Raw genomic sequence first — 57,671 nt, 5'->3', positions numbered from 1 at the left:
TTCAACTTCCTTGTTGGTCGTAAATAAGTATAAGGCAAGGGGTTTGGGGAGACTATTAACTGACAATACGGCCTCGGAAATATCCGAAAACTCTATCATGGGCAAAATCGGTCCAAATATTTCCTCCTGCATTATTGGGTCCTCCCATTTTATTTTGTCTAAAACTGTCGGTGCAATACGAAGGTTTTTTTCATTGAACTCCCCGCCGGCAACAATCTCTCCGTTGCTTAAATAGCTTTTAATCCGTCTAAAATGTTTTTCATTAATAATTTTCGGATATTCCTCATTGGCACATGGGTCTTTACCATAGAATTCTAATATATATTTCTGTATGCCCCTGATAAGATCCTTTTTTACTTCTTTGTGAACCAGAAGGTAGTCCGGAGCAACACAAGTTTGCCCGGCATTCAAGAATTTACCCCAGACGATCCTGCGGGCAGCGAGGTCAATATTTACCTCTTTGTCTACCATGCAGGGGCTTTTTCCCCCTAGTTCTAAAGTGACCGGGGTAAGGCTTCTGGCAGCAGACGCCATTACAGTTTTTCCTACAGAGACACCACCAGTAAAAAATATATAGTCAAATTTTTCATCCAATAAGGCTTGATTCGCCTCTCTCCCACCTTCTATCACTGCAATGTAATTTTCTTCAAAGCATTCTCTTAAAATCCTGGCAATTACAGCCGACGTAGCAAATGAATAAGCGGAAGGTTTTATGACCGAGCAATTTCCCCCTGCTATGGAGCCTATCAAAGGAGCAAGGGTGAGCTGGAACGGGTAATTCCAGGGCGACATGATCAGGGAAATACCATAGGGTTCGGGTATTCTATAACATGAAGACTTAAAATGCATAATTGGCGTCCTGACCCTTTTAATCTTAACCCAATGGGGAAGATGTTTTATCGCATAATCCAATTCCTCTGAAACCATCGCAATTTCCGTAGCATAAGCTTCAAAAGCAGATTTATTTAAGTCACTTTTTAAAGCATCCAGGATATCTTTTTCGTGTTCGCAGATGGACCTCTTTAAGGTCTTTAATGCTTTTAGGCGGAAATCCAGACTAAGTGTTTTACCAACCTTAAAAAAAGTCCTTTGCTCATCAAGAATTTCTTTAATATCGGACATTTCATCACTCCTTTCTACGATTCTAGGATACTGTAATAAAGCTTTGCCAGATCTTCTTTAGCCAAAATCTTAGGCACAGGATAGAGTGGGTTGCTTTCCGCTAAAGCACGATTGACCATCAATGGAATATCACTCTCAACAATACAATTTATTTTATCGGGTATCCTCATTGATTCATTGAGACTTTTGATGGCTGCAATAAATTTTCCTGCTTTTTGTTCAAGGGAGTCGCCCGCCGCACTTAAGCCAACCAAATCGGCAAGCTCCGCCAAAGGTTTGTGTGCCGACTTGCCGTAATACTCTAAAACATAAGGCAAAATAACGGCATTCGCCAAACCGTGGGGAGTTGAGTAAAATCCGCCGAGGGTATGGGCAATCGCGTGTACATAACCAACATAGGCCCGCGTGAATGCCAGTCCCGCTAAAAATGAAGCCTGTTGCATTTTTCTGCGGGAAGCCAAATTTTCCCCGTTAGAATAGACTTCGTAAAGGTTTTCAAAAATTAATTTTACCGCTTCTTTACAATACCGTTTTGTCGCTTTTGTGTTGCTTCGGCCAATATAAGCCTCTACTGCATGGGTCAAAGCATCCATCCCAGTCGTTGAGGTAATATCTTGGGGCAGATTAACTGTCAGGACCGGGTCAAGTACGGCATAGTGCGGAATCAAAGAAATGTCATTGATAGCATACTTTTCATGCGTCTTACTGTCAGTTATTACTGCAGCAAGAGTTGTCTCACTTCCTGTTCCTGACGTTGTTGGGATAGCAAAAAGCGGAGGAATCTTTTTCATAACCCTAAACACCCCTTTCATCTGAGGAATGCTCTTTTGTGGTCTCGCTACACGTGCTCCCACACCTTTGGCACAATCCATTGATGAACCGCCGCCAAAAGCAATAATAGCGGTGCATTTGTTCATCTTATAGTTCTCCAGGGCTTCCTCAATATTATCAATAGTTGGATTCGGAACAGTTTTATCATAAATTACATAGTTGATGCCTTCATCACTTAAACCTTGGAGCAGACCAGCCATAAGCCCAAGCGATGCGATAACACTGTCTGTGACTAGCAAAATGCAGCTAATACCTTTACTTCTGATCAACTTTGGCAACCCGTCCACACTGTTTTCTCCTTGAATTAACTCCGGCTTGCGCCAAGGCAACAGATAGGAAAATGCTTTGAAAACAGCTTGGTAAATCCTGCAATACAATTTATACATGACAACCCCCTCTTTCCAGTTAACACTCTCGACATATTTATTGCACTTGTCACGCCGGCAATCGTTTAAACATCCACTTCACTATAATAATAATCGTCTGTTTAAGCCATAGACTTTTGGAAATTTGTAAAAAAGTGTCTTTTAAAGATCTTCCACATTATTCTTGTATTTCCTTCCTGCGATTAAAAGAGAAGTAAAATAAACAAATAAGCCAGAACAATTTAATGTCCTGGCAATTCAGCGGGCAAGCTTAAAAGCTGCCCTTCATTTAGTTTCACTTTGTCTTCACAATAATGATTCACTTAGGCCCTTACCCCTGACAATCCTTTAAACTCAATTTAGGATAAAGCTCTGAAATTACACCTGTTAGACCGGTTATCACTTTGACATCGTTTCATATAAAATACCTTTAATTTCTGTTTCGGGCATTGGCTTATAAAATAAATAACCTTGAACGATGTCACAATTATAACGTTTCAGATACTCTAATTGTTCCTCTGTTTCCACCCCTTCAGCAATAACACTTAAATCGAGATTATGGGATAAGCTGATAATTGAATTTACAATGACATTATCTGTTTTGTTTTTATTTAACCCTTGGATAAACGCCATGTCAACTTTAATTTTATCAATTGAAAACTTTTTAATATTGATAAAAGAAGAATATTCTGTTCCAAAGTCGTCAATGGAGATTTTGACTCCTAACTTCTTTAACTTCTCTAAATTTTTCTCAGCAAATTCATTGCCTTTTAATATCATTCTTTCCGTAACTTCAAACTCTAATAAAAAAGGATTTACCCCACTGTCTTCAATAATTTTGGCAACGTTGCTAATAAAATCACCTTCATTTAATTGATTGATGGAAAGATTAATGGCCATAGAATACTTGCCTTGACGATAATCCAGACTATTCCATTTTTTTAATGATTCACAAGCCTTTTCGATCACCCAGTAGCCTATGGGTACTATTAATCCTGTGTCTTCAGCTAATGGGATAAACAGAGAAGGAGATATATAGTCTTCATTATTCGGCTGCCACCTTAACAACGCCTCGAAGCCGACAATTTTACCCAAGTTAATATTAACTTGCGGCTGGTAATATACGCTCAGTTCACCTTTAGAAAGTGCTTTATAGAGGCTGTTGCGAAGAATTGTTTTAGAGGTCATTTTATTTTTCATTTCTTCAGAAAAAATTTTTACCTTATTTTTGCCTGCACTTTTTGCTTCATACATAGCTATATCGGCATTCATGATTAACGTCCCTGCATCCCGCCCATCGGTGGGATAACGGGCTATACCTATACTGGCCGTAAGATAATTTTCTTTGCCATTAATTATAAATGGTTCATTAAAAACATTTAAAACTTTACGGGACAAAGACTCAATAATATCCGCTTTCTCATGTTCAGCAATATCGGTAATTAGTATTAAAAATTCATCGCCACCGATTCTTACTACTAAGTCGTTTTTTCTTACCACTTTTTTAATCGAATTTGCATAATGGCACAGTAAACTATCCCCGTTATAATGGCCATAAGTATCATTAATTAATTTAAAATTATCCAGGTCTAAAAACATAATAATAAAACATTCGTACCTTCCATTTTCCTTGAGGTCTTTAATCAGTTTATAAATAAACTCATTAAAGTAGCGACGATTAGGCAGCTTTGTCAACTCATCATGATAAGCAATATAGCGTATTTTATTTTCCGCACTTATTCGATTTAAAGATTCTTCTTCTAATTCTCTGATTTTTTCATTCACCTTATCTTTTAATTTATAATTATGTTTTTTTAAAGTATCTTCCCTCTTTTTTCTTTCAGATATATCGTGCAATATAATAAGAATTCCATAAATATCCCTAAATTCATCGTAAATTACTTTTCCGGATAATTCGCATTCCAGCAAAATATTATTCTTTCCAATTAAAGAGACTTCTGCTTTATTAATAGTTCCATGCTTATAAAGATCACTCAGTACATCTATCTCACTGATGATAAAGGAGTTAAAATCTTTACCTAAAATATCATTGCTGTCTAATATCTTCAAAACAATGTCATTGACTTTTATGATCGATAAATCGTACCCTATAACAAAAATAGGATCATCAACAATCTTAAATAAATATTCCGATATATTTTTAAATAAATATTTTGGTTTAGGGGTTATCGTAATTAATTTGTATTTGCTAATCGAATACCAAACTCCAATTATACCCAGAGAAGCTATAATAACATCAAGCGGAAGTCCTCTTTGTTGAAATATCGGCAAAAAAGTATCGGTAATGAACCCTAAAGTAAAGGTAAACAAAGAGCTGGTTATAATTATTCTTGCTTGCTTTTTTTCCCTTTGCAGCTGCGACGTTTTCCCAAATCTGTATAAAATCCAGATCCCGCAAATAAAATAAACAATATAATATATGTCGAATAAACTTTGAAAAATTATTGGATATCTATCCAGCCAATTACCATTTAAGCGATAAAGAACAAATGACGGCTTATACTGCAAATTATATATAAAGAACAAGAGAGAAGGAAGATAGAGTAAAATTCTAAATTTGGGTTTTATCTTTTCTTTATTTTTGATTAAAAACGTAAGATCCAGCCAAATGCTGAAAAAGAAGCACCAACCTAAGGCAGCTGTTAACCTCCATAAATTTGCCAAACTAATATTTTGGGCAATCAACATCAGACCATTGCCGATCGTCCAAGAAAATAAAAACAGACACATTAGAGACAATGTTTTACTTATAATTGAACTTCTATCTTTGATAATTACATATATCCCAAATAAAGCATAGAAGATAGAAAACGCGAAATAGAATAAGAAATATATCGATATCATTTGCTAAACTAACCTCTCTCAAATAATACAAGCTGAAATGAGGATAAACAAACCTAAGTGTGTAGTTCTACAAATTTCGATATTATCCTTCTTTGAACCGGAATCCACTAACTTGACGTTTGTGAATTTCCTGCCGTATGATCAGATTTTTTCCAAACAGCTATATACCGGAGTAGACAGAATAAAAAAGTGTAAATCATTAGGCGATTTACACTAAATGAATGCCAAGAGTTTTTTTATCCTCCAAAGAGAGTTCTCAATCAGAGTTGAAAGCAAATTACGGCCTGCCTATACAACCTCAGTGGCGGTCAGGATTAGACCCTGAATTTTCCGACCAGCTCACTTAACTTCCCAGCTAACGCCGCCTGGGCTAAAGCCGAAGAATTCACTTGTTCAACGGCAATTGTTGTTTGGCTGATACTACTAGAAATTTCCTCTGAGCTTGAGGCAGACTCTTGGGCTGTATCTGTCACATTTAGAATAGCCGAGCCAATTTGATCCATTATCTGGTTCATTAAATGCGTCGACGAAGCTATTTCCCCTGACATCTCAGCCACAAAGTAAGAATCCGCCTCATACTGTGATCCTATCTGAGCATAGTCCTCATAATCTTGTCTTACTCTTGTGTCGATAAATCTTAATAATTCCTGGGTATTCAAGACTAAATTGCTAAAAGCTCTTTGAACACTGCTAATGACATTGTGAATATTCCCAACTGCTGATTGGGACTGCTCGGCTAACTTGCGGACTTCATCGGCAACCACCGCAAAGCCACGTCCTGCATCCCCCGCACGAGCTGCCTCAATACTGGCATTAAGAGCCAATAAATTGGTTTGCCCGGCAATTCCTCCAATCGTCTCTGCCATCACTTTAATTTCTTCCACAACTTTGGCTTCATCTAACGCTTGTTTAACTTTTATTTCTTTGTCCTTATAAATGGACTCTGCTTCAGCAACCGCATTCATCCCCCGACTTTTTACTTTGACTGCCCTCTCTTTAATTGCAGAAACATTTTCCTGACCTTGATCCGCTTTGGCGGATAACTTCTTTGTAAACTCTTGAAGTTCCAAGGTCGAAGATTCTACTTCTTCAGTACTTGCGCTTAACTCCTCGGCACCTTGAGCAATTTGTTCCGTGGATTTTTGGATAATTTGCATGCTGGCTGAAAGTTCTTCCATAGTCGCAGACAGTTCTTCCGAATGAGCATTCATGGTCTGGCAACTGTCAAGGATATGGGAAACTAATTCTTTCATATTCTCCATAGCCTTATTAAGGGATATGCCCAATTGTCCGATTTCATCCGTACCATAAATCTTCAGCTTTCTAGTCAAGTCTCCATTACCCAAAGCTTCTGCCAGTCGAACGATATTGCCGAGCCGCCAGGTGAGATTCCTTGCTAAATACAGTCCAATGATTAGGGCTAAAATAACGCTTAGCCCTACCAAAACGAGCATGACTTCACGGGTTTTCTCATAAATTGCTTGATTAGTTATTTGCTTTTGCTTAGCTGACTTTTCGTTAGAAGTAATTAAATTATCCAAGTTAGCCAAAGCTTTATCATTAGCTTGTAAAACCTGTTCCAATACTCCGGCTTCTAAAGAATTTCCTTGATCCAGCCTTGCAATCATATTTTCACGCTGCTTACGGTAATCTACCTGATTGTTCTTAAAATCAGTGTATAATTGCTTATCAGCCGAAGTAAGTTCATTGGCAAAAACCATTTCGTAATTTTGTTCGCTCTTGTTATTAGCTTCTGAATCACTTGCTATTTGTTGTTTTAAAGCCTGTGCCTTCATTTTGTCCGGTGTCGAAGAAAGTAAAATTAAATTTGAACGGTTTTTTAAAAAATTCATCCGTATTTTATTAAGTTCTTGGATTGACATGAGGTTGACGGAGTAAATCATAGTTCCGTCGTTATTTATAACACCTAAGTTTCTTAAACCTATATACCCTACTAAACCTAACAAACAAGCCAAAATTGCAAACCCTACTGTCAACTTAACCTTCCAAGTGATATTGTTTACAAAGCTCACCTTTCTTACCCCCATAATCATATTTCCATATTATATATAACCTTGTTTTAAAAGTAATTAGATTGTCCCTAACTTGTTTTAACCAAGTATTATCTTATAATATGACTTGCAAAGCATTTATTTTACTAAATTCAACAGAGTGCAGATTCACGTCAGCTATTTGACATAAAAAACAAAAATTTGCTAACAATCGCAATTATATTAAGTATAACTTGGCTTATATTGCTTAACAATCAAATTTTTTCGCATTATTTCTACAAATTTCAATTAATTTTATTATTTATCGACAATATTAAACCTCAACATTACTAATTGCGAAAAGCTGATCAGAGCATTGATTTTAAAGGTAACCTAAAAAACAGCTCGACAACTAAGGGCTTGAATACACAACTGTATCCAAGCCCTTACTAATTTTCTCACTCTCTTTTTAATACCCAATCATGAGGACATGGGAATATTCGGGTTTTTCTTTCTCCTTTTAATCTGGTCCCCTTACATGCTTTAAATACTGATCCAATTCAATTATTTATAGCAAAATATCATCCTGTACTATCCCGGTTGTTGATGATATAAGATAAAGTATGCTCCTAATACCCCGGCACTTTTTTACAGCTTTTACAATCAGGTATTTTTTTCAATATACCTTACATTCGCCGTTTATATCTAATACTAATTGGCTTTTAAAATATTATTAATATTTTATGGGATAAATCCTTAATACTAATAACTATGTCTTTAATAATTCATCATTTCAAATGCAAATTAGTATAAATTTCTAAATTTATAAACTTTTAAAATTTTTAATTTTAAATTTTTTTAATATTTAAAGCTAAAAGCTAAGACCTGCTCATCTTAGCTTTATTATTTCGTATGAATTATTATAAAGGCTTTGACATAATGCAAAGATCACGCCTTGTTTCCCACCCGTTCGCAGTCCGGAACTCCTTTCCCTGGCTAATTTTCCTGAAACACGAAAATATGACACTTATCTATCCCAATATCTTTGAGTTTGCTCAAACAGCTTTGAACCAATTCTCTGCCTAACCTTTTAATCTGTATTCCTTTCTGGCGGCAAGCTGATGGAATGTTCTCCCTTGAGTCTGTGCCGCTCAGCCCAATTCCTTCAGTACTTTTCTATAAATCAATTACTGAAACACAGTCTTAGGCTGTATTGCGCATTGCTCTCTTTTTTTCGAAATCTGCCCATCTTTCTTCCATTGACATAGCTCGCGTCTTCTTTCTTTGGGGAACTGCCTCCAAATCTCCTTGGTTGCCCGCGTCAGATTCATCCGGGGACTTTGTTGAAACTTGAACTTGAATTTGAGGTTGGAGCGACATCGCTTGTTTTTCTTCCTCACCCATATTGTTAGCCTCTTTAAGTTCTTCCATTTCTGCAACAGTATGTGCTATTCTTGTGCTCGTTTCTCTTACCCGCTTATCAATTATTCTCTCTTTTTGCAGGATTAAAGCAATTTTCTTTTCTAAGAAAACAGCAACCATGATCAAAACTCCAAGAAGCAGGCCTTTAAGTAACCCAAATAAACTAATTTCAAAACTAATCCTTTGACAAGATTCAAAAATACTATTAATCATTTGAATCACCTCGCTTTAGTTTTGGCATTCACCGGTTACCCCAATTTTTTTATTTATATGGGAATCTTTAAAAATCTACTTCGTCAAATACCCAGGATTTTCCTCCTGTATATTTTGTAAAATAATGTAATAAATATTGTATTTTTTAAACTAAAAAAGCCCAATAACTGATTGAGGGAAAATCAGTCTATTGGGCTCGTTTTCTAATTTCGGCAAGTTTCAGTCAGGTCTATGGAAAGCTTTGTTATTTAGTAAACCTTCATTTTAGGTACGTTCACATTAACTCTACAATCGTAGCGACAGCCGGTCCTCCTCCGGCACAAAGCGATGCGCAGCCATAACGCCCTCCCCGGCGCCGAAGTTCATGTATAAGGGTGACAATTAAACGTATGCCTGTATCTCCAACCGGATGACCTAAGGAAATACCGGAGCCATTGGCATTGACTATATCCATACTCAGCTTCAATTCCCGATTTACAGCCAGGAATTGAGCGGCAAAGGCTTCATTTAATTCCCAATAATCAATTTCTCCAGCCTGAAGTTGAGCAAATTTCAAAGCCCTCTTCACCGCAGGTACAATCCCAATCCCCATAATTTTCGGGTCGACTGCAGCAGAGGCTGTGGAACGAATCTTTGCCAAAGGAGCAATTCCAAGTTCAATAGCCTTTTCCTCTGCCATCAAGATTAAGGCCGATCCTCCGTCATTCAGTCCGGAGGCGTTGCCGGCAGTTACCGTTCCATCCTTTTTAAAAACAGGTTTGAGCTTTTTTAAAGCTTCAAGATTGGTAGCCGGATTGGGATGTTCATCTGTCGCTACCACCACTGATCCCTTTTTGCTTTTGATCTCAACAGGTACAATTTCGTCAGTAAATTTTCCTTCCTGGATAGCTCGAATTGCCCGCTGCTGACTTAAAAAAGCCAGCTCGTCTTGCTCCTCACGGGAAATATTGTACATTTCCGCCAGATTCTCCGCAGTAACGCCCATGTGATAATCGTTAAAGGCATCGAATAAACCGTCGTTCAGCATGGAATCCAGCAGGTCGCCATTCCCCATACGGTAGCCGCTGCGGGCCTTCGGCAAAAGGTAGGGAATATTTGACATACTTTCCATGCCCACGGCAGCTCCGATATCAACCTTACCCAGGGCAATCTCTTGCGCAAGTATTTCCGTGGCACGCATAGACGAAGGACAAAGTTGATTGACGGTAACGGCCACGGTCTCCAAGGCACAGCCTGCTTTAAGGGCAACCTGCCTGGCAGGGTTTCCTTTTAAACCGGCCTGAAACACATTTCCGGCCACAACCTCCTCAATTTGGGAAGCAGCCAAGTGTGATTTCTCCAGAGCTGCTTTTAAAGCGATCACCCCAAGTTCAACTGCTGAAACATCTTTTAAAGCTCCTAGATAATCTCCAATCGGGGTACGCTGGGCACTAGTAATGACAACTTCTCGCATCGCTCTTTTCCTCCTCATTAAATGCTGATCCGCAGGTTTATATTTCAACATTCCACATCGTTCTCTAATTTCCTTTTTAGGAAGTATCTAAAAATAGTTTATAAAGCTTGAGATGATAACATTCTTGCGGAAAAGGTTCCCTTGTTTAGTCGGCAGCTTCAGGTAAAGGCCAGATGACGGGAAAATTATTGGGATGACTTAGGGCATAGGGAAGTGAGGCGACCCCTAAATGATTCTGCCTTAAAATCCCCAGCAGCTTTTCTAATTCCGAGCTTAAGTCGGGTTCCCAATGCAAAAGAATAATGCTTCCCGGTTCGAGGGGCTTGCCATTATAGGTCTGCAACTCATTGTTGCTCATTGTGGCATTCCACATAATTACATGCTTTATTCCCGCTTGATACACCGCTTGAGAAACCGTTTGATTGTAATTGCCGTAAGGTGGCCGGAAAAGCGTTGGCGGCGAAAATGAGGATAAATATTTTTGGGTTGTTTCGATTTGGCTTATAACTTCCTGGGTGGAAACCTTTGTCAGATCCGGGTGAGATAATGTATGATTCTCGATATCTCCTCCCGCTGCCATGAATTCCCGCCAAAAATCCGGATGTTCTTTAGCTGCATTTTCAATTAAAAAAGCCGATATCGGCACATGCTGCGCACGCATAATCGCCAACACGGAATCAGTGGGATACCAGCCGTCGTCCACCGTGATAAAGACGGCGTTAGCAGTTGTCGAAACAGACCAGACAACGTCGGCTGCCGGTCCGGTAAGCTGGACGGCTTGTGGGGGTTGGGTTGGCGAGCTGCTTTTATCGGAGTTTGCGGCCGGGGGCTGTTCCGAAGAAGAAGAGAGATCAGATTGAGAGGTGGACTCTCCCGAATCAAGAGAAGAATTGTCCGGCTCCGTAGGTTTGCTGTCCTGTATTGGAGCTGTAGTCTCCGGTACTTTTTCCGAGTCTACCGCCAGTTGAGGTTGGCTTGATGCTCCGGTCGAAGCGTTACCATAACCTAAAAAAATCATTCCCCAAATTGTCAGGCCAATTGCTATTCCGACTAAGCTTGTAATTACTGTAACTATTGTTGCTTTCTTCCTCTGCATAGTTCTCACACCTTTTTATTTTCTAAAGAGCGACAGCAAGTTGTTGTAAACAAAGTTAAAATTCGCCTTATAACTTCACTATTAGTTTATTTATTACTTATTCGTCCTTATTTCTTAATTATCCTTTATATTTGATAATAGTTTCTACAATCTTTAGCATAAAACTTTTGTCACAAAGGCTTTGAGCCTTTAGTTATCGGTAGTAGGCAACTATCTATTTTTCCGAAAAATTGTCCATCACCCAATGATTAATGGTGTATCTTTCCTGCGACAATATTTTTCAGCAGTTCTTTCCTTTAACTCCTGATATCCTAACTTTGTGGGATATAAAAATGCTCCTCCTGACAGTAAACAGTTTATCATTTAAACTGCTTACCGCAAGGGGAGCATATCCTTTGCTTCCGAGGCTTTAATACTCTCGAAAAAGGCCCTGCCTCCGATAAAGTAGACTTGATTCAGGTGGAGTTTTTAACTCCATCTGAATCTTAGTCGCACTTATCCAGAGACTTAGCCGCTCTTAACTCACCGCTTGCCGAAGCGGGAGTCTTAGAGCGGATTAGTCAGCGGATAACTTGAAAATCAGCAAATTAAGCTTAATTTTTCACACGCGGTTCTTTCTGTTTTAGTTTATACGTTGTCCTCGCCCCTTTATGGCGATTTCCGACACTGCGATCCTCATTATTTAACAAGATATCGTCAATTCCAATTTCAGCATAATCTCCAGCAAGAGTATCAATACACCGACAGCAATTATCGCATTGTTTAGTCGGATCAAGATCGCAAAGATCGCACTCGCCGCAATTAATGCAGGGGCGATCTTCTAAAATACAGGGTTTGCCAATTACTTTCAAACTAATCATCCCTCAACTCTATTGATTCAACCTTTTAACCGGGAATAAAGAAAGCTTGGTTGATGCCAAAGGTTTTCAGAGTGCTATATTCTTTCTGACAGTATAATGAAAACCCGGCTTCGCCGAGCCTTAGCGAAGGCGAAACCGTTGGTTGCCCTTATGCAGGAGGAAAGTATTAACGAAGTTATACTTTCTGAATGTATAAAAAAACCCTTTGGCTTTGTCTCTCAATCATATCACAAAATTTGTCCTCCTGTGCGCTTAACTGACAAATCTTTAGTCTTAAAGCTGTCCCAAAGCCAACTGGAGTCAACAATTTCTATAGTCACCACCGTATTTGTTTATCTCCGCCCCAACGAAATAGGCAAGCAAGATTTAGTATATCCATTTTCCTCCCCTTTCGAACCCTAAGCAAATTGGAAAGCTGAAGGTCAAGTATCAACTCCTATTTACAGGACTCTCTTCCCAGAATTGCCAGACAGCCAAGAAAGAATAGGGATCAATCCATTCTCCGTCAGGGAGCTCTATGCCAAAATGAAGGTGATCCGGAGTCGTCAAGGCATCTCCGGTATGCCCCATGCTCCCTATCGGCTCCCCTGTTTCAAGGCGTTTACCTTTTACCAGTTTAGGGGAGATTGCTTGCAAGTGAGCGTAATAATAGTAGTTGCCGTCATCACCACGTATTCCAACCCGTTCCCCGCCCAGACGATTCCAGCCTAATTGCTCTATAATTCCTCCCCGGCAATTGATAATCGGTGTGCCTTCGGCTCCGAACAAATCCGTACCTTCATGCCTGCGTTTACCACCCTCCCGATCCGCCCCAAAGCTATCTTCAAACCAGGTCTTTCCAACTACAGGAAACCTATATTTATTGGGGGTCAAAAAGGGATAGCGGATTAATATTTCTCTATGTCTTTGCAGGTCTTTCATAATCTGTTTTGAAAGAGTTCCCGATGTTAACTCTGTAAAGGCAATCTTTTTTTGAAGTTGTTCGATTAGCGGCCGAGCGTTCTCTTCGGAAAGGGTCGAGCGTACAGCCAAAAGATCTTCCCAGGAAACTGTCTTTGCCGTCCCAATTTCCTGAGCACAGATTTTCACAAGGTTCGGAGAAATAGAAAGCAAATAGGGATAGACATCCTTTTCTTGCCTGGGCGCACGATGAAGCAACACCCAAAAAGTAAAGGCGGCAATTATAAGCAGAGAGATCTTGGCTAAGACGCTTAAACCACTCACATTATTTTTAGTTCGCATGAACGATCATCCTCCTCAACATTTGGCTTCACAATCGTCTTTCTCACGAACATTTGTTTGCACTTTAATTGCAGGAATGGTAAAATAAACTTGAAAAGATAGGGGTGTGAATAATGTTCCCAGATTTATCAGAACGACAGGCCAAAATTTTAGAATTTATCAAACAAGAACTTCAAAAAAAGGGCTATCCTCCTTCTGTTCGGGAAATCGGTGAAGCTGTTGGCTTACTGTCAAGCTCCACAGTTCATGGTCATCTCCAGACTCTTGAGGATAAAGGATACATCCGTCGAGACCCTACAAAACCCAGAGCTATAGAAATTTTAGATAGTTCCAGTGATCCTCTTGACTCGAGAAAAGTAGTACATATTCCGATTATTGGCCGTGTTACTGCCGGGCAACCGATCTTAGCTGTCGAAAACGTTGAAGGTACTTTCCCTTTGCCGGCAGATTTGGTACGGGAAAATAACGTTTTTATGCTGAGAGTCCAGGGAGATAGCATGATTGAAGCCGGAATTTTAGATGGGGATTTAATCATCGTTCATCAACAACATGAAGCTCGCAACGGAGAAATTGTCGTTGCTTTAATTGGAGACGAAGCAACTGTTAAGCGTTTTTTTAAAGAAAGAACACTCATTCGTCTGCAGCCTGAGAATTCAGCCATGGAACCTATATATTCTCAGGACGTTTCCATCCTTGGTAAAGTTATGGGAGTTTTCCGCACGCTCCATTAAACTGCATTTTACAGCCACACTTAACCGCCTTCTTTATTGCCCTTTAGATTACTATTCACTAGCCTGTAAAACTATGGTGCCAATTCGAAATAAAAGAAATACTTAGCGGGTTGGTTATTTTGGGGCAGTACCATTAGCGGCTGTACAAAGCTCATACTTAGAAAGCTGAGTATTGCAGCAAAAACACAAATATCCTCTTTTCTGCAATGTGAAAAGAGGATATTTGTGTTTTCTCCGTATTAAATTAAAGCAAACAAGAATTAGGGAAACGCCTAATAAGTTTCGGCCCTTGAATCGTATTCCCTAGATGACTTTAAGTACGGGATATTTTACAGTTTTGCTTATCTTTATAACGTTCTAATCCCAAATTTATTAGCTGGTCAATCAAATTGGAATAGGAGATGCCCGTAGCTTCCCATAATTTAGGGTACATAGAAATTTCCGTAAAACCGGGCAGCGTATTTATCTCATTAAGGACTATCTCATTCTTGTCGGTCACAAAAAAATCCACCCGCCCCAGACCACTCGCCTCTACAGCACGAAAGGCTTCAATCGCCATACCCCGCAATCGTTGGACAACGGATTCGTCAAGTGGTGCCGGTATCTTTAAACTCGAACCTATGTCGGAGTATTTGGCCTCATAGGAATAGAATTCCTCCGCGGGTAAGATTTCTCCGGGCAAGGATGCCTGCGGTTGGTCATTTCCCAAAACAGCAACTTCAATTTCCCGGCCCGTAATATTCTCTTCCACGACAAGCTTGCGGTCAAAAGCCGCGGCGACATTTAAAGCCTCCATTAGTTCAGTGCGGTGATGGGCTTTGGAAATTCCTACGCTGGAACCTAAATTAGCCGGTTTAACAAAACAAGGATAGCCTATTTTCGCTTCAATATCCTTAACCCAGGCCTCCTGATCGTTAAAATAATCAGAACGCAATAAAGTAATATAGCGGGCTAAAGGAAGCTGCTTATCGAGAAAAACAACTTTCATGCGATCCTTATCCATCCCTAGTGAAGATCCCAGTACTCCGGAGCCCACATAAGGCACGTTGGCCATTTCTAAAAGTCCCTGTAAGGTTCCGTCTTCACCATATGGGCCGTGAAGAACAGGGAAAATGACATCGAACCTGCCCTCATCAGGCAGCGGGCTGCCGTCCAACGCTATGAAGCGTGGCTTGGAAGGGTCAACCGCCAGAGTAACTTGAAGAGCCTGCCCGGTTTCCGGAAATCCTTTCTCCAGCACATCTTGAGGAAGCACTCCCCAGAACCACTGCCCTTGTTTATTAATACCAATCGTTTCCACGTCATAGCGATTGCGGTCAATCGCCCTATAAATAGAGCGCGCCGAATTTAATGAAACTTCATGTTCTCCCGAACGCCCGCCGAATAAAAGAACCACACGAATTTTGTGCTCTTTCAAAATCTCCACCCTCTCCATAAGTAATCTAAACATCAGTATGTTATGTGCCTCTGCACTAGTGAGAGTATCATCCGTTACAGTATATGAGGCGAATTGAAAAAAGCTCCCCCCTATCGGGCGAGAGCTCCAAAATGATCTAATGGCCAATAGCGGAATAGAGTCCGACCCGTAATGTTTTGAATCGGTAAGAATCCCCAGACCCTTGAGTCATCACTGTTGTTGCGGTTATCTCCCATCACGAAAACGGAATCTTTCGGAACAACGACCGGACCGAAATCATTTTTAGACTTCTCGAGGATATACGGCTCATAAAGAGGCTGGTCATTGACATACGTCGTGTGATTTTTAATCTCCAACTTATCTCCTGGCAAAGCAATCACACGTTTAATAAAATCTTCGGTGGCATGTGCGCTCGGTGGGGGTTTAAAAACTACAATATCCCCGCGGGTAAGGTGGCTAAATTCTTTAAAGAAGAACTTATCCACGATGACTCGATCTTGAAGTTGAATTGTCGGAAGCATTGAACCGGTTGGAATCTTACGCGCTTCGACGACATAAGTACGCAGCACCCAGGAAAGTGCGAAAGCTACCACTACAATTTCCAGCAATTCTATAAAAAAACGAGTAGTGCTTTTCTTAGATTCTGACTCTTCCATAATCCACCTCTTTCTGTCCTTCTTATCTTATCACAGGTCTTTAAATGTTCCAAATCCCGGTCTAATAAAATTAAACCAAAAATCCTTCTTGCCATAAATTCAAGGCAGCTTGAATATTCCCTATCTGGATATAGGTCTGCGAGATACCTCCCTGCTGGTAAACAATGTAGGGCTCTCTCAAGGGGCCGTCCGCTGAAAACTCACTGGTTGAGCCTTGGATAAAGGTTCCTCCGGCCATGATAACTTCATCTTCATACCCGGGCATACCGGAAGGAATCGGCCTAATATGAGAATCGAGGGGGGAACCTTTCTGAAGCCCCTGACAGAAAGCAATCATCTTAGCTCTTGAGCCCAGTTTCACGGCCTGGATCAAATCTGTTCTTGGTGATTCCGGCTCCGGATGAACTTCAAAACCTAAGGCCCGCCAAAATGCTGCCGAAAAAACGGCTCCTTTCAGTGCTTCAGAAACTGTTAAAGGACTGAAAAATAGCCCTTGATAGAATAACCGCTCCCATTCCAAGGTCGCTCCCATGTGGGCACCGATACCGGGCGCTGTTAAGCGCTGCGAGGCTAAACTCACTAAATCAGAGCGTCCGGCGACATATCCTCCCGTTGGGGCTAAGCTCCCACCTAAATTTTTAATCAGTGAACCAGCCATTAAATCGACACCCAGATCTCCCGGTTCGAGAGACTCCACCAATTCGCCGTAACAATTATCCACGAAAATGATCATCTGCGGGTACTGTTTTCTTACAAAATCTACAAACTCTTTCAATTGGGCAATGGTCAGGGAATTTCTCCAGGCGTAACCGCGCGAACGCTGAACAATAAGCATTTTGGTTTTCGCGGTTATCGTCTCTTTTAAAAGAGAATATTGCAAGTTTCCTTGTGTATCCAAGGGAATCTCTTGATACGCGACCCCAAAATCTTTCAAACTTCCTTGTCCCTCGCCGCGGAGGCCGATTACTTCTTCCAGGGTGTCATAGGGAGTACCGCTGACGGAAATCAACTCATCACCGGGGCGCAAAACACCGAACAAAGCGGCGGCAATGGCATGAGTGCCTGATACGAACTGACCGCGCACAAGGGCTGCCTCAGTCCCTAAAATACGGGCCACAACCCGATCAAGGACCTCCCGGCCGGCGTCGCCAAGTCCATATCCCGTCGTTCCCTGGAGATGATAAGAAGAAACGCGCTCTTCTTGAAAAGCTCGCAGGACCTTTTCATGATTAGCTGCGGCTGTTTGTCGCAAATAGGGTAATTGCCGTTGGAGAGCTTCCTCCGCTTCTACTACTGCTTGGCGAATAAGCTCCGGCCAATTAGGATTCAGGTACACAATGGCCCTCCTTAGTAGATTGATACGTTTAAACTATTCAAGCAATGATTCCAAGGCAGTCCAAACAGGCTGCAGAGAATCTCCGCGCTTAAGGGAGAGTGCAACCGGGTAAGGCAGCAGCTGGGCCAGTTGGGCGACATCATTTATATCTGCTACCTTGTCCACTTTATTAAGCAGCGTGATAATCGGCTTTTCCCGACATTCCAATTGTCCTAAAACCTCATGGACTGTTTCAGCCTGCTGAAACGCCTGAGGATGACTGACATCCAAGACATGGATAAGAATATCGGCCTGCTGAACTTCTTCGAGGGTCGCTAAAAATGCTTTAAGTAATTGGGTCGGTAATTTGCGGATAAATCCTACCGTATCACTCAGAAGAATTTCCAGGGCTGAATTAAGTTTTATACGGCGAACGATTGGATCTAACGTCGCAAATAATTTATTTTCACCGGCGGGAACATCCGAACGCAGGCCGGATTGCGTCATAGCATTTCTCATAAAAGTTGTTTTTCCGGCATTGGTATAGCCAACCAAAGCAATAGACGGCAAGCCGCTTTTTGTTCTCTGGCGCCGTTGTATTTCCCGATGCTGGAGGACAAGTTTTAATTGTTTGTCAAGAAGTGTTATACGCTCCCGCATCCGGCGCCGGTCGAGCTCCAGTTTTGTTTCTCCCGGTCCACGTGAGCCAATGCCTGCCCCTAAGCGGGAGAGGGCTTGTCCTTGCCCTGTCAAATAGGGCAGCAGGTGCTGAAGCTGGGCTAATTCAACCTGAAGTTTTCCTTCCCGGGAACGGGCCCGCTGGGCAAAAATATCCAGAATTAAACCTGTTCGATCCAAAACTTTCAACCCGGTTTGCGTTTCTAAAGTTCGCAATTGAGTCGGAGACAATTCATCATCACTAATAACCACATCAGCTTTAGTCTCTTGAAGCCGGTGAAGCAATTCTTCCAGTTTGCCGCTCCCCAAATAACTTCGGGCCTGTCCATAGCGGCGCAACTGAACAAGCTGGCCGACGACATCGACACCTGCCGTAGAGGCCAACTCTCCCAGTTCTTCCAGGTCTTCATTAACCTCTTGGGCCACGTCTTGAAGGGCAATGAGAAAAGCACGTTCTTTGCCAGGCTTTGTCCCAGCCTTTTTATCGCCCCTGCTATTATACTCCAGATCCTCCAGAGATTCGGAATAATCAAATTCCGGCAAATCATTCGGACCCAGATCGATAATCAAAGGCGCATTTTCCGTACGATAGGCTATTTGCAGCCCTCTGAACCGGCCCTGACTTACACCAACGGCTGTCATACTTTCAAGTTTTAACGACGACAAAGCGGTATAATCAAGAGGGCTTAATTTAGGGTTTCCATTGGGATGGGTATGGATGCAGCGCAAATGTTTTCCCGGGGATCTTCCTTTGAGCGGCGGAAGAGTCACCGTGGCATGCTGTCCCACAGCCGCAGCCATCAGAACTCCCGAGCGGGAAAGATAGACGCAGATTTCCCGATTCCACAGTTGGGTTAAGCGTATTAACCCGGCAAGAATTTCCGGATGAATCAATTCATTCCGTTCTGTTCGATATTCCGCCAATTTCTTAAGTTCAGAGATCTGGCTGGCCCTGACTCCAGACAAGTCCCCCGAGATGTCCATGTTTCAAAACCTCATCTTTTTAACCTTTGCTTAATAACAGCCCTGTTTAGAGAATTAAACCGCTTCCGTATTGATATCCTCAGGCAGAATTTTAATGAGTTCTTCCCGGCTGGAGCTGGGTTTTTGGAACAAGCGTACGGCCTGCTTGCGAACCGTCTTCTCAACAAGATTGCGCACCAAGCGGGCATTGCCGGCATAAGGGTGGGAATGCAGAAGAGCTTGCAAGTAATTGCGCAGAGCCTCACGAGCCTCTTTCGTCAACTCATATTGCCGAGTTTTAAACATCAAATTGCCAATAGACAACAATTCGTCGAGGGTATAATCCGGAAAGTCGATGTGTATCGGAAAACGAGACCGGAGTCCGGGATTTGTTTGGAGAAACCAATCCATCTCTTGGCGATAGCCGGCTAGAATTAAGACGAGGTTGTCTTTGTTGTCCTCCATGGCTTTGACTAAGGCATCAATGGCTTCTTTGCCAAAGTCTTTTTCCCCGCCGCGGGCTAAGGAATAGGCTTCATCGATAAAAAGAACGCCGCCCAAAGCCTTTTTAATCTGGTCCCGGGTTTTTTGGGCCGTGTGCCCAATATATTCCCCGACAAGATCGGCACGTTCGCATTCAATGACGTGTCCTTTGGGCAGGACTCCCATTTCTTTATACAAGCGGCCAACCAGCCGCGCGACCGTTGTTTTGCCTGTTCCAGGGTTTCCGCGAAAAATCATATGTAGAACTAAAGGTTCGGAAATAAGCTTTTCCTGAACTCGGCGCTTTTGAATTTCGACGTAAGCCTGTAAATCTTTAATAAAACGTTTTACCGTTTCCAGTCCGATATAGGATTCTAATTCAGCGAGAATTTCCGCAATTTTATCTTTATCTTTCTCTGCTGACACAAAATTATTTTTACGGACGCGTCCTATTCCCGTCCCCTCCGCTGCACTAGACCCCGGCACAGGGTTGGGGGGCGTTGGTGTTTGAATAACCGGAGGCTGAAAATTATCCGGCCGAAAGGTTACACGAATCGTCATAACTACAGGCACACCTCCCATCTTTACTACTATACGCAGGTAAAGACGAAAGGTGTCCTGATTCCCGATTGTTATTATTTTCCTGTTAAACTTTTGGCATAACGCACGCGCGAAGCATGGTCTAAAAATTTCTTCCTTAGCCGAACACTTTTGGGGGTTATTTCCACATATTCATCATCGTTAATAAACTCTAAACATTGTTCCAAAGAAAATTCTCTGGGTTTTTCCAGACGCAAAGCATCATCCGCAGCACTGGTTCTCATATTGGTAAGATGCTTTTTCTTGGCAACATTCACTTCAATATCCTGCTCACGATTATTTTCCCCGACAATCATGCCCGCATAGACATGAAGACCAGGCTCAACAAACAAGGTGCCCCTTTCTTGAGCCGAGTACAACCCATAAGTGGTTGTCTCCCCTTCTTCAAAAGCGATTAAAGCTCCCCTTGTTCTGCCCGGGATATCCCCTTTATAGGGCTCATAGCCAAGGAAAACGTGACTCATCATGCCTTCGCCCCGAGTTTCGGAGAGAAACTCTCCGCGGAAACCAATGAGACCGCGGGCCGGAATCTTAAACTCAATCCGCAGCTGGGTTTCCGAGAGACTGGTCATATTGGCCATTTCCGCTTTTCGCTTGCCTAAAAGCTCCATCACCGGCCCCAAGGATTTTTCATGAACATCACAGATAAGAAATTCCATAGGCTCACATTTTACCCCGTCAATCATCTTATAAATGACTTCCGGTTTCGAAACTTGCAGTTCATACCCTTCACGGCGCATATTCTCAATGAGTATGGAAAGATGCAGTTCACCTCTGCCTGAAACTTTAAAACAATCCGCCGAGTCGGTTTCTTCAACCCTTAAACTGACGTTTGTTTCAACCTCTTTCCAAAGCCGTTCCCTGAGCTTGCGCGAAGTTACAAAATGCCCTTCACGTCCGGCAAAAGGACTTGTGTTGACCATAAAATTCATGGACAGCGTAGGTTCATCGACTTCAATCGTGGGCAAAGCCTCGGGATTTAAAGCACAGGCTACAGTTTCCCCAATATTGGCACTTGTTAACCCTGTCAGAGCGACAATTTCACCTGCCGATGCTTCCAAGACATCTTGACGTTTAAGACCTTCAAAGACCATAACCTTGCCGACTTTTGCCCGTTCAAAGCTTTCATCCCGTTTAATAAGAGTTATGGCTTCATTTTGGTGAACCGTCCCCCTGACAATTCTGCCCACGACAATTTTTCCAACATAATCATCATAGTCGAGGGTCGTAACAAGCATTTGAAAGGGAGCTGTGAGATCTACCACAGGCGCCGGAATATGGTCTAAGATCACCGTGAACAAAGGCTCCAAACTATCGGACAGCGAGTCAGGCTCAAGGCCTGCGATCCCGGCACGAGCCGAAGCATAAACGACGGGAAAATCCAATTGGTCGTCTTCGGCCCCAAGTTCAATAAACAGATCTAAAACTTCATCAACAACTTCCGCCGGACGAGCGTCCGGGCGGTCGATCTTATTAATGACAACGATCGGAACAAGCTTAAGCTCCAAGGCTTTGCGCAAGACGAAACGGGTTTGCGGCATGGGCCCTTCAAAAGAATCAACGATCAGAAGTACACCATTGACCATTTGTAAAACCCGCTCGACCTCTCCGCCAAAATCCGCATGACCAGGCGTGTCAATGATGTTTATTTTTGTTCCCTGCCAATGAACGGAGGTATTTTTCGATAAAATAGTAATTCCACGCTCTCGTTCCAGATCATTGGAATCCATGACACGTTCCACAACCTGTTGATTGGAGCGAAAGGTACCGCTTTGTTTCAACATAGCATCAACAAGTGTCGTTTTACCATGATCTACGTGAGCGATAATTGCAATGTTTCGCAAATTTCGAGTTTCCATAGTTGGACTTACGTTCCTTTCTTTCACCTTATAAACACATATAAAATTAGGATATCATAATTAAGAATTGAATTCAAGTAAAGAAAATTTAGCCACTGCCCGAAAAAACCTTACGTTTTCTGACAGTATAAAAAGAACTAAGTTCGCTTGTCCAAACTTAGTCCTTTTCGTCAAAATCAGATACTCCAAAAAAGCTTTAAGAATGTGTAGTCATTTACTCTACAGGGCTAGCCGTTGCTAAATTAATCGGCCGTATAGGCATTACTGTGGAGATGGCATGTTTATAGACCATCTGTTGTCGACCTTCGAATTCAATCACAACTGTGAAATTATCAAAACCTTTGATAAGTCCTTTTAGTTGAAATCCGTTAACCAAGTAAATGGTCACTGGAAGGTTTTCCTTGCGTACTTGATTTAAAAAGGTGTCTTGTAAATTGATGGGCGATTTATTCATATATTTCCCTCCATCACCTTATATTTCTACGCAATCTATTCTACACGAGTTTGAAGGGCTCTGCAAGTCCGGATTAGTACTTTGAGAACCGGTTCTAATCCCTCTGCAATATCATACCAGCAAATTCTGGGATCGCGCCGGAACCAGGTTAACTGCCGTTTGGCAAAATGACGGGTATCCCTTTGCAGGAGACGCAGCATTTCCGCTTTAGTAACGAGTCCTTTTAAACACCAGAGAGCGTGGCGATACCCAATACTTTGCATCGGCTTCAACGTTGAGGAGTAGCCCATTTCAAGCAGATTAAGAGTCTCTTCCAGCAATCCCTCTTCCAGCATAATCTCACAGCGGCGGTTGATTCGCTCATAAATTACCTGGCGAGGAGCCGTCAGCCCAATATAGAGAACCGCTGGGCCCAGAGGCTGATATTCGTCGTCCTTAAATTGACGCTGACTGGAAAAAGGCTGGCCTGTCAACTCATAAACTTCTAAGGCACGAATAATTCGCTGGACGTTATTCGGATGCAACATCCGGGCGGTTTCCGGATCACGTTGTTCCAGAGCTTCATGAAGCGCCGGCTTTCCCTGACTCAGGGCATATTCTTGCCATTTTAAACGTATTTGCTCTGAACCATGTTCAGAGAAATCATAAGGATCGAGCAAAGAGCGAACATATAGACCCGTCCCCCCGACCACAATCGGAACATGACCCCGGCCGCGTATTTCCTCTATCCGGGAGGTCGCTAAATCCTTGAATTGCGCTACCGTAAAAGGTTCTTTAGGATCTAAGCAGTCAATCAAATGATGGGGAACAAGTTGAAGCTCCTGGGCAGTTGGTTTTGCCGAACCGATATCGAGCTTCTGATAAACCTGAACAGAGTCTCCGGAAATTATTTCTCCATCGATTTGCTGGGCCAAGGCCAAACCCAAGGAAGATTTGCCTATGCCGGTTGGTCCAATAATCACAATAAGTGGTAACACGACAACTCCCCCATTAAACAAGAATCACACCATAATCGATGGAACTGTATCGTCCTCCAGATAATATTTTAAAGCCAAGGCGTTCAAACTCGCCGCTGTTTTTGCGTTCTTTAAGCACTACTCTTTTGCGGGCAGTCCGGCAGGCCTCCAGCACGGTTTCACGAGCTAACGGACTGTGCTCGGACCATTTGTGTAAAGGCTGGATGGAATCCGATTGGCGGAGAGTAGAGCGAAACATAGGATCAAAGTAGACGACATCAACGGATTTAGAGCCCATGGAGCGGAGAAACTCGCTATGATCCGCCCAATACACTGCAATTCGGCTGGCGGCTTCCGCTAAAGCCTCCCAGGCCTTTTTTTTATGCTCAGTGTTGGCCTTGGAACGGCCTTGAGTGATATGCTGCAGCCCATCCTTAATAAGTGCCGCTAAAATTGGAGATTTTTCCAGACCCAGGACCCTCCCCCCTTCTCCTACAGCCAGCGCAGCGATAAGGGCATCGGAGCCGAACCCCAAGGTAGCATCAATAAGGATATCTCCGGAGCTTAACTGGGTTGCTGTCAGAAAACGATCCGCAGCACCGCGCAAAATATTAATCGCCCGAATCAGAGCCATATTGGGATGGAAGGAAATGCTCTCAGGGCCTTGCATAAGCTTCACCCCATGTCTCGAGATTTTCAATTCGGGCAAGGTCCCTAAAGCATCCTGTCTATCGGCCCAATTACATCCGGGTTGTTGGCGAAACCAGCGGATTTTTTCGCAAAGTTCTAAATCAGGCTGAGTAGCTTTTAACAAAATCGGACTGTCTTTAAACATGCGCCCTCCGCTAAATTTTTAAAAAAACTCGGCAATCTCCCCAAGCTATTATAGTATACCCTTTCCGCAAGGCCCTCAAACTTTTTATAAAACCCGATAAAAACGCTTCTCTAACTCGGCACGGGTTATCTTGATCGTTGTAGGACGTCCATGAGGACAGGTATAGGGATTCTCCGTCTGACGCAAGCGGGAAATTAATTGTTCCATTTCCAACAAAGTCAGGGAATCTTGAGCCCTAATGGACTCTTTGCAGGCTAAAAGATAAATCCATTCCTTTAAAAGCTTATCATAGCTTGGCGTAGCATTTTTTTGCAAGACCTCTTCAATAAATTGACGCAGGAGCTGATCCGCAGGGAAATTCCCGGTTTGCACAGGAACTCCGCGCAGCAGATAGGTCTGACTGCCAAATTGTTCGAGGACAAATCCCATTTCCGAGAGTATCCAGAGATACTCAAGCAACACCTGTTCTTCTTGAAGGGTAAATTCCATAGGGGTTGGAATTAAGAGAGCCTGGCTTGCTTGTTTCCTCTGTTGGAACTCAGATAAAATGCGTTCATAGTTAATGCGCTCATGAGCGGCATGTTGATCAATCAGCAGCAGAACGTTGCCGTCTGTTGCTAAAATATAGGTGTTGAAAAGCTGTCCGATCGGCCAGAAAGAGCTGAGAATATCCTTAGACTCCCCTTCATTTTCTGTTTCAGTGAAAACGCGCTCTTCTTGCTTTCCAGGGTTGGGAACTTCTGCGGAGTTATCCCTGGATTTCTGAGTCGCGGGATGGCCCTGAAAAAGATTGATTTGCTGATTTGAGCCTTTTACTTCATTGATAGGAACCGGTTCTTTAGTTAAGGGCTCTGTCCTCTTATTTTCTCCTGTTTCCGGGGAAATTTGCGGCAGAAGGAACTCACCATCGTTCTTTATTTCCCGCAGCACCTCCCCCGCTTTCACCCCTTCGCTGCTTACGGGAGGATCATAGGAAGGATTAAAGGGAGCTGAAGTATCTGGTTTAGGCCTAAGGGCCGGTTCAGAATGGCTATGAAAGGAAGGCAGCGGTTTACTCTTGAGTAACGTTTGATAAATAGTCCGGCTAATAAATGAAGACAGGTCCGATTCATTTTTAAATTTCACATCCATTTTGGTGGGATGAACATTGACGTCATAATCTGAAGGAGGGCCGTACAAGTGAAGAGCCACAATGGGATGAAACTTGACGGGAATCAAGGTGCGATATCCTTCTTCCACGGCATTGCTGAGAAAGGAAGAGCGAACGACACGTCCGTTAATCATAAAGGTCTGGGCTTGTTTTGTTGTCCGCACCAACTCCGGCGGACTGATTAAGCCCGTCAGCCTCCAGTCTTGATTCTGCACATCCAGGGCTATAAGCTGGCGAGCGATTCCCTGTCCAAAAACGGCTCCCATCGTTTCCTTCAGATCTCCCCGGCCGGAAGTTTGTAAAACGACTTGCGCAGGATGGGCTAAAGAAAAGGCGATCTGGGGATGAGCGAGAGCAAGCCGACCCACCGTATCACTGATCAGGCCAAATTCTGTAGCCTTTGATTTAAGGAATTTCAGGCGCGCCGGGGTATTGAAAAAAAGATTCCGGACCGTCACGGATGTTCCGGAGGGGCATCCCACCTCCTGAAGCAGCCCGGGCTCCCCTCCTGTAAGAGTAAAGGTCAAACCGGAGATTTCCGCAGAGGGACGAGAGGTAATTTCCAGGGTTGAAACTGAAGCAATGCTGGCTAAAGCCTCTCCCCGAAAACCGAGCGTTTGCAAATGGTCAAGGTCCTGAATCCTGGTAATTTTACTCGTCGCATGCCGGAGAACTGCTAAGGGCAAATCCTCTGCACCCATTCCTCTGCCGTCATCCCTCACTCTGATCAGAGGGACTCCGTTCTCTTCAATGGCTATATCAATATGCTTTGCTCCGGCATCCAGAGCGTTCTCTACAAGCTCTTTGACCACAGAGACGGGGCGTTCTACGACTTCTCCTGCCGCGATCTGATTTGCAGAATGGGAATCAAGGATATGAATTACTGACGACAACCTCAATCCTTCTTTCTCTGCCAAACATCGTGTTGATTGTGAAGTTGATTTTGCAGCAGAGCACTCTTAATATCCTCATTCTGCCGCTGAATATGCTCCCATAGATCATAGCCTGCCTGTTCACAGGCCGGACAGGCTTGAAAGGGAATACGAACTAAGGCTGATTTTTGGGAATGAGACCGCTGACTTTCAATATAAACCGTTCCTGCACAGTTATCACATTCCCGCACGTAATCATGCCTGGTCTCTTGGAAGCCTTCCGTATCATAAAAGACGGAATGAGGAATGTGGACCCAATTTCCTGAAGGGAAAAACCTTTTATTCTGACGCGTGAAGTTTGGTTTGATAGTTTGATATTGCTTCTTCAAAGACTCAACATAAGGCTTCAAAGTTTCTAAAGGCAAGCTCGAACGTCCTATCTTCTGAGGTTCCTGAACGTGATGATAATCTTCGCCCGCTAAAGCGAGCAGGATAGCCAAATTAACAAAGGGCAGTGCACCCTCAATGGAATAGCCGCCTTCCAAAACAGCCAGATCCGGTTTCAGCAGCTCCGTAATCCGGCCATATCCTGAAGCCGTGAGATTCATAGAGGCCAAAGGATCTGTAAAATGATTGTCTTGACCGGCGGAGTTAATGATTAATTCCGGTGCAAAAGCTTGAAGACGAGGCAAAACCCAGGTTTCCAAAACATAGTGGTATCCTTCGTCACCTGTGCCGGGAGGCAGGGGAATATTCAGGGTTTGCCCCCAGGCATTAGGACCTCCCTGCTCATTGACGAAGCCGCTGCCTGGGTAAAGAGTGCGGCCATCCTGATGAAGGGAAATAAATAAAACATTAGGATCATGATAAAAGATGTCCTGACTTCCATCTCCGTGATGAACGTCCGTATCGACAATGGCAATTTTCTTAATTCCATAGCGTGCTCTTAACTGATTCACGAGGATTGCTTCGTTGTTTAACGTACAGAAGCCGCGATTTCCCCAGACAGTCGCTCCTGAATGATGTCCCGGTGGCCGAACAAGCACGAAACCATTCTTAATCTCACCTTTCAGGCGCGCTTCACCAAGTAAAACGGCACTCCCGGCAGCAACCAGGTGAGCATCCAGCGTCTCAGGGTAGGTTAAAGGGGTGGGAAATAAAGCTTGAGCTTGCAATACCTCCGGCAAGGAAGCAAGACGGGGTGTGAATTGCTTGATTTGCGGAAGATCAAGAATTCCTTCTTCAAAGAGTTGTTCCTGTGTGTAAAGGAGGCGTTCTTCCCGTTCGGGATGAGAGCTCCCTAAGGACCAATCGAAAGCAGGGAAAAATAATATTCCGGTGCGGCTCAATTGACAACCCTCCCTATCACTCCCGGCCGCAGATGAGCGGCTCCACGGATAACTTGGCCCACTGTCTGATAGTTCTGTACGATAGGGAAGAAATCATAGGGCTCCTGTTCTAAATCCTGAATTTCTATCCCCAAATACTCGGCCTGTTTTTGCACTAAATTAGCTAAAAAGCTTTCCACCTCGCGATAAGGACGGGAAGATCCCTGCCACTTTCCTTGTTCCCCCGTCTCCTCAACATGATAGCGCTTCATATAAGTATCGATATGAAAGGTACAATCAAAAGTGGGCCGGGCCAGAGCTGCACCCAGGGCATTGGCAACCTCCGGATAAACTCCCAGTTGCACCGGAGTCTCTAAGCGTTTCTCTAAAGCTTTGGTCAGACCCAGGGCTCCGCCCCCGCTCACCAGGGTTTTAAAGGTCTTGGCCTCATGGGGATGAAGAACCTCCCACACTTTATACGCAGGTTCTTCCTGCCATTCCCGTTTTAGGGATTCGACAGCCTCTGAAATCCTCTCTACAACAGTGTCGATGATCTCGCCGGCCAGTATCCGGCAAGCTTCAGGGGTTCTCCGCTCAGGAGGCAGGATGGAAGCTAAAGCTTCTTCCGCCAGACTCTTGCTGCCATAGTCGATGAGTTCAAGATAGCGCAGAGCATCCGTCGGAGTCAGGGCTTTCCCGCCGAGACAATAAGCCGGACCAAGACGGTAGCCTTCCAGAACAAAGCCTTGTTCTGATGGGCGAACAACCGAGTCGCCCCCTACCGGAATTGAACGAACAGCCAGCGAACGCACAAGAGTCGAATACAAACCAATCTGGGCTCCGCGTGAACTGAGTAAGGGGTTCCCGGAGAGAATAAGCCCCAAATCCGTCGTTGTCCCGCCGATATCTACAATGATCGCAGAAGCAGCAGGTTCACTCTGAGCCATCCCCGCCAGAACGCTTGCCGCCGGACCGGAATAAATGGAATCAATCGGCCGCAGCTTGGTCAGGGGCAATATTCCGCCGTCCGCCTTTAAAATTAAAATCGGAGCCTGAATCTTGAGGTCCGAGAGGGCGGCTTGCAACTGTTGGGCAAATTGACGGTACAGCCCTGTAACTCCAAGATTGAGATAAGTACTTAAGCTGCGGCGATAGAAATTCGTTTGGCCCCATTCATGTCCCAGAGCAATCCGGCAATGGGGATAAGACTTTTGGAGATAAGCGGCAAGCTGAGTCTCATGGAGATTATTGCGATGAGAAAATTTCCCGACAATAGCAACAAACTCCGGCTCTTGCGCACGTTTGACCCAGGGAAGCTGATCCCACTCACTGGGAACTGCCGCCCTAACCTCTCGGCCGCGGAAATCCATTTCTCCGGAGAGCTCGCTGTACTCAACCGGCCAAGGAAGGGCGCTTAAGCTCATACCGTGTCCGGGAAACAGCAACAAGTCAATTGCGGGCAAACGTTTTTGCAGAATGGCATTGGTTACAAGGGTGGTACTCACAGTAATTTGATCAATTGTTGCGGCACCAGCCAAAGAGAGGTTTTTTAGGGCATCCAGAATCGTTTCCACTAAATTTTCCTCACGAGTAGGAACTTTTGCCGTCCGTAGAATTTGACCATGATCGACGTATACGGCGTCTGTATAGGTCCCCCCCACATCAATACCTACGCGACAAGACATTTTTATCCCCCCTTATTCGATACTCGGCGTGCGAACTTCGGCTCCGCTCTCGCTGATGAGAGCTCACCTTGAATTTCGGGCTTAAGTTCCCTTACATAGCTTCAGTTGCTTGCAGGCGATCCCGCAGGTCAAAGAGATATTGCAGCGCCTGGCGTGCCGTCATATCTTCCAGCTGGAGTTGAGCAATTTCCTGCAAGAGCGGATGAGGCTGGGGAACGTCAAAAAGAGTAAACTGAGTTACAACCTGGGAAGAGTCTTCTAAAGAAGGAACCGGCTTGGCAGTTTCTAATTCGAGCAGCAAGGTTTTGGCCCGCTGAAGAAGCTCCTGAGGAAGGCCGGCCAAACGCGCGACTTGAATCCCGTAGCTGCGGTCTGCACGGCCGGGCAGGATCTTATGTAAAAAAACTATGTCCTCTCCTCGTTCCTTCACTCCGACGTGAAGGTTAAACAATCTGGGGAAATCGTCCTGAAGCTGGGTCAATTCGTGATAATGGGTTGCGAAAAGAGTTTTAGGGGTAAAGTCGGGACGCTGAACCAGATATTCTGCGACGGCCCAAGCAATGCTTAAACCATCAAAGGTCGCAGTTCCCCGGCCAATCTCATCCAGGATAATCAAGCTGTTTTGGGTAGCATATTTCAAAATATGCGCCACTTCATGCATTTCGACCATAAAGGTGCTTTGTCCCGCCGCTAAGTCATCAGAAGCTCCCACGCGCGTAAAAATCCGGTCAACCAGACTGATGGCCGCTTGTTTAGCGGGTACAAAAGAGCCGATATGAGCCATCAGGACAATGAGCGCAACCTGACGCATGTAGGTAGACTTTCCTGCCATATTGGGGCCCGTAATAATTGCCAAATGATGATCTCTGGTCAGCTGAGTGTCATTGGGTACAAAGACGCCGGCTTCCAGCATTTCTTCCACGACAGGATGACGTCCTTCAACGATAGAAATTTCTCCATCTCTTGTAATTTGAGGACGAACATAGCGATTGCGCACCGCAACTTCAGCTAAACTGACAAATACGTCAAGTTCTGCCAGAATGTCTGCGACTCTGAGAATGCTTTGAGTGTGAGCGCGAACGTCTTCTCTAAGTATCAGCAGCAGCTCGTATTCCAGTTCCTTCAGACGTTCTTCCGCACCTAGTATTTTTTGTTCATAATCCTTGAGATCCGGTGTGATAAAACGCTCTGCGTTGGACAAAGTCTGTTTGCGCAAATAATCGGCCGGAACCAGATGAGCATTAGAATGGGTAATTTCTATATAATAGCCAAAAACCTTAGTATAGCCAATCTTTAAGGAGCGAATCCCGGTTCTCTCGCGTTCGGCGTTCTCCAGCCGGGCCACCCACTCTTTTCCGCCTGAGGCTATAGAACGCAATTCATCCACTTCTTGAGAATAACCGGTTTTGATGAGATTGCCGTCACGCAAGGACAGGGGTGGAGAAGGATTGATAGCCTTAACAAGCTTCTCGACTAAAGGATCAAGTCCCTCCAAAAAAGGAATTTTGACTTTCAGGATTTCCACCGTACCGGAAGCTAAGAGGGAACGAAGCTCCGGCAGGAGCCCCAAAGTTTGGGCTAAAGACAACAAGTCTTTAGCATTGGCCGTACCATAAGAAACTTTTCCCATTAACCGCTCCAGATCATAAACTTTGGCAAGGATCTTCATCAAGTCTTGCCGAAAAAAAGAATCTGCCGTTAAGGCTTCAACCGTATTTAAACGTTGCTCAATAGCTTCAGGCAAAAGCATCGGCCTGTCAATCCAATGCTTCAGCAGTCTCCCGCCCAAAGCCGTTTGCGTCGAATCGAGAACGGAAAGCAGGGTTCCTTTTTTGCCTTGACCTCTTAAGGATTCGGTAAGTTCCAGGTTGCGGCGGGTCCACTGGTCCAAAAACATCCATTGTTCCGAGCGGTAAGTTTTTATCTCCACGATGTGGGACGGATTCACGCCCGGCATCGTTTCCAGCAAATACTCCCATAAAGCGGAGGCGGCTAAGGCCGCTGCGGGGAACTCCTGAAGTAAGGGCGCTTGATTAGGAAAGTGTTGCTGCAATACCGAACTGTGATAGGACTGACGATCTCTAAGACTACAAAAATATCCGCTCCATTGCTTTGTTTTCTTCATAAGCTCGGGGGGAAGCAAGATTTCAGCGGGCTTAATGCGCGCAAGCTCCGCGAACAGGACATCCGCTTCCGAGGTTTGGAAAATTGTAAATTCCCCTGTCGATAAATCTAAAAAGGACAGCCCCCACTGAACATCATAATAGACACTGGCTAAATAATGATTGCTGCGTTCAGAAATCGACTCGGTTAAAGTACCGGGAGAAACAATGCGAATAATCTCTCGTTTGACGATTCCCTTGGTCATTTTAGGATCTTCAACTTGTTCACAAATGGCTACTTTATGGCCGGAGCTGACCAGTTTTATCAAATAGCTTTCCAGAGCATGATAGGGAACACCGCACATAGGGATGCGTTTACCCTCGCCGGCATCCCGGCTTGTCAAGGCTATCTGTAAAATTGGAGCAGCTAATTCCGCATCGTCTCCGAACATCTCATAGAAATCACCCAGCCGATAAAAGAGTATCGCATCAGGCACCTTAGCTTTAATTCCTTGATATTGTTTCATCATCGGGGTAGTCATCCCTTGTACTCTCCCTCTTACCCATCGTTTTGCTTAAAACGGCATAAATCCTAAAAGGGAAGAGCTACAGATTTAGCCCTTCCCTTGCTTGCCTCAAACCTTCGTCTTGGGGTTAATGCCCGCAACTACAACCTCCGCAGCCGGCGCTATCGCAACTGCCGTCATCACATGCACAACCATTCGAAGCGCTGGCAATGGCACCCGCTAAAATGGCGTTGACGCTGTCCAGCATCTGAGTAAACTTATCCTGTGCCTTCATATAGGCGGCAATGGCCGGATTGGCTTCTACTCGGGTTTCGATTTCATCGACTACTTTTTTATCCTCGTCAGAAAGCTCTTGATTGTTTTGTTGCATTTCCATAAATCGCTCTTGAGCTTTCTGTAACTCTGCAATCAATCGTTGAGCGGACTCGTCAGCAGTCATAGCATCTTCCATGCTGTGCAATTCGGCCAGTTCCGGGCTCTGAGCAATTGCGTCTGCTAAAAGCTGGGCCTTCTCGGTAACTTCATTCATTATTTCTTACACCTCCATGTTACTACATTCTACATTAAATAACTTAATTCCTGCCTTGCTGAAATTAAAAAATATTTAATGATCATTGCTCAAGGAACCATTTCTCCTACTAAAGTCCAAGATCCTGCTTCGACAATCCGCAAGGTAATTAAAGAACCGGTGACTTCCGGCGGGCCGTCAAAGACAACCAGTATATTTCCGCGAGTACGCCCTGTCAAACGATTGGGGTTCGTTTTGCTCGGTCCCTCCACCAAAATCTCATAACATTTCCCGATCATGCCTTGTCTCAGCTGATAACTCTCCTCATTTTGGACACTCATCAATCTCTGAAGGCGGCGTTTTTTCAGGTCCAGGGGAATCTGGCCGGGCATATCGGCCGCCACAGTGCCTGAACGTTTGGAATACATGAAGGTAAAGGCCTGGCTATAGTGTACCGAACTTATCATCTTCAGCGTTTCTGCAAAGTCTTGCTCGGATTCACCCGGAAAACCAACAATGATATCTGTTGTCAACGTGGCTTGGGGAAGAAGCTCACGGATTTTAGCGACTCTGCTTAAATAGTATTCCCTTGTATAATGGCGGTTCATGCATCGCAGGATAGAATTGCTCCCTGATTGCAGAGGGAGATGAAAATGCTCGCATAACTTCTTGCCCCGGGCAATTGTCTCAATTAACTTATCGGACAAATCCTTAGGATGAGAGGTGATAAAACGAATCCGCAAAAGCTCGGGAATTTGATCGACTTCTTGGAGTAAATCGGCAAAATCATAGGAGGGTGCAAAGTCTTTGCCATAAGAGTTGACGTTTTGCCCTAAAAGAGTAACTTCCTTGCATCCTGCGGCCACAAGATCTTTAATCTCCTTGATGATGTCTTGAGGCTGACGGCTCCGCTCTCGTCCCCGAACATAGGGAACAATACAATAGGAGCAAAAATTGTCGCAGCCATACATGATGTTGACATTAGCCTGTAGCTTTCCTTTTTCGGCCAAAGGAGCAGATTCCAGGGTTTGATGAGGTTCTTGCCAAATCTCGGCAACTCTCTTTCCTGTCTCAGAACGGTGCAAGAGGTCGGAAAACTCGTGCAAATTATGAGTGCCTGCCCAAATATCCACATGGGGAGCCCGTTTCTGTAAACGCTCTAAGGCCCCCGGTTGCTGAACCATACAGCCGCTAATGGCAATCTTTAAGTCTGGTTTCTTCTCTTTTAGCTTCTTGAGGTCACCAATCTTGCCTAAAATTTTATTTTCTGCACTTTCTCTGACACAACAGGTGTTAACAATAACCAAGTCGGCATCCTCAAGATCATCAGAACTTGTATATCCTTCTTGGCGCGTAATTTCAGTCAAAGTTTCGGCATCGCGCTCCGACATTTGGCAGCCATAAGTTATGGTCACTACTTTCTTTTCTTTTTCCAAAAGAGTCAACTCCTAAAACAGGTATTGCCTAAAATTCATTATATCGGACCGCCAAGGAAAAACCAAATTAAAGCCTCCAATTTCACCAATCTCAAAGGCCCTTGCCTGGCATTTAATCAAAGATTGCGAAAAACTCCAGCCCTACTCAAAGCATAGTAGGCAATAAGAATAAACGGGCCTAAGACTAAGCCGATAATCCCCATGGAGGCCAAACCAATATACATGCTTATGAGGACAAAAAGCGGATCAAGCCCAACATTGTCCCCTAATATTTTCGGTTCGATAACATGTCTCACGATGGTAATAATCGCTGTTAAAAAGACTAATTCTAAAGCCAATAAATTATGCCCACTGACAAAGGCCAAAAGCGACCAGGGAATCAAAACAATCCCAACTCCCAAAACAGGGAGAATTCCAAATATCCCCGTAATCGTACCTAAGAAAATGGCGTATTTGGGATGGATTATCCACAAGCCGACGATAGACAAAAAAAGGGTTACCAGAAAAACAATAAACTCCGCCCGTACAAAGCCTGCAAAAGCCCGGGAAAAATCCCTTCCCAACTCTCTGAGATCCTCACGCCATTCCCAGGGAAAGATATTTAAAAAGTCGTTAAGATAGCGTTTCGTGCCCTTAGACATGAAAAAAGTCGCTACAAGGGCGATAACAATGATAATGATAATCTCCGGGATCTTTGCGGCAATGGACAAAACATTGGTTAGGAAGGCCGGGACTCTGCTTACAAATTCTCGCACCGTATTATTGATACTGTCATCCGTGCCGGGAAGATTTAAATAATAAACTTCAATTCTCGTGAGCCAGTGCATGATAAAATGTTGTATAAGCTGATTATAAAAAGGCCAATGAATATAGATTTCCTGGACTTCTCGAATCAGCCTAACCACCAAAAGGGTAATTAAGGCACCCAGACCTCCGATCTCTAAAACCATTGCGGTAATAACTGCCGCAGCTTGAGGGAGGCGAGCTCTCCTTATCAATAAAGTCTTAAGCGGATTTATAGTCACTGTCATTATCAAGGCTAAAATAAACGGTAAAAAAAGATAGTTGAAACGGCCGACAAGGTAAATAAAAATCCCAACAACCAGCCAAAAAACTATAAACTTTACACTGCGGCTTAAAAATAGTTTCGTAACCTGGTTCACTAATTAGACTCCCTTCTCCTGGCCAGCAGAATTCGTTTCCGGGAACGACGGTCAACATCAATCTTCCAGCGGAGCAGAAGTAAGGAAAGAGCTCCCACAGGAATAATCCCTACAAGCCAGGAATGATAGTTAGGATTGGAATTCTTAACGGGGGACGGCGGCATAATTGTTTGTGCCGCTCTAAGCGGCAAGGTGTCTAAAAGGGTACTGCCATCATAGATCTCAACACGGGCGACTTCCTGATCTTCTTGAACAGAGGTTAGCTTGACAGTGGAAGGAGTTACTTTCAGGGTCAGGGAGGAAGGGGTTTGATCAGCTAAACTTTGGGTCAGATAAATAGGACGGTCTATTTTCAAATCCACAGGTTCATTATTTACCATGATCGAGGATAAAACCGAACCGGCAGGTTTTAAAATCTTGTCGGAATAATTTGTATACCCATAGTCAAACAAGTTCTGCATATCCGTGTAAATCTCCCGGCCGGGAGATTTAAGGATTACTCCGATCAACTGGCGTCCATCTTTCGTCATTGAAGCAACAAGACAGTTTTCGGCTGCCGCCGTATATCCTGTTTTGATTCCATCAACATCAGAATTCTGCCAGAGCATTTTATTTTCATTGACCATTTGGGTAGGTAAATCGGACTTCGATCTGCTGATGCTATGGGATTTCGTACGGACATATTGGGCAAATAAAGGGTTCTGATAAGCAACCCGGGCAATTAAGGCCAAATCATGGGCTGTCGTCACATGGCCTTGCTCGGTTAAGCCGCTTGGATTGACAAAATGCGTTTGCGTAGCTCCAATTTCCTGAGCACGTTGATTCATCAGATCGACAAAACTCTGTACATCCCCTCCGATATGTTCGGCCACAGTAACGGCAGCATCATTAGCGGAGTTTAGAAGCATAGCATAGAGCAGGTCCTGGAGAGATAATTTTTCCCCAGGCTCTAAATATATCTGAGTTCCATAGACAAGCTTGCTGTTAAGCATGGTCGGAGAAACAGTCACAACATCATTCAAATTTCCGCGTTCCAAGGCCAAAAGCCCGGTCATAATCTTTGTCGTGCTGGCCGGGGCCAGCTGTTCGTCCGGATTTTTAGAAAATAAGGTTTGTCCCGATTGGACATCGAGCAAATAAGCACCTTCGCCGCGCACCTGAGGTAAAGGCTCTAAATCAGCAGGCTTGTCCGCAGCATATGTTGTCGGCAAATTGCTCAGAACCATTGACAACGCCAGTAATATGACCATAATGAATTTCAAGGAAGCAAAACCTCCCCTTCTTGTTATACTTTACGCTGATAGAACACAGCCAGAACGCCCGGGCCGGTATGGCTGCCGATAACACAGCCGATTTCACTGACCCACACGTCCTTTACTGTAAAATGCTGACGGACTTCTTGGGCTAACATCATTGCTTCTTCATAACAGGCGGAATGAGAAATTCCGACGACTTGTTGTTCAGGCCGGTCAATTTCCTGTTCCATAAGTTCAATTAATCTGCGAATCGCCGCTCGTCGGGAACGAACTTTAGCAAAAGGTTCAATTCTGCCATCCGGGGTCATATGTAAAACAGGTTTAACATCGAGTAAACCGCCAATAAAACCTGCAGTTTTACTAACCCTGCCTCCTTTAACCAGGAACTCTAAGGTATCTATCGTAAATACATACCGCATTTTCTGACGAACATCAAGAATTCTGGCTTCAGCTTCCTGCCATGAGGATGCCGTCGTTAGAATTTCCTGAGCGGAAATGGCCAGCAGCCCGTAACCGAAAGACGCTCCTAAGCTATCTAAAATATGAACCTTCTCAGGTGCCGAGGTACTGTCCCGCATAATCTGAGCCGTAGCAAAGGTCGAGCTTAGACCTGAAGAAAGATGTATCGCCACCACTTCATGGCCGTTAGATAGAGACCGTTCATAGCACTCTAAAAGAGCGCTCGGATTAGGTTGAGATGTTTTAGGCAATTCCTTGAAACTATTGAATTCAGCGTAAAAATCTTTAGCTGTAAGATTAACTCCTTCGAGATAGGTTTTACCATCAATGGTTACCGGCATGGGAATCACGTCAATGCCGGCCGCGATTGCACGCTCAAAGGGTATATCTGCCGCACTATCAACAAGAACTTTGAAGGACATATTTCCACCTCCCCTAACGAAGACGATACAATTTAATTATAATTCGCTATAGGACTATATTATCCTGCAGAACAAAAAAATAAATGCCCATGCGTCTCTGCGATGAACATTTATTTTCTCAACTAAAAATCAGCGGTTATTTATAAAGGCCGAACTAGGATGCTAAACGTTGAATAATTGCATGTTGTCCCAAAGTTGCCATCAATTTTGGAAGTTCCTGCTTCTTAACTAAGCGATAATTGACTTCTTCGCCTTCGATCCAGGTTACAAGAAACATAGAATCCCCTTCTCTCAGTTGTATTATGTATACATAATACCATAATACACCCTGGAAAACAAGTTACCTCCATAATCACTGGGCAGAAACACCATTAATTTTTCTGTTTGCAAACAATTGAAGCTCGGACCATAGACCGGTATCGCGAATATCCGCATGATGACCTTGCTTGTTAATAAATAAGTGAACTGTTTTCCCCTGAGCCAAAAGGGAACCCGCCCGCAGTATTTGATAAGAAAAAGCGACGGACCGTGTCGTTATCTTCTCAATCTCCGTCACAATCTCCAATTCATCATCATAACGGGCAGGCTTGCGATAGCGGCAACTGGCCTCAATAACTGCCAAACCAAGGCCTTGTTCCTCAAACCTTGTGTAAGGAAGACCTATTTCACGAAAAAGTTCCGTTCTGCCAACTTCAAACCATATTAGATAATTGGAATGATAAACTATACCCATTTGATCGGTTTCTGCGTACCTGACTCTCAAACGGGTTTTTCCTTTTAATTCCATAAAGAAGCCTCCTTTGTTTTGTTATTTTCTATTATTACGTTACCTCATAGTTCTTACACATTAAGAAAGGCAACTTCGCCCACAAGAGCGCACTCATCTCAGGGAGAGGCGGTTAAGCCCACAAGCGAGTGAGCGAAGCTCGGAATATTGAGTGAACGATGTGGGCGAAGCCGCCCGACCCAAAGAATGTCTCTTCTTCATTGAGCAGTGGTGCCGCTTCGCGGCATGTATGTCTGACTGTACAAGAAAGAGCGCCTTTAGCGCTCCTGAAATTAGGGCAAATAGTTTAAAGGATTCACTGTGTCACCGTTTTGAATAATCTCAAAGTGCAAATGAGGGCCTGTGGCATTCCCTGTTGCGCCGACGAGGCCAATTGTTTGCCCCCGGCTCACTTGCTGTCCCACGGAAACCAGAAGGCGTGACGAATGTCCGTAGCGGGTCATAACCCCGTTACCGTGATCTATCAAGATCATATTGCCATATCCGCCGCTCCACCCGGCAGCGACGACCGTTCCCGATGCGGCCGCCGTATAAGGCTCGCCGGTATCCCCGCCAATATCAATCCCGGTATGAAAACTCCCTGACCGAGATCCATAGTAAGAATTAATCGAACCTCTTAAGGGCCAGGCAATTCCTGAAATAACTCCTGAGCCCCTGGACACTGCATAGGCAACATTAAGGGGGAGGCGGCTAGGGCCTTTATCAACAATTTGCTCAACAGGCGTCTTAATTTCCTTCTCCTCAACAACTTGTTTCGCAACATCTACTCCATTTTTCTGAGTATAGGAGTAAGTGACAAGTTTGGAACCGTCACTGCCTTGTTGTTTGATGATCGTTTTACCGCTCGGCAATTGAGAATTTGTATGCGTAATCACATCAAAAGCGACTATTTCCGTATCAGTTCGTGTGCCTTTACTAATCACATTGAGATATGGTGTAGCCGTAACCAGTTTGATTTTTTGTCCGCTTTGGATCGTGCTATTTTCCGTCATCCCCGGATTCCCTGCCAAAACTTCCTTTGTTTTCATATTATTTTTACGTGCAATCAACCACCAAGAGTCGTTGGCTTGAACGGTATAGTCTGTCGTTGTAACTTTCCCATCCTTTAACTCTTTAAAGACTTGTTCCGGAAGCTTAATTTGATCTACCTGAGCCTCAACTGATTTTGTTGAAACAGTTTCTGCAAATTCTACCGAAGACACTTGATTATTGTCACTTGGTTTAACATAGAAATCCTGATATTCTTTCAAGGCTTTTTGGACATCAGCCTGGCTGGGCAAAATAGCGACTTGAACTCCGGCAATCTCTAAAGAAACTCCATCGAAATAGGTCTTCAAGGTATTTTGCAGTTCTTTTTTTGTCACTGCTTCTTGGATTAGAGACGCCTTCCTGACCCGGACCGGTTCGTAAGTGATTTGTTCATGGGTTTTGGCAGGTTCGCCGATAGCCTGTCCTCGGCTTTTTAAGATATCCTCAATCATCTGTTGGCCTGCTTTTTCACTTGTGACAATTCCTATTGGCCGACCGTTAAGGATCAGATAATCCGCAGAGCTTGATCCACATAAATAAACACTTGAACCGACAACTACGATACCAAACGTTACTGCCCCCGCTATTATTTTAGGTGACTTCCAGCATATATCAGCAAATTTTTGCTTATGCCCTAATTTAATTTTAAGAAGATAAGGTTTGCCGCTAAACTTAAAACGGGCTAATAATTCCATGATATAGGTTTTAAACCTTTGCAGATTTATCTTTTTCATCCAATCCCCCATTCATCGTTGTCTATTGCGGCAGATTACATCACTCATCCCTGAACAAGGGGACAATCTGTCATTATCTTTCGCAGCATGTTATAATATGGTTGTTATAGTCTTTTCAATTTTAGACTAATTAGGAAGAAGGGAGAAATTCTCGTGGCTACCTCACCAATTAACATACTTATTCAGCGCATTAACGAGCTTTCCAGAAAACAAAAAGCTGAAGGCCTTGAAGAATGGGAAAAAGCCGAACAGGAAGTTCTGCGTCAGGAGTATCTGTCATTTATCCGCGGGCAAGTCAAAGAAACGCTAAGCAAAGTAAAAATCGTCGATGATCTTCCCGTGCAATAACTATCTGCTAAGACTGTCGGCCTTAGCCATTCATTGATTTTTGAAGTTTGTCCAGCCAATGATTGGACGCGGGAGTTGCGGGTCCATGTCCTGGCAAAATCCAGCGTAAAGGACGTTCTATAACGATCTGAGCCGACTTCCTCAGTATTTCAAGATCCCAAGAAAAGTAATTCGGCGCTAAGCGAATCTCCCCCCCTTGAAAAAGATCCCCAACGATAGCAACACCATTCCGATAGAGTACAATATGCCCTGGTGTATGCCCCGGCGTAGGAATGACTTCCCAATCTTCGAATACTTTTCCCTCTTCTAGAGGCTTAATCTCCTTGGCAGGGATTAAAGCGCCATAAAGAGGCCGGGTCAGCAAAGGCAGCCAACGTTTAATGCCGGGACGTTTCTGCTGTCCCATAATATAAGGTATTTCCAGTCTATGTGCATAGATAGGACAATGCGCTAGGTTTTGTAATTTTACGGCACTTCCGACATGGTCGACGTCATAGTGGGTAAGAATTATTCCTTCGAGAACCGCAGGATCTAGTCCGATATTGTTAATATACTTTAAGATTCGATCCTCTTGCCCAGGTAACCCCGAATCAACCAGAAAACTATGCGAACCTGTCACAAGATAAACATGGGCCCCTTTTACCCCATCTATTAGATGAATGCCATCAGTTACTAACACTAAACTATTTCCTCCATCCAATGGTCAACGTGCTTCCAGCTCATTATAGTACGCTAATACTATGATGAGCTGGGCACGTTCTTTCTTTCGCTAATTCTTATAGTTTGTTCGACAGAAAGATCAAAATACCTTTTGATTCAAAATAAACTTACAATAAAAGATTAAGATAATTGGCCAGGTATTTTTTTAACCATATGACAGATACTAAGTGATGAAAGAATTGATTTTCGATAAGGAGGGAAATCCTTATGCCGGAACGAATTCTAAAATTTGGAGGGGCCAAAATCCGCAACCTTGTTCCTCCCGTGAAAATTAACCGTTTTGTCAATCGTTTGCCCGCCGCCAAGCGCGATTCCTTATTTGAAATTGCCAGCGAATTGCAAAACGCAGGCCTGATTGACGTCCTGAATGATCGTTCGCAAAGTACCATCGACAAGGATACAATTGATGATCAAATGACGAATAGCGGTAATTTTGCCCATGATCTGCAAAGCTTCAAGCGGCACACCAACGACACTAAAACTCTTCCCAAATAATCAAGCTCCAAAAGCATTTGGATTAAGTTATCCAAGTGCTTTCTCTAAATAACAACTATAATTCCGCGCCATGACAGCGCGGAATTTTTAGCGTCTTTAACTTCACCATTGCAAAACCTTAACATTTAACCGTTCATCTCAGTTAAGCCAGGAGAACCTTAACGCCTAAAGAATTGAGCTTTTCTCTTACAGATTCCGGTAAACTGGAATCCGTAACCAGGGTTTGAATACTATCCCAACGGGCAAAGGTATGAAAATATATTTGTCCGATTTTGGCACTATGGGCAACAAGGATAACTTCTTTGGCAACTTTAAGCATCACTTGCTTGACCTCGGATTCCAGCATATTGGCAGTCGACAGGCCGCGTTCAATCGTTACGCCAGTGGCGCCTAAAAACAGTTTATCGGCATTAAACCCTTTTAAGACCGAACGGGTCACCGGCCCAGCCAGGGCAAATGTCCCGCTCCGGACTTCCCCCCCGGTCAATAATACAGTAATTTCATTCCGATTCCCCAAGACACTTGCGATGGGAATTGAGTTGGTAATGACAGTACATTTAGTATTCAGCGCCTGGGCAACGGCCAGCGTCGTAGTGCCCGCATCCAGGATAACTGAATCACCTTCGGAGATAAGAGTCGCCGCTAAATGACCAATTCTTGCCTTTTCCTGTTCCGCTTCTCCCATATTCAGCAACGTATCCATGATAGAAACCGGAGGATAGATCGCTCGTCCGTGTTCGCGTTGGATCAAACCCATCGCTGCCAAGTTCTTAAGATCCCGGCGAATCGTCATTTCCGATACATTAAACCTCTGGGCCAACTCAACCACGGTTAAATTCCCATGCGCTTGGAGCAAATGATGAATTTCTTCCTGCCTTTCAGAACTCACAATCTCCCCCCTCACGCTGCTTACAGGATACTCACCGAACCTTCATACACTATGCCGGTCAGAGCGTCAACAGTTATCAACTGCCCATTTGCCACCTTTGTGAAAGCCTCGGGTACGCCGACAATTGCAGGTATCCCATACTGCAGCGCCGCAATTGCCGCATGGGAGGTCAGTCCGCCTTCTTCAACGACGAGTGCGCCGGCTTGAGCAATAAGAGAAACAAACCTGGCATCGCTGCTCTCCGCAATCAGGATATCTCCCTGGTTAATCGTATCCTGATCCGGGTTTTTGACTTTCTTAGCCAGCCCTGAATAGGATTTACGCCCAATACCCGTACCTTTGGTGAGAATGTTTCCTATAATTTGAACCTTAATCATATTGGTTGAGCCGACTTTGCCAATTGGCACGCCCGCAGTAATCACGACGACATCGCCGGAGCTGACGTAATTTTTGTTGAGAGCTGAATTCACGGCAACGGACAACATTTGGTCAGTCCCTGGACTTTCGGGAACCACAAGGGGTTGAACTCCCCATTGCAAAGACAGTTTTCTGGCCGTTGCTTCAAAAGGAGTTGCCGCCACAATTAAAGCTTTGGGGCGATATTTGGAAATCATTCGCGCTGTCAGCCCTGAGTGTGTAGGGGTAAGAATAGCGGCTGCTTCCAAATCTTTAGCGATGGTATAACTTGCAAAACTTATTGCCTCGGCTACATTTAGCTGAGGGTGCCGGGTTGCCTGCTTCCCTAAAGAGGTTTTCTCAGTACTCCGCGCTATTTTATCCATCATTTGAACCGATTGCAAAGGGAACTGACCGGCTGCTGTTTCACCGGAGAGCATAATGGCATCTGTTCCATCCCAAATAGCATTGGCAACATCGCTGGCTTCCGCGCGGGTAGGCCGCGGCTGACGAATCATGGAATCCAGCATTTGAGTCGCAACGATTACCGGTTTTCCCAGCAGGTTACATTTTGTGATCATTTCCTTTTGATGGATGGGTACTTCCTCAACGGGAATTTCAACGCCTAAATCTCCCCGGGCAACCATTAAACCATCAGAGACCTCTAAAATTTCATCTAAATTTTTCAGTCCTTCTTGGCTTTCTATTTTAGCAATGATCTGAACGTTAGCTCCCATCTCTTCGACAATTCTGCGCACATCTAGAATGTCAACCGCTTTCTGAGTAAAGGAGGCGGCAATGAAATCAATTCCCTGAGAAATGCCAAAGCGGATGTCCTCAATATCCTTACCCGTAACTGCCGGCAAATCGACATGGATACCCGGAACATTAACTCCTTTTTGCGACTTGAGAACTCCACCGTTGCAAACGACGGTTTGAATCGTTTCTTTCTCCGCTGAGCTTACTTCCAAATCAATTTGACCGTCGTCGATTAAGATATGGGTACCCGGCTTAACACTTTGCCAGAGAGTTTTATGAGTTATGCCCACCCGATTCTGATTCCCCGGACTGAGATCAATATCCAGTGAGAAAACAGCTCCGTTTTCTAACTTAACTCCTTCATCCGGGACCATTCCGGTGCGCACTTCCGGGCCTTTTGTATCGAGAAGAATACCTAAATGCTTGCCGATTTTAGCAGCTTCTTCTTTCAAAACAGCAATTCTTCGGCCATGCTCCTCATGGGTCCCATGCGAGAAATTTAAGCGCGCAACATCCATTCCCGCCGCTAGAAGCGCTCGAACATTTTCATTAGACTCACTTGCCGGACCTATCGTGCAGACAATTTTAGTCCTTCTCATGCTGTATTTCCTCCCGGTTACAGACCTTTAGCCGCAATCATTTTTACCAAATCGACAACGCGGTTGGAATAACCCCACTCGTTATCGTACCAAGACAATACTTTAACCATTCGATCGCCCATCATCATAGTTGACAAACCGTCGACAATCGAGCTTGCCGGGTTCCCGTTAAAATCGTGCGAAACAAGCGGCAGATCCGTATACTCAAGGATACCTTTTAATTCGTTATCGGCTGCTTGGCGCAAAACCTCATTGACTTCTTCCTTAGTCGTTGGCTTGCTCAAATTAGCTACGAAGTCAACCAAGGAGACATTAGGCGTAGGAACCCGTACCGCCAGGCCATTCATTTTCCCCGTCAATTCGGGAAGAACGAGAGTTACCGCTTTAGCCGCACCTGTTGTCGTTGGAATCATTGATTGATAAGCGGCTCTTGCTCTGCGCCAATCCGAATGCTCCAAATCCAGAATACGCTGGTCATTAGTTACGGAGTGAGTCGTCGTCATCATCCCTTGTTCAATGCCAAAAGCATTGAGCAAGACTTTGGCAACCGGTGCGAGGCAGTTCGTCGTGCAGGAGGCATTGGAGACAATATGATGATTTTGGGGATCGTATTTATCTTCATTGACGCCCATAACGATGGTTATATCTTCATTTTTGGCCGGTGCGGAAATAACTACCTTTTTAGCTCCTGCAGTAAGGTGCTGTGACGCCCCTTCGCGTTTCGTGAAGCGCCCCGTTGATTCGATGACAAGGTCAACCCCTAGTTTTGCCCAAGGCAAGTCTGAAGGATTCCTTTCCGCTAAAATCTCAATGCGTTTTCCGTCGACGATCATGGTCTGACCGTCAATTTCAACTGAATTGGTAAGGATACCATGGACAGAGTCATACTTAAAAAGATGCGCCAATAAATCCGGGCTTCCCAAGTCATTAATTGCTACAACCTCAAAAGGGAGTGACTGTTTCAGGGCAGCACGAAGTGTCAGTCTGCCAATTCTACCGAACCCATTAATTGCCACGCGTAAACTCATGTGTATAAACCTCCTCTTAATTGATCCAACCTTGAAGCTGGAAAGCATAACCTGCTAATTAACATTTATTCTGTGCAAATAAACAAATTCCTGCTACAAAAATGTTTACTTACACATTTTATTGTTTATATGCCTTTAGGGTTCCCTAAACAAAACAAAAACTTGCAACCCAGCGCTTGCAAGTTGAAAGTTTAAAAGAAAAATAGGCTTGCAGCAGTAAAACTGTTGTTGCAAGCCTATTTCAAATCATTCGCTCAATAACATTCTAGCGTTCAACAATTAGAGCGATACCTTGTCCACCGCCAATACACAGCGTAGCTAAGCCGCGTTGTGAATTTCTGCGCTTCATTTCATGAAGTAATGTAACTAAAATCCGCGTCCCTGAAGCCCCGACCGGATGACCCAAAGCAATAGCTCCCCCATTGACATTTGTTTTTTCCATATCAAGGTTTAATTCTTTAGCTACTTCTAAGGTTTGAGAAGCGAAAGCTTCATTCGCTTCAACAAGGTCGATATCTTCAATCTTCAAGCCGGCCTTTTCCAAAGCCTTACGGCTTGCGGGAATCGGACCGGTACCCATAATGCGGGGGTCAACTCCGGCTGAAGCCCATGATTTAATAGTGACTAAGGGTTTTAAGCCTAATTCCAGAGCCTTTTCCTTGGCCATAACAACCACAGCTGCTGCGCCATCATTGATACCTGAGGCATTGCCGGCCGTCACGGTACCGTCTTTTTTGAAGGCTCCCTTCAGTTTGGCAACACTTTCGTAGGTTGCGCCGAAACGTGGGAATTCATCTTTGGAAATAACCAGAGGATCTCCCTTGCGCTGAGGAATAGTAACCGAGACGATCTCTTCATCGAACTTCCCGGCTTTAATTGCCGCTTCCGCGCGATTCTGGCTTGATACGGCATAGCGGTCCTGTTCCTCACGAGAAATGCCGAACTGCTCGGCAATATTTTCAGCGGTAATTCCCATGTGAATATTGTCAAAAGCATCGGTTAAGCCATCGTTAACCATTAAATCAACGACAGTGGCATTTCCCATTCTATAGCCTGTTCGTGCTTTAGGGAGAACATAGGGAGCCAAAGACATGCTTTCCATGCCACCGGCGATGACTATATCCGCATCTCCCGCGATAATGGCCTGTGCGGCGCAAACAACAGATTTAATACCGGAACCGCAAACTTTATTTAGAGTCCAGGAAGGAACTTCCTGAGGAATTCCGGCTTTCATCGCCGCCTGGCGGGCAGTATTCTGCCCCAGTCCACCTTGCAGCACGTTGCCCAAAATAACCTCGTCAACTTGATCGGGAGCAATTCCGGCTCTTTTGAGCGCTTCCTTAATGACAATGGCTCCTAATTCGGCGGCAGGAATCTGTCCTAATGCCCCACCAAAAGAACCCACTGGCGTACGAACTGCGCTAACGATAACAACGTCTCTCATTAAGTCATCTCCTACAGCAATATTTTAGAAACTCTGACAACGAGTGGATTATCCTTTCAGGATATGGCTGCTGATAACGACGCGTTGAATTTCATTAGTTCCTTCATAAATCTCGGTAATTTTCGCATCCCGCATCATGCGCTCAGCAGGATACTCACGAGTATAGCCATATCCTCCGTGGAGTTGAACTCCCATGGTAGTCACAGCCATTGCCGTTTCAGAGGCGAATAATTTGGCCATTGCCGAAGCCTTGGAAACGGGAACATGCTGATCCGCCATTTTGCAGGCTTTATAAACAAGCAAGCGGGCTGCTTCAATTTGAGTAGCCATATCTGCCAGTTTAAACTGGGTGTTTTGGAACTCTGAAATAGCTTTGCCGAATTGCACACGTTCTTTTGTATACTTCATGCATTGCTCATAGGCACCTTGAGCGATGCCCAAAGCTTGGGAAGCGATGCCGATTCGACCGAAGTCCAGAGTCTGCATAGCAATTTTGAAGCCTTGACCCTCTTCACCCAACAGATTTTCAGCAGGTACATGAACGTCTTCAAAGACTAATTCATAAGTAGCCGAGGAACGAATTCCCATCTTCTTCTCTTTTTTACCAAAGGAAAACCCTGGCATTCCCTTTTCCACAATGAAGGCAGCGATTCCCCGGTTTCCTTTACTTTTATCCATTTGCGCCGTAACCACATAGGTATCGGCATAGTAAGCATTAGTAATAAATATTTTGCTGCCGTTTAAGATGTATTCGTCACCTTTACGAACTGCCGTTGTTCTTGTTCCGGAAGCATCCGAACCTGCCATGGGCTCTGTTAAGCCAAAAGCTCCCAGTTTTTCACCTGTGGCTAAAGGAACGAGATATTTTTTCTTTTGTGCTTCCGTACCAAATTTATAAATAGGGTTCGCACAAAGGCTGGAGTGCGCGGAGATCGTTACGCCCACAGATGCATCAACCCTGGAAAGCTCCTCAACAGCGATAGCATAAGAAATATAGTCCGCGCCTACACCGCCATACTCTTCAGGAAAAGTGATACCGGCAAGGCCAAGCTCCCCGGCCTTTTTCCAAATCTCTACAGAAAATTCTTCTGTTTCATCGCGGTGTTCCGCACCTGGAGCGCATTCTTTCTCGGCAAAATCGCGCACCATTTTGCGCATCATAACATGGTCTTCAGTTAAATCGAAATTCATAAGTCACCCTCCAATTTCTTTATGCATAAAATGCGTTTCTAACGTCCTTCAAAAGCAGGCTTTCGTTTTTCTACAAAAGCAGTGCAGCCTTCCGTTTGGTCCGACGTACTAAAAGTAAGGCCGAAAACTTCCGCTTCATAGGCCTGAGCACTATCTAAATCCAGATTAATTCCTCGTTGGATGGCAGTTTTACTTAACTGTACCGCCACAGGGGCTCGTCCGGCAATTCTCTGAGCGAGTTTTTGGGCTTCTGCCAGAAGAGAATCCGCCGGATAAAGGCGATTCACCAGCCCTATGCGGTAAGCTTCCTGCGCATCAATAATATCACCGGTAAACAATAATTCACTGGCAAGTCCTGTACCAACTAAACGAGGTAAGCGCTGTGTACCGCCAAAACCGGCAGTAAGCCCTAAGGTTACCTCCGGTTGACCAAATTTGGCGTTTTCGCTGGCGAGACGAATGTCGCAAGCCATTGCTAATTCGCATCCTCCGCCCAGAGCGAAACCGTTGACAGCCGCAATCACAGGTTGAGGTAAGAGTTCAAACTTGCGGAACGTCGCTTGTCCCAATTGAGCAAAGCGTCGGCCCTCTAAGGGAGTAAAATCTTTCATTTGAGAAATATCCGCTCCTGCGATAAAGGCCTTTTCGCCACTCCCGGTGACAATCACAACCTTGACACCAGAATCCCTCCCTAACTCATCGAGAGCAGTGGACAGTTCTGATAATGTGTCGCTATTTAAAGCGTTCAAAGCTTTCGGGCGATTAATGGTTAGGATAGCAACATTGCCTTGACGTTCTAACAAAAGATTTGCGTACTCCACGCTTTGACCCCCTTGTTTTTACGGATCTTAATAAAAAATGATTCCTTGAGTGCGCGTCTATCTCTCCAAAACTTTGCCTCGAAAAGTTCTATAAGCTTGGATAGTTACGCCTCGTATTGATAAAAACCTCGACCGGTCTTGCGTCCCAGCCAGCCGGCTTTAACATATTTTCGGAGTAAGGGGCAAGGACGATATTTATCGCCCAGTCCTTCATGGAGAACTTCCATAATTGACAAGACAGTGTCAAGACCAATCAAATCCGCTAAGGCCAGCGGGCCCATTGGATGGTTCATTCCTAATTTCATGACGTCATCAATAGCTTCAACGGTTGCGATTCCTTCATAAAGCGTATAAACGGCTTCATTCAGCATGGGAATCAAAATACGGTTGGCGACAAAACCTGGAGCATCGTTAACCTCTACGGGAGTTTTGCCCATTTTTAGGCTTAAATCTTGGATGAGGTTATAGACTTCATCACTCGTTGCTAAGCCGCGAATGACTTCAACAAGTTTCATCACGGGAACAGGATTCATAAAGTGCATCCCGATCACTTTTTCCGGGCGCTTAGTGCAGGCTGCAATTTCTGTAATAGGAAGCGATGAAGTATTTGTGGCAAGAATTGTATGTTCGGGACAAATGACATCAAGTTGGGAAAACACCTGAACTTTAATTGCCATATTTTCTACAGCAGCTTCGATCACCAAATCTGCCGCAGCGGCATCTTGCAAAGAAGTTGATTTTGTGATGCGACCTAAAATGTCTCCTTTTTCCTCAGCTTTCAGCTTTCCTTTTTCTACAGAACGGTTTAGGTTCTTCTCAATAATTCCAAAGCCACGATTTACGAATTCTTCTTTGATGTCGTTCAAAATAACTTTGTAACCCGCTTGAGCTGCGACTTGGGCGATCCCGCCACCCATTTGTCCTGCCCCGATAACCATGATTGTTTTCACTAATGCTCCTCCTTTTTCTATTCAAATTTATAATCCCGCAGAAATGGGTGATTCCCGAATCGACCGAATCTTAATGCAATTTTCGTGCCATTTATTTATTCAATAGATTCTGAATCTTGAATTCCTGCCATGATAAGCTTTTCTATATAATGTCTACCTGAGATGGTTTTTAAAAATTAGACAAGGGCTGTATACATTAGTTTACACTATGAAAACCGAGATTCAAGTAATTCTATGCATGTCCTTATAATAACATGGGTGTCTACAAACATAGACATGTCTGTGTTCGTTAACATATTCGGTTTAAATATTCTGACCATAACTTATTAAGAAGTATGTTAAAAATAATTGAATTTAATGAAGGTTATGTTTTACTAGTTTTTTGTACAAACCCGCCCGCGATAGCCCTAAGCTCTTTGCCGCTTGAACTTTATTCCCGTGAGCAGCATCTAAAGCATAAATTAAAGCTTGTTTTTCAACGGCACTCAAAATACTGTCAAGCGACCCGCCTGAAAAAGGCCGAGCTTCATGACCGGCTAAAATCTGCAAATAATTTGGCAAATGCTTTAGTTGGATTTCGGTTCCATCAAGCATATTAAATGCTCGTTCAATAATATTCTCCAGTTCGCGAACATTGCCCGGCCAGCGATACTTCATCAAAACACTTTTCGTTTCATCGGTTACACCTGTCACAGATTGGGCAAATTGCAAATTGAACTTCTTAATAAAAGTCTCGATCAAGGCTTCCAAATCATCGATTCTCTCCCTTAAGGGCGGAATCGTTAAGGCGACAACATTCAAGCGATAATAGAGATCCTCGCGAAACTGTTTCTCCCGTATCATCGTTTCTAAATCACGGTTGGTCGCAGCTATAAGCCGAACATTAATTTTTCGTGGCTTATTGCTTCCGAGACGTTCAATTTCACGTTCTTGAATAACACGCAGCAATTTGACTTGCATCGCTATTTCCATATCGCCAATTTCATCGAGAAACAGCGTTCCGCCGTCTGCCAGTTCGAACTTTCCAATCTTCCCTCCTTTGCGAGCGCCGGTAAAAGCGCCGTCTTCATAGCCAAACAGTTCCGATTCGAGCAGATTTTCCGGTACTGCGGCACAATTTACTTTAATAAATGGACCGTGTCTATTTAAACTTTCTGAATGAAGTAATTGAGCAAACAACTCTTTTCCGGTTCCGCTTTCTCCTCTCAAGAGAACAGTTGATCCGGACTTTGCCACTCGAAGGGCAGTCTGCACCAAAGAAATCATATGGGGGTTTTTGCCTTTTAAAAGTTCCAAGGCTGAAAAATTCTTTTCTAAAACAGTCTTTTTATAATAATCCAGCTCTGAGCGCAGGGAATTAACCCTTTTAGTTAAAGCATAAAGTTCATCCACATCTTTAAAAACAACCTTGCCCAAAGCTCCGACAATTTTTCCATCCTGAGTAATAGGGATTCTGCTGGCAATGATTTCATGACCATTTAGATCGTGAATGTAGCCATGAACAGGCTGACCCGTCTCCAGAACATCGGTGAATTTGGGATTTTGATAGACATCCATAATGTGTTTGCCAATCATGTCTGCGGGAAACTTATTAAAAAAATTGGCAAAAGCCTGATTGGTCATCGTTACTATTCCTTTGTCATTGGTAACAATAAGCCCGTCATAAGCTGTGTTTAAAACAACTTCGAGCGTACGCTGAAGTTGTTTAGTTTTCTCATGTTCTATGACAAGATTATCAATCAGGTTTTGCAGAACGGTAATATCCTGAAATACTGCAACGGCACCGACTAATTCACCCTGAACATAAATAGGCGTACGATTGCTTAATAAAACTATATTGTTAATCGTCATCTGCTGACCTAACTCGGCAATTCCATTCTCGAAAACTCTTAATAACCCCGTGCCGGGGAAATAGGTCGTAATCGACTGCCCGACAAGATCTCGATCCGCAATTTGCAAGATATTATATACCGCCCGGTTGGCATAGATTATTTGCCCTTGAGGATTGACGGCAATAACAGCATTATTAGTATTATCAAGTATTTCTTCGATCGAAATTGGCCCGGACTGTCCCTCCAGCAACATCGGTTAGACCCTCCCGAAATTTCTGTATAGGTAATATTATTCGACAGAAAAATAGGGAATCCTTCTTCAGGGCCTCATAGGGAAAGGAGTGCACCTGAAGTACACTCCTCATTTACTCGGATTCCTAATATTTGCTTATTTACTTACTCTTCTGGGAAGAGGCTTTTGAATGTTTCGTTCTTTTTGGATATCAAAATCGGTAAAGTGGGGGTCATGTATGGTAACCGGAGACTTCGGCCGCGAAACTTTCTTGTGAGTGCCCATATCCTTCCTCCCTTGCAAATCAAGAATTTGACTAAGAATAGTTTTTCCAAGAACTTAAGTCTTATCCTTGATATTTAACAGCGCTGTTTGGAATAATATTGAAAAATCTTTCCCTGACCTGGCAAAATCTGCTCAACATTTTGTTCAAATACTTCATCTCTTTAAGTTATAATGAGAGAGGCAATACCGAAACAGACTCAGAACGGAGGTGTAACGTGGCTAAAGAGCAACAAATTCGCGAGCTTTTTAAATGCAATCCTTTTTCAGCGTTGCCTCAAAACTTTATTGATTTTTGCTTGGCACACGGACGGACGCGTCGTTATGCAGCAAAACAGTATTTATATTTTGCGGACGATGAAGGAAACACGGTTTATTTCCTTTTATCGGGAAGAATTCGCTTATATTTAATGGGAGAATTCACTGAAAAGATTATTCGGGTGCTAAGTCCCCCCAATTTCTTTCCTGAAATAGTTTTGGACGGCAGACCCTATCCCCATGCCGCGCTTTGCATCGAAGAAACGGAAGTTTTAGCCCTAAACCGAGAAATTTTGCTGCGCTTTATCGAAGACAACCCCACAGTTTTATGGTTTTTTTATAAAATGTTAGCCTTGGATTTGCGACGATCTTATCGTCAAATCAGAAATCTCTCAATTGGCGACGCACGCTTGCGTTTGGGAGCTAAGCTTTATGCCTTAGCTCATGTTCACGGGCAAGCAACTTCTGAAGGAGTGCTAATTACGCTTCCTTTATCCGCCACAGAGCTGGCAGGTATGTGCAGTCTGGCCAGAGAATCGGTGAGCCGTATTTTGAGTGAGCTAAAAGATAATCACTTGATTGATGTTGAAAAGAAAAGTATCACTGTTTCCGATCCTAAAAAATTGCGCCTCTGGATTCACGGGCGTTCTGCCCGCTCTCGCTCTTCACTCGACTAAGCTCTAAAGAATTCAAAAAATGTGTTAAACGTTCTTGCGGCTGGCCCTGCTCCAGATAACACTGCAGTGCTGCGCAAATCCAAGAAACTGCTTCCTCATCGGTTAGAACTTGGCCGGCAACCTTGGCAAATTGAGGATGACGGCCAACTCTCCCGCCATATCGTATAGTCCAGCCCCGTTCTCCTGCCGACAAGGTACCTGTAGGACAAACCCGCAGACAGTCCCCGCAGGAAATACACCGTGCCGTATTTAGCACAATCCCCTGAGATTTTTTGCTTATAGCCGCCTCAAGACATGCTCTGGCGCAAGCCTCACACCCTGAACACGGTATATCGGTGATCTGAGGAACGACATAACCAGACACGCCAAAATCTTTGATATCGGGCAGAGAGCATCCGTTAGGACAGCCAGCCAGACTAATTTTAGGAAGATGATGAAATTGCACAGAGTCGAACTTTGCAGTCAAAGCTTGTTGGAGGTTCAATTCAGTAAGTTTTTGAGTCAACATTGTCAAAAGATTGTGCCAGTCACAGGCGGATCTTGGACAGTTCGGCCGGCAATGTTCTATCTGAAACCCATTCTGCCGCATAAATATTCCCCCAGAATTTTGTTATAACTTCGAGCGTCTCAATTAGGATTAAGTTTAACAAAAAAGCTTGCATAACAGTGTGGTTTTGATCACAATAGACATAAAAATCTCCCGCACAAAGTTGTGCGGGAGATTTTTATTGTATTCTGTTTTAACCGTTTCATCCTATATTTCATCCTAATATAAGTAAATTAAATTTCTCTATTGGACTATCTATTCATTTAAATTAACTCTTTTACCGGAACAAATATAAACGACTTCTTCAGAAATATTAGTACAGTAATCACCCAAGCGTTCTAAGAACCTGCAGGCAAACAACAGATAATTCGCTTGATTCACCTGCTGAGGCTTTGTCATCATTATTACCTTGAGTTCGTCAAAAACCCGCGAATAAATTTTATCAACATCATCATCTATAAGGGCCGTCGATGCGGCCGCTTCGCAGTCCTCTTGGACATAAGCCTTTAAGCCGAGTTCAAGCATCTCCTGCACCAGAGCGCTCATTTTAGGGATGTCAACTAAAGGTTTAATTAATGGTTCTTGCCCAATTCTGTGAGTTAATTTTGCCAGATCGACGGACAAATCACCCATTCTTTCCAGGTAAATGGAGATTTTTAAACCAGCCACTACTTTACGCAAATCACGTGCAAAGGGTTGCTGGGTAGCAATCAGAAAAATACAGATCTCTTCAATCGCTGCTTGCAGATTATTGACAGCGCAATCCCCGGTTATAACTTGATCAGCCAACTTTAAATCCTGGTCAATTAAAGACCTCACCGCTAAAGCGATTCGTTCATCAACCATCCGACCTAAATCTAAGATATTTAAGCGTAAATCTTCCAGATCATGATCGAATTTCTGACGCATCGGCATCTAATAGCCCCCCTCTCCTTTATTGCCATTAATTTTTCTATTATAAATAATTTTGACAGTATTATATCAGATATTTATATACGCGAGAAGTAAGCAGACCCTAAGTCTCCAATAGGCTCCGGCAACCGTTCTATCTATACTACTCGTCGAATGTAAACTTATTATGATCTTTAGGTAAAGTTTCGGTTAAATCTTTTCAGCCCTGTTCTTCTAAGCAGTTTACGAAAATATAACTCTAACTTCCTATTCCTTTACCTGGCCATAATATGTTCTTAACATCCGTACTTTAAACTGGTTTTAAACAAAGCAGAGGGGTATGAATGAATGTATGAAAGGATTATTGGTCAGACACTTGGTACAATAACTAAAATCTTTCTTGCGCCTGTAGGACCCTTGCAATATTTCATAGACTCCCCTGGCGAAACTCACGGTCATTGTCTGGAACAGGCCTATACCTGCTTAGAAGCTGACGGCAAAGCCGCTGTTGCCAAGATACTTAAGCCCTATCACTCCTTACTCTTGAAAGGGCTGTTTTGGGCTGATCGAGGATGGAAAAACGTCAATCATTTTTACAGTCATCCGGATAAGCAGGGAATAATCCATTGGCCGGGAGCAACCGCTGAATGCCAGTTCTACTTTAATAAAGCTCTCTCCTACTTTCCCCGCAACATTCCTAAAAGTATGTTTTTTTTGGGGGCAGCACTGCACCTTGTTCAAGATATGTGCGTACCTCACCACTCTTTAGGAGTAATTTTTGACGGTCATAAAGAGTTTGAAACCTGGGCAACTCAGCATTGCAACAGGTTTCCAGCCGCGAAAGGGCAATATTTAACCTTTACTCATGCTATTCAGTGGATTGACCATAATGCCAGAATTTCTGAAACTCTCTTTCCTTTAGTAGCCCTCAGCAAAGGGGCCTCGGAATCGAGTTACGCCCAAGCAGCTGAAACTTTAATTCCGCTGACTATTGCCACTACAGCCGGTTTTTTAAACTTTGCAGTTAATCAATTAGAAAATCTGACTAAGACAAACTAGCAACAGACTGTTCTGACTGTCCAAGGAAAAAGGGAGTGTTTCACAATGATGTCGTCGAACATTATTATGAAACACTCCCTCAGTTTTAAAACCGTAAAAGCAGCTATGTTAAGTTGTCCGCTGATTTAGAAATCATTTTTTATATTGCAGCAATAGTTTTGAACAATATTCTATCATTTCACGCCGCCGTACAATACCGATAAAAATTTGTTGATCGTCAACAACAGGTACAAAATTTTGAACCACTGCCCTGGAAATCAGATCCTCGATTTGAGCATCAATTGTGACCGGCAAATTTTGGACATGCTGCTCCACATCTTTAAGACAAATATCTTGCGTATTATAAAAAGTTAAACCTGGGGTGTTTTTAAGTTTCCAAAGTAAATCCCCTTCGGTAATAGTTCCTGCATATTTTCCATCCTCATCAATGAGAGGCACAGCGGAATAACTATGATATTCCATCCTTTCCAAGGCTTGACGCATTGTCGAATTTTCTTTTAGGTAAACAATATCCTTTTTAGGTATCAGGAAAAAAGCTACATTCATGTCATACGCTCCGTCTAACTTAATTTCAAATTTATCCTCTTTATCCTCGTCAAAAATCCTGCTTCAACTATTTTTATAATCCTTTCTATAAAACAGATCTCATCAATATTATAGTTAAATTTTTTCAAAAAAAAAAGTATCTGACGGCAATCATATTAATGATCGTACTGTATTTAGCTTTATTCCCTTTAAATAGCCTTCGCCCCAAACTATCAGAAATGTTTGCTGAAGCGGTTTAAAAGGTCTATTAAATTTTCCGGTGTAAATTGCAACAGCTTAGGCCCTCCAGAGGCCGGTTCTTTCAAAGGCTTAGCCCCTGTTGTTTGGGGGGGCACAACGGCTCGGACAAAAATAGTGGTTATAATTTCCAAAACCAACATAGGTAAAGCCCCCCGCACGCCTGGTAAAGTGAAAATAGGCAGCAAAAAAAAGGCTGTCGGGCCAAAAGGAACATCTGTAAAGTCTCCCCAGACCGTTAAGGCAACTACAAGCGGGGCTTCCGGAGTTTCAACAGTCCCCGTTGTAACATCAATTTGACCGGTTGTAGGCTGGACATAGTTACGAGACACTGAAGTCAGAAAATCTTGCAAATCATTAGGGGACATGCGCACCGTCTGTTCCGGTGAAATGACAGTGCCTGGGTTTAGTATTCCCGTTCGCAGGCCAAGGACCCGACTGATGATAAAAAGAACCAGCTGGGTAACACTGAGGATTCCCAGAGATGCGAAGACCTTTCCCGTTAACAACGGTTGTAGGAAAAAAAAAGAAGCACTTCCCGGCAGGGAACTAACGGGAGCAAAGAATGAAATGCCAAAATTCAAAGGTTCTTTGGGACAGTTGCTTGGAGAAGCAACTGGTTCACAAAAATTCGGCATAGGAATTGCTTCTCCGCAGGGCGGGAAATTTGTTGGCGTATCAAAAAAGTTGTTAGGAAACGCCGAATAATTGTTGCTCATTCACTAAACCCCTCTCCTTATTTTAAGATATGGTCCTTTTTAGAAAACGTACCTTATTTCCAAGGGGATCATTGCTCTCAGTTATCATTTACTCGTATCCTCGTCATTGCCGTGATAGATACCTTTTTTATAGTCTACCCCCGGATTAAAGCTTGAAAATTTAAAAAGTTACTTCCCGTCTTTGAAACTTAATCTATTATTTAATATATAGTTGTATCTTAAGAGAAGTATAGGTTTTTATTATGGACCAAAAATTAGTTGACACCTCCTTCCCGCCATATTTTTAGACTGAATCATAAAATTCAAAGCAAAGTTCTTTTATCAGGCTTAGAAACTCTCCATTGATTCTTAAAATTATCCGTATCAAGAGTCCCAAAAAGGCTGGCCTTTAAAAAAATAGTCCGTATTCTGAAATTTTTAAATTTTCCCCTAATTTTGACACAATAATTATATTTAAGTAAAAAATCGCCATATATTATCTTAATGTCGAAGATGTTGACATAATACGACCTCAATGTTAGTCTTTGTCTATAATGAAAATGCAGGTGTATTATTAATAATTTGTTAAACAAACTTAACGTCACACCTGTATTTTTTTGTTTAAAAAAAGTGTAAAAGTTCACAAGTGAACTGCTTCACTTGCGGAACATTCCAGACTATTTAGAAGGTGAGGTTAGCGCCTAGTGGTATGAGTTTCAAAAAAGTCCTTATCTTTATCATTTAAAAATCTTAAAGGGGGTATTGCCCCAATGCCTCATGCCTTGGTCAAGGCTGAGAGTCTATCTAAAATGGAGGGATTTCTATGCGTCCGGCTTGGCTTATCATTTTCTTAGTCCTTGCTATTGCTTCAGTCTGGTCCTTTTGCTACGCCTTAAGGAAAAAAATC

Annotated in this window: 48 protein-coding genes (1 of these 48 running past the window's edge); 5 read left to right on the top strand and 43 right to left on the bottom strand. The window is 43.7% G+C overall.

From position 1 onward, the window contains the following. From REC12_RS03935 to REC12_RS03895, 9 genes are all read right to left on the bottom strand, one after another. Positions 1-1,122, bottom strand: partial view of an aldehyde dehydrogenase gene (locus tag REC12_RS03935; RefSeq protein ID WP_308892510.1) — the 5' portion only. 249 nt of this gene lie to the left of the window's left edge; the window shows 1,122 of its 1,371 coding nt (coding positions 1-1,122); its start codon is at positions 1,120-1,122; the stop codon falls past the left edge of the window. A gap of 14 nt (positions 1,123-1,136) precedes the next feature. Then, positions 1,137-2,339: an iron-containing alcohol dehydrogenase gene (locus REC12_RS03930; RefSeq protein ID WP_308892509.1), complete on the bottom strand. Its 1,203-nt coding sequence runs from the start codon at positions 2,337-2,339 to the stop codon at positions 1,137-1,139. Positions 2,340-2,717: 378 nt separating this feature from the next. Further along, positions 2,718-5,183, bottom strand: coding sequence for an EAL domain-containing protein (locus REC12_RS03925; protein WP_308892508.1), 2,466 nt, complete (start codon positions 5,181-5,183; stop codon positions 2,718-2,720). 314 nt (positions 5,184-5,497) lie between these two features. Continuing rightward, positions 5,498-7,216, bottom strand: a complete 1,719-nt coding sequence (locus REC12_RS03920) for a methyl-accepting chemotaxis protein (RefSeq protein ID WP_308892507.1) — start codon at positions 7,214-7,216, stop codon at positions 5,498-5,500. Positions 7,217-8,377: 1,161 nt separating this feature from the next. Next, positions 8,378-8,809, bottom strand: coding sequence for a hypothetical protein (locus tag REC12_RS03915; RefSeq protein WP_308892506.1), 432 nt, complete (start codon positions 8,807-8,809; stop codon positions 8,378-8,380). A 274-nt stretch (positions 8,810-9,083) separates the two neighbouring features. After that, complete coding sequence (locus tag REC12_RS03910; protein ID WP_308892505.1) at positions 9,084-10,262, bottom strand: thiolase family protein; 1,179 nt, start codon at positions 10,260-10,262, stop codon at positions 9,084-9,086. A 145-nt stretch (positions 10,263-10,407) separates the two neighbouring features. Next, entirely contained in the window at positions 10,408-11,358 is a 951-nt protein-coding gene (locus REC12_RS03905) for a polysaccharide deacetylase family protein (RefSeq protein WP_308892504.1), read from the bottom strand. Positions 11,359-11,951: 593 nt separating this feature from the next. Continuing rightward, positions 11,952-12,218, bottom strand: a complete 267-nt coding sequence (locus REC12_RS03900) for a hypothetical protein (protein ID WP_374214166.1) — start codon at positions 12,216-12,218, stop codon at positions 11,952-11,954. A 429-nt stretch (positions 12,219-12,647) separates the two neighbouring features. Continuing rightward, entirely contained in the window at positions 12,648-13,460 is an 813-nt protein-coding gene (locus REC12_RS03895; RefSeq protein ID WP_308892503.1) for a M23 family metallopeptidase, read from the bottom strand. A gap of 113 nt (positions 13,461-13,573) precedes the next feature. Between REC12_RS03895 and lexA the strand changes: the two genes are divergently transcribed. Next, positions 13,574-14,191, top strand: coding sequence for a transcriptional repressor LexA (gene lexA / locus REC12_RS03890; RefSeq protein WP_308892502.1), 618 nt, complete (start codon positions 13,574-13,576; stop codon positions 14,189-14,191). A gap of 313 nt (positions 14,192-14,504) precedes the next feature. On the opposite strand, the gene REC12_RS03885 is transcribed toward lexA, so the two are convergent. From REC12_RS03885 to REC12_RS03785, 21 genes are all read right to left on the bottom strand, one after another. Next, positions 14,505-15,608, bottom strand: coding sequence for a D-alanine--D-alanine ligase (locus REC12_RS03885; protein WP_308892501.1), 1,104 nt, complete (start codon positions 15,606-15,608; stop codon positions 14,505-14,507). Positions 15,609-15,718: 110 nt separating this feature from the next. After that, the gene (gene lepB / locus REC12_RS03880) at positions 15,719-16,264 is read right to left on the bottom strand and encodes a signal peptidase I (RefSeq protein WP_308892500.1); all 546 of its coding nucleotides are present in this window, start codon (positions 16,262-16,264) and stop codon (positions 15,719-15,721) included. A gap of 70 nt (positions 16,265-16,334) precedes the next feature. Then, positions 16,335-17,600, bottom strand: coding sequence for a methionine gamma-lyase family protein (locus REC12_RS03875; RefSeq protein WP_308892499.1), 1,266 nt, complete (start codon positions 17,598-17,600; stop codon positions 16,335-16,337). A 33-nt stretch (positions 17,601-17,633) separates the two neighbouring features. Further along, on the bottom strand, positions 17,634-19,241 hold the full coding sequence (gene hflX / locus REC12_RS03870; RefSeq protein WP_308892498.1) for a GTPase HflX: 1,608 nt from the start codon (positions 19,239-19,241) through the stop codon (positions 17,634-17,636). Between the two features lie 54 nt (positions 19,242-19,295). Then, complete coding sequence (locus REC12_RS03865) at positions 19,296-20,264, bottom strand: AAA family ATPase (RefSeq protein ID WP_308892497.1); 969 nt, start codon at positions 20,262-20,264, stop codon at positions 19,296-19,298. 74 nt (positions 20,265-20,338) lie between these two features. Further along, complete coding sequence (typA, locus tag REC12_RS03860; protein ID WP_308892496.1) at positions 20,339-22,162, bottom strand: translational GTPase TypA; 1,824 nt, start codon at positions 22,160-22,162, stop codon at positions 20,339-20,341. 214 nt (positions 22,163-22,376) lie between these two features. Continuing rightward, a complete protein-coding gene (gene hfq / locus REC12_RS03855) occupies positions 22,377-22,616 on the bottom strand; it encodes an RNA chaperone Hfq (protein WP_308892495.1) in 240 nt (79 codons plus the stop codon). Positions 22,617-22,651: 35 nt separating this feature from the next. Beyond that, positions 22,652-23,593 (bottom strand): tRNA (adenosine(37)-N6)-dimethylallyltransferase MiaA, encoded by a 942-nt coding sequence (gene miaA, locus REC12_RS03850; RefSeq protein ID WP_308892494.1) that lies wholly within the window; start codon positions 23,591-23,593, stop codon positions 22,652-22,654. A gap of 13 nt (positions 23,594-23,606) precedes the next feature. Next, entirely contained in the window at positions 23,607-24,407 is an 801-nt protein-coding gene (locus tag REC12_RS03845) for a class I SAM-dependent methyltransferase (protein WP_308892493.1), read from the bottom strand. Positions 24,408-24,491: 84 nt separating this feature from the next. Beyond that, positions 24,492-26,450, bottom strand: coding sequence for a DNA mismatch repair endonuclease MutL (mutL, locus tag REC12_RS03840; RefSeq protein ID WP_308892492.1), 1,959 nt, complete (start codon positions 26,448-26,450; stop codon positions 24,492-24,494). A 2-nt stretch (positions 26,451-26,452) separates the two neighbouring features. Continuing rightward, a complete protein-coding gene (locus tag REC12_RS03835) occupies positions 26,453-27,778 on the bottom strand; it encodes a histone deacetylase family protein (RefSeq protein ID WP_308892491.1) in 1,326 nt (441 codons plus the stop codon). Next, positions 27,775-29,442 carry a hydantoinase/oxoprolinase family protein gene (locus REC12_RS03830; RefSeq protein ID WP_308892490.1) on the bottom strand — a complete coding sequence of 556 codons (1,668 nt, stop codon included), beginning with the start codon at positions 29,440-29,442 and terminating at the stop codon, positions 27,775-27,777. Before REC12_RS03830 ends, REC12_RS03835 begins: the two co-directional genes overlap by 4 nt. A 91-nt stretch (positions 29,443-29,533) precedes the next feature. Then, positions 29,534-32,086 (bottom strand): DNA mismatch repair protein MutS, encoded by a 2,553-nt coding sequence (gene mutS, locus REC12_RS03825; protein WP_308892489.1) that lies wholly within the window; start codon positions 32,084-32,086, stop codon positions 29,534-29,536. Between the two features lie 112 nt (positions 32,087-32,198). Beyond that, positions 32,199-32,600 (bottom strand): YlbF/YmcA family competence regulator, encoded by a 402-nt coding sequence (locus REC12_RS03820; RefSeq protein WP_374214165.1) that lies wholly within the window; start codon positions 32,598-32,600, stop codon positions 32,199-32,201. An 89-nt stretch (positions 32,601-32,689) separates the two neighbouring features. Continuing rightward, entirely contained in the window at positions 32,690-34,024 is a 1,335-nt protein-coding gene (miaB, locus tag REC12_RS03815) for a tRNA (N6-isopentenyl adenosine(37)-C2)-methylthiotransferase MiaB (protein ID WP_308892488.1), read from the bottom strand. Positions 34,025-34,131: 107 nt separating this feature from the next. Then, positions 34,132-35,178, bottom strand: a complete 1,047-nt coding sequence (ytvI, locus tag REC12_RS03810) for a sporulation integral membrane protein YtvI (RefSeq protein ID WP_308892487.1) — start codon at positions 35,176-35,178, stop codon at positions 34,132-34,134. Next, the gene (locus REC12_RS03805) at positions 35,178-36,440 is read right to left on the bottom strand and encodes a D-alanyl-D-alanine carboxypeptidase family protein (protein ID WP_308892486.1); all 1,263 of its coding nucleotides are present in this window, start codon (positions 36,438-36,440) and stop codon (positions 35,178-35,180) included. The genes ytvI and REC12_RS03805 overlap by 1 nt, the downstream gene beginning before the upstream one ends. 23 nt (positions 36,441-36,463) lie before the next feature. Continuing rightward, positions 36,464-37,315: a DegV family protein gene (locus REC12_RS03800; protein WP_308892485.1), complete on the bottom strand. Its 852-nt coding sequence runs from the start codon at positions 37,313-37,315 to the stop codon at positions 36,464-36,466. A 154-nt stretch (positions 37,316-37,469) separates the two neighbouring features. Then, positions 37,470-37,592 (bottom strand): hypothetical protein, encoded by a 123-nt coding sequence (locus tag REC12_RS03795; protein ID WP_308892484.1) that lies wholly within the window; start codon positions 37,590-37,592, stop codon positions 37,470-37,472. Positions 37,593-37,667: 75 nt separating this feature from the next. Then, entirely contained in the window at positions 37,668-38,102 is a 435-nt protein-coding gene (locus REC12_RS03790; RefSeq protein ID WP_308892483.1) for an acyl-CoA thioesterase, read from the bottom strand. A gap of 272 nt (positions 38,103-38,374) precedes the next feature. Further along, positions 38,375-39,865: a peptidoglycan DD-metalloendopeptidase family protein gene (locus REC12_RS03785; RefSeq protein WP_308892482.1), complete on the bottom strand. Its 1,491-nt coding sequence runs from the start codon at positions 39,863-39,865 to the stop codon at positions 38,375-38,377. A gap of 153 nt (positions 39,866-40,018) precedes the next feature. Between REC12_RS03785 and REC12_RS03780 the strand changes: the two genes are divergently transcribed. Then, positions 40,019-40,213, top strand: a complete 195-nt coding sequence (locus REC12_RS03780; protein ID WP_308892481.1) for a DUF896 domain-containing protein — start codon at positions 40,019-40,021, stop codon at positions 40,211-40,213. Positions 40,214-40,235: 22 nt separating this feature from the next. Here the strand turns inward: REC12_RS03780 and REC12_RS03775 are convergent, their stop codons facing one another. Continuing rightward, positions 40,236-40,892, bottom strand: coding sequence for an MBL fold metallo-hydrolase (locus tag REC12_RS03775; protein ID WP_308892480.1), 657 nt, complete (start codon positions 40,890-40,892; stop codon positions 40,236-40,238). A gap of 248 nt (positions 40,893-41,140) precedes the next feature. Here REC12_RS03775 and REC12_RS03770 point away from each other — a divergent pair, with 248 nt between their 5' ends. Further along, a complete protein-coding gene (locus REC12_RS03770) occupies positions 41,141-41,428 on the top strand; it encodes a hypothetical protein (RefSeq protein ID WP_308892479.1) in 288 nt (95 codons plus the stop codon). 142 nt (positions 41,429-41,570) lie between these two features. On the opposite strand, the gene REC12_RS03765 is transcribed toward REC12_RS03770, so the two are convergent. From REC12_RS03765 to REC12_RS03730, 8 genes are all read right to left on the bottom strand, one after another. Next, positions 41,571-42,317, bottom strand: a complete 747-nt coding sequence (locus REC12_RS03765) for a DeoR/GlpR family DNA-binding transcription regulator (RefSeq protein ID WP_308892478.1) — start codon at positions 42,315-42,317, stop codon at positions 41,571-41,573. 20 nt (positions 42,318-42,337) lie between these two features. Next, positions 42,338-44,071: a pyruvate kinase gene (pyk, locus tag REC12_RS03760; protein WP_308892477.1), complete on the bottom strand. Its 1,734-nt coding sequence runs from the start codon at positions 44,069-44,071 to the stop codon at positions 42,338-42,340. A 17-nt stretch (positions 44,072-44,088) separates the two neighbouring features. Further along, a complete protein-coding gene (gap, locus tag REC12_RS03755) occupies positions 44,089-45,099 on the bottom strand; it encodes a type I glyceraldehyde-3-phosphate dehydrogenase (RefSeq protein ID WP_308892476.1) in 1,011 nt (336 codons plus the stop codon). A 265-nt stretch (positions 45,100-45,364) separates the two neighbouring features. Further along, complete coding sequence (locus REC12_RS03750) at positions 45,365-46,543, bottom strand: acetyl-CoA C-acetyltransferase (protein WP_308892475.1); 1,179 nt, start codon at positions 46,541-46,543, stop codon at positions 45,365-45,367. A gap of 48 nt (positions 46,544-46,591) precedes the next feature. Next, positions 46,592-47,734, bottom strand: coding sequence for an acyl-CoA dehydrogenase (locus REC12_RS03745; protein ID WP_308892474.1), 1,143 nt, complete (start codon positions 47,732-47,734; stop codon positions 46,592-46,594). Between the two features lie 38 nt (positions 47,735-47,772). Continuing rightward, complete coding sequence (locus tag REC12_RS03740; RefSeq protein ID WP_308892473.1) at positions 47,773-48,555, bottom strand: short-chain-enoyl-CoA hydratase; 783 nt, start codon at positions 48,553-48,555, stop codon at positions 47,773-47,775. A 104-nt stretch (positions 48,556-48,659) separates the two neighbouring features. Beyond that, a complete protein-coding gene (locus tag REC12_RS03735) occupies positions 48,660-49,505 on the bottom strand; it encodes a 3-hydroxybutyryl-CoA dehydrogenase (protein ID WP_308892472.1) in 846 nt (281 codons plus the stop codon). 354 nt (positions 49,506-49,859) lie between these two features. Then, positions 49,860-51,590 (bottom strand): sigma-54 interaction domain-containing protein, encoded by a 1,731-nt coding sequence (locus REC12_RS03730; protein WP_308892471.1) that lies wholly within the window; start codon positions 51,588-51,590, stop codon positions 49,860-49,862. A 479-nt stretch (positions 51,591-52,069) separates the two neighbouring features. On the opposite strand from REC12_RS03730, the gene REC12_RS03725 reads away from it, so the two are divergent. Continuing rightward, on the top strand, positions 52,070-52,786 hold the full coding sequence (locus REC12_RS03725; RefSeq protein ID WP_308892470.1) for a Crp/Fnr family transcriptional regulator: 717 nt from the start codon (positions 52,070-52,072) through the stop codon (positions 52,784-52,786). Here the strand turns inward: REC12_RS03725 and REC12_RS03720 are convergent. After that, entirely contained in the window at positions 52,725-53,375 is a 651-nt protein-coding gene (locus tag REC12_RS03720; RefSeq protein WP_308892469.1) for a 4Fe-4S dicluster domain-containing protein, read from the bottom strand. The two genes, REC12_RS03725 and REC12_RS03720, sit on opposite strands and share 62 nt — an antisense overlap. Positions 53,376-53,588: 213 nt before the next feature. Next, on the bottom strand, positions 53,589-54,248 hold the full coding sequence (gene phoU / locus REC12_RS03715; RefSeq protein ID WP_308892468.1) for a phosphate signaling complex protein PhoU: 660 nt from the start codon (positions 54,246-54,248) through the stop codon (positions 53,589-53,591). A gap of 324 nt (positions 54,249-54,572) precedes the next feature. Between phoU and REC12_RS03710 the strand changes: the two genes are divergently transcribed. After that, complete coding sequence (locus REC12_RS03710) at positions 54,573-55,283, top strand: zinc dependent phospholipase C family protein (protein ID WP_308892467.1); 711 nt, start codon at positions 54,573-54,575, stop codon at positions 55,281-55,283. A 132-nt stretch (positions 55,284-55,415) separates the two neighbouring features. Here the strand turns inward: REC12_RS03710 and REC12_RS03705 are convergent, their stop codons facing one another. Then, complete coding sequence (locus REC12_RS03705; RefSeq protein WP_308892466.1) at positions 55,416-55,829, bottom strand: CBS domain-containing protein; 414 nt, start codon at positions 55,827-55,829, stop codon at positions 55,416-55,418. Between the two features lie 212 nt (positions 55,830-56,041). Further along, positions 56,042-56,785, bottom strand: a complete 744-nt coding sequence (locus REC12_RS03700) for a hypothetical protein (RefSeq protein ID WP_308892465.1) — start codon at positions 56,783-56,785, stop codon at positions 56,042-56,044. Between the last annotated feature and the right edge of the window lie 886 nt (positions 56,786-57,671).

This window comes from Candidatus Desulfosporosinus nitrosoreducens (assembly GCF_030954495.1).
Taxonomy (GTDB): domain Bacteria; phylum Bacillota; class Desulfitobacteriia; order Desulfitobacteriales; family Desulfitobacteriaceae; genus Desulfosporosinus; species Desulfosporosinus nitrosoreducens.
Note: the sequence above shows the minus strand (reverse complement) of the source record. Positions and strands in the feature narration are given on the sequence as shown.

Coding starts and splice junctions, on each gene's coding strand:
- hfq (WP_308892495.1), bottom strand. CDS start 22,616: ATGAATAAATCGCCCATCAATTTACAAGACACCTTTTTAAATCAAGTA.
- REC12_RS03795 (WP_308892484.1), bottom strand. CDS start 37,592: ATGTTTCTTGTAACCTGGATCGAAGGCGAAGAAGTCAATTATCGCTTA.
- REC12_RS03750 (WP_308892475.1), bottom strand. CDS start 46,543: ATGAGAGACGTTGTTATCGTTAGCGCAGTTCGTACGCCAGTGGGTTCT.
- typA (WP_308892496.1), bottom strand. CDS start 22,162: ATGGAAACTCGAAATTTGCGAAACATTGCAATTATCGCTCACGTAGAT.
- REC12_RS03710 (WP_308892467.1), top strand. CDS start 54,573: ATGTATGAAAGGATTATTGGTCAGACACTTGGTACAATAACTAAAATC.
- REC12_RS03705 (WP_308892466.1), bottom strand. CDS start 55,829: ATGAATGTAGCTTTTTTCCTGATACCTAAAAAGGATATTGTTTACCTA.
- REC12_RS03800 (WP_308892485.1), bottom strand. CDS start 37,315: ATGTCCTTCAAAGTTCTTGTTGATAGTGCGGCAGATATACCCTTTGAG.
- lepB (WP_308892500.1), bottom strand. CDS start 16,264: ATGGAAGAGTCAGAATCTAAGAAAAGCACTACTCGTTTTTTTATAGAA.
- mutS (WP_308892489.1), bottom strand. CDS start 32,086: ATGACTACCCCGATGATGAAACAATATCAAGGAATTAAAGCTAAGGTG.
- REC12_RS03700 (WP_308892465.1), bottom strand. CDS start 56,785: ATGAGCAACAATTATTCGGCGTTTCCTAACAACTTTTTTGATACGCCA.
- REC12_RS03905 (WP_308892504.1), bottom strand. CDS start 11,358: ATGCAGAGGAAGAAAGCAACAATAGTTACAGTAATTACAAGCTTAGTC.
- REC12_RS03730 (WP_308892471.1), bottom strand. CDS start 51,590: ATGTTGCTGGAGGGACAGTCCGGGCCAATTTCGATCGAAGAAATACTT.
- pyk (WP_308892477.1), bottom strand. CDS start 44,071: ATGAGAAGGACTAAAATTGTCTGCACGATAGGTCCGGCAAGTGAGTCT.
- REC12_RS03865 (WP_308892497.1), bottom strand. CDS start 20,264: ATGACGATTCGTGTAACCTTTCGGCCGGATAATTTTCAGCCTCCGGTT.
- REC12_RS03845 (WP_308892493.1), bottom strand. CDS start 24,407: ATGTTTAAAGACAGTCCGATTTTGTTAAAAGCTACTCAGCCTGATTTA.
- REC12_RS03745 (WP_308892474.1), bottom strand. CDS start 47,734: ATGAATTTCGATTTAACTGAAGACCATGTTATGATGCGCAAAATGGTG.
- REC12_RS03895 (WP_308892503.1), bottom strand. CDS start 13,460: ATGCGAACTAAAAATAATGTGAGTGGTTTAAGCGTCTTAGCCAAGATC.
- REC12_RS03820 (WP_374214165.1), bottom strand. CDS start 32,600: ATGAATGAAGTTACCGAGAAGGCCCAGCTTTTAGCAGACGCAATTGCT.
- gap (WP_308892476.1), bottom strand. CDS start 45,099: ATGAGTTTACGCGTGGCAATTAATGGGTTCGGTAGAATTGGCAGACTG.
- REC12_RS03790 (WP_308892483.1), bottom strand. CDS start 38,102: ATGGAATTAAAAGGAAAAACCCGTTTGAGAGTCAGGTACGCAGAAACC.
- hflX (WP_308892498.1), bottom strand. CDS start 19,241: ATGGACATCTCGGGGGACTTGTCTGGAGTCAGGGCCAGCCAGATCTCT.
- REC12_RS03720 (WP_308892469.1), bottom strand. CDS start 53,375: ATGCGGCAGAATGGGTTTCAGATAGAACATTGCCGGCCGAACTGTCCA.
- REC12_RS03925 (WP_308892508.1), bottom strand. CDS start 5,183: ATGATATCGATATATTTCTTATTCTATTTCGCGTTTTCTATCTTCTAT.
- REC12_RS03770 (WP_308892479.1), top strand. CDS start 41,141: ATGCCGGAACGAATTCTAAAATTTGGAGGGGCCAAAATCCGCAACCTT.
- REC12_RS03910 (WP_308892505.1), bottom strand. CDS start 10,262: ATGCGAGAAGTTGTCATTACTAGTGCCCAGCGTACCCCGATTGGAGAT.
- REC12_RS03900 (WP_374214166.1), bottom strand. CDS start 12,218: ATGATTAGTTTGAAAGTAATTGGCAAACCCTGTATTTTAGAAGATCGC.
- REC12_RS03830 (WP_308892490.1), bottom strand. CDS start 29,442: ATGTCTTGTCGCGTAGGTATTGATGTGGGGGGGACCTATACAGACGCC.
- REC12_RS03930 (WP_308892509.1), bottom strand. CDS start 2,339: ATGTATAAATTGTATTGCAGGATTTACCAAGCTGTTTTCAAAGCATTT.
- REC12_RS03785 (WP_308892482.1), bottom strand. CDS start 39,865: ATGAAAAAGATAAATCTGCAAAGGTTTAAAACCTATATCATGGAATTA.
- lexA (WP_308892502.1), top strand. CDS start 13,574: ATGTTCCCAGATTTATCAGAACGACAGGCCAAAATTTTAGAATTTATC.
- REC12_RS03915 (WP_308892506.1), bottom strand. CDS start 8,809: ATGATTAATAGTATTTTTGAATCTTGTCAAAGGATTAGTTTTGAAATT.
- phoU (WP_308892468.1), bottom strand. CDS start 54,248: ATGCCGATGCGTCAGAAATTCGATCATGATCTGGAAGATTTACGCTTA.